Origin of the sequence: Variovorax monticola (genome assembly GCF_051216855.1) — a bacterium.
Taxonomy (GTDB): Bacteria; Pseudomonadota; Gammaproteobacteria; order Burkholderiales; family Burkholderiaceae_C; genus Variovorax.
In genome coordinates this window covers 1-57036 of record NZ_JBPJZP010000011.1, presented here as the reverse complement: position 1 = coordinate 57036, position 57036 = coordinate 1, and the positions used below count along the sequence as shown (strand labels likewise).

Annotated in this window: 46 protein-coding genes and 1 tRNA gene (1 of these 47 only partly in view); 19 read left to right on the top strand and 28 right to left on the bottom strand. The window is 68.7% G+C overall.

Features of this window, described 5'->3' with window-relative positions:
* Window positions 1-208, top strand: the end of a protein-coding gene (locus ACSFA5_RS32035; RefSeq protein ID WP_435448084.1) for a DUF3108 domain-containing protein. Its footprint begins 1004 nt before the window's first position; only the last 208 of its 1212 coding nucleotides appear in the window; the start codon falls outside the window, past its left edge; its stop codon occupies window positions 206-208.
* A 103-nt stretch (window positions 209-311) separates the two neighbouring features.
* Window positions 312-623: a BTH_I0359 family protein gene (locus tag ACSFA5_RS32030; RefSeq protein WP_435448083.1), complete on the top strand. Its 312-nt coding sequence runs from the start codon at window positions 312-314 to the stop codon at window positions 621-623.
* 51 nt (window positions 624-674) lie between these two features.
* Here ACSFA5_RS32030 and ACSFA5_RS32025 read toward each other — a convergent pair whose 3' ends face one another.
* Window positions 675-1730 (bottom strand): AbrB family transcriptional regulator, encoded by a 1056-nt coding sequence (locus tag ACSFA5_RS32025; protein WP_435448101.1) that lies wholly within the window; start codon window positions 1728-1730, stop codon window positions 675-677.
* Window positions 1731-1806: 76 nt separating this feature from the next.
* Between ACSFA5_RS32025 and ACSFA5_RS32020 the strand changes: the two genes are divergently transcribed.
* Complete coding sequence (locus ACSFA5_RS32020) at window positions 1807-2652, top strand: ChaN family lipoprotein (protein WP_435448082.1); 846 nt, start codon at window positions 1807-1809, stop codon at window positions 2650-2652.
* Window positions 2653-2729: 77 nt separating this feature from the next.
* Here ACSFA5_RS32020 and ACSFA5_RS32015 read toward each other — a convergent pair whose 3' ends face one another.
* The 4 genes from ACSFA5_RS32015 to aptA all read right to left on the bottom strand — a co-directional run bounded on the left by ACSFA5_RS32015 (window position 2730) and on the right by aptA (window position 11813).
* On the bottom strand, window positions 2730-8054 hold the full coding sequence (locus ACSFA5_RS32015) for a beta strand repeat-containing protein (protein ID WP_435448081.1): 5325 nt from the start codon (window positions 8052-8054) through the stop codon (window positions 2730-2732).
* A 65-nt stretch (window positions 8055-8119) separates the two neighbouring features.
* Entirely contained in the window at window positions 8120-9628 is a 1509-nt protein-coding gene (locus ACSFA5_RS32010; RefSeq protein ID WP_435448080.1) for a CsgG/HfaB family protein, read from the bottom strand.
* A 14-nt stretch (window positions 9629-9642) separates the two neighbouring features.
* Complete coding sequence (locus ACSFA5_RS32005) at window positions 9643-10218, bottom strand: hypothetical protein (RefSeq protein WP_435448079.1); 576 nt, start codon at window positions 10216-10218, stop codon at window positions 9643-9645.
* Between the two features lie 260 nt (window positions 10219-10478).
* Complete coding sequence (aptA, locus tag ACSFA5_RS32000) at window positions 10479-11813, bottom strand: omega-aminotransferase AptA (protein WP_435448078.1); 1335 nt, start codon at window positions 11811-11813, stop codon at window positions 10479-10481.
* 70 nt (window positions 11814-11883) lie between these two features.
* On the opposite strand from aptA, the gene purU reads away from it, so the two are divergent.
* Entirely contained in the window at window positions 11884-12750 is an 867-nt protein-coding gene (gene purU / locus ACSFA5_RS31995) for a formyltetrahydrofolate deformylase (RefSeq protein ID WP_435448077.1), read from the top strand.
* 121 nt (window positions 12751-12871) lie between these two features.
* On the opposite strand, the gene ACSFA5_RS31990 is transcribed toward purU, so the two are convergent.
* The 3 genes from ACSFA5_RS31990 to ACSFA5_RS31980 form a co-directional block, all read right to left on the bottom strand.
* On the bottom strand, window positions 12872-14194 hold the full coding sequence (locus ACSFA5_RS31990; protein WP_435448076.1) for an SGNH/GDSL hydrolase family protein: 1323 nt from the start codon (window positions 14192-14194) through the stop codon (window positions 12872-12874).
* Between the two features lie 65 nt (window positions 14195-14259).
* Entirely contained in the window at window positions 14260-17550 is a 3291-nt protein-coding gene (locus tag ACSFA5_RS31985; protein ID WP_435448075.1) for a carboxyl transferase domain-containing protein, read from the bottom strand.
* Between the two features lie 10 nt (window positions 17551-17560).
* Window positions 17561-19216: an AMP-binding protein gene (locus ACSFA5_RS31980; RefSeq protein WP_435448074.1), complete on the bottom strand. Its 1656-nt coding sequence runs from the start codon at window positions 19214-19216 to the stop codon at window positions 17561-17563.
* An 85-nt stretch (window positions 19217-19301) separates the two neighbouring features.
* On the opposite strand from ACSFA5_RS31980, the gene ACSFA5_RS31975 reads away from it, so the two are divergent.
* The 3 genes from ACSFA5_RS31975 to ACSFA5_RS31965 all read left to right on the top strand — a co-directional run bounded on the left by ACSFA5_RS31975 (window position 19302) and on the right by ACSFA5_RS31965 (window position 24909).
* Complete coding sequence (locus tag ACSFA5_RS31975; RefSeq protein ID WP_435448073.1) at window positions 19302-19991, top strand: TetR/AcrR family transcriptional regulator; 690 nt, start codon at window positions 19302-19304, stop codon at window positions 19989-19991.
* A 21-nt stretch (window positions 19992-20012) separates the two neighbouring features.
* Window positions 20013-21278, top strand: coding sequence for a branched-chain amino acid ABC transporter substrate-binding protein (locus tag ACSFA5_RS31970; protein ID WP_435448072.1), 1266 nt, complete (start codon window positions 20013-20015; stop codon window positions 21276-21278).
* Between the two features lie 403 nt (window positions 21279-21681).
* Window positions 21682-24909, top strand: coding sequence for a bifunctional cytochrome P450/NADPH--P450 reductase (locus tag ACSFA5_RS31965; RefSeq protein WP_435448071.1), 3228 nt, complete (start codon window positions 21682-21684; stop codon window positions 24907-24909).
* Between the two features lie 19 nt (window positions 24910-24928).
* On the opposite strand, the gene ACSFA5_RS31960 is transcribed toward ACSFA5_RS31965, so the two are convergent.
* The 5 genes from ACSFA5_RS31960 to ACSFA5_RS31940 form a co-directional block, all read right to left on the bottom strand.
* A complete protein-coding gene (locus ACSFA5_RS31960; RefSeq protein ID WP_435448070.1) occupies window positions 24929-25717 on the bottom strand; it encodes an alpha/beta hydrolase family protein in 789 nt (262 codons plus the stop codon).
* Between the two features lie 89 nt (window positions 25718-25806).
* On the bottom strand, window positions 25807-26442 hold the full coding sequence (locus ACSFA5_RS31955) for a TetR/AcrR family transcriptional regulator (protein WP_435448069.1): 636 nt from the start codon (window positions 26440-26442) through the stop codon (window positions 25807-25809).
* A 19-nt stretch (window positions 26443-26461) separates the two neighbouring features.
* Window positions 26462-26902, bottom strand: coding sequence for a phasin family protein (locus tag ACSFA5_RS31950; protein ID WP_435448068.1), 441 nt, complete (start codon window positions 26900-26902; stop codon window positions 26462-26464).
* Between the two features lie 91 nt (window positions 26903-26993).
* Window positions 26994-27548 (bottom strand): hypothetical protein, encoded by a 555-nt coding sequence (locus ACSFA5_RS31945; protein ID WP_435448067.1) that lies wholly within the window; start codon window positions 27546-27548, stop codon window positions 26994-26996.
* A gap of 158 nt (window positions 27549-27706) precedes the next feature.
* On the bottom strand, window positions 27707-29419 hold the full coding sequence (locus ACSFA5_RS31940; protein ID WP_435448066.1) for a WS/DGAT/MGAT family O-acyltransferase: 1713 nt from the start codon (window positions 29417-29419) through the stop codon (window positions 27707-27709).
* A gap of 188 nt (window positions 29420-29607) precedes the next feature.
* Here ACSFA5_RS31940 and ACSFA5_RS31935 point away from each other — a divergent pair, with 188 nt between their 5' ends.
* A complete protein-coding gene (locus ACSFA5_RS31935) occupies window positions 29608-31680 on the top strand; it encodes a prolyl oligopeptidase family serine peptidase (RefSeq protein ID WP_435448065.1) in 2073 nt (690 codons plus the stop codon).
* Window positions 31677-32597, top strand: a complete 921-nt coding sequence (gene rocF, locus ACSFA5_RS31930) for an arginase (RefSeq protein WP_435448064.1) — start codon at window positions 31677-31679, stop codon at window positions 32595-32597. The genes ACSFA5_RS31935 and rocF overlap by 4 nt, the downstream gene beginning before the upstream one ends.
* Before the next feature lie 36 nt (window positions 32598-32633).
* On the opposite strand, the gene ACSFA5_RS31925 is transcribed toward rocF, so the two are convergent.
* The 5 genes from ACSFA5_RS31925 to ACSFA5_RS31905 form a co-directional block, all read right to left on the bottom strand.
* Window positions 32634-33386 (bottom strand): DUF2242 domain-containing protein, encoded by a 753-nt coding sequence (locus ACSFA5_RS31925; protein WP_435448063.1) that lies wholly within the window; start codon window positions 33384-33386, stop codon window positions 32634-32636.
* 84 nt (window positions 33387-33470) lie between these two features.
* A complete protein-coding gene (locus ACSFA5_RS31920) occupies window positions 33471-34097 on the bottom strand; it encodes a nucleoside/nucleotide kinase family protein (RefSeq protein WP_435448061.1) in 627 nt (208 codons plus the stop codon).
* A gap of 10 nt (window positions 34098-34107) precedes the next feature.
* On the bottom strand, window positions 34108-34983 hold the full coding sequence (locus ACSFA5_RS31915; protein WP_435448060.1) for an ADP-ribosylglycohydrolase family protein: 876 nt from the start codon (window positions 34981-34983) through the stop codon (window positions 34108-34110).
* Window positions 34984-35006: 23 nt separating this feature from the next.
* The gene (locus ACSFA5_RS31910; RefSeq protein WP_435448059.1) at window positions 35007-35528 is read right to left on the bottom strand and encodes an alpha-ketoglutarate-dependent dioxygenase AlkB family protein; all 522 of its coding nucleotides are present in this window, start codon (window positions 35526-35528) and stop codon (window positions 35007-35009) included.
* A 55-nt stretch (window positions 35529-35583) separates the two neighbouring features.
* Window positions 35584-36855 (bottom strand): Glu/Leu/Phe/Val family dehydrogenase, encoded by a 1272-nt coding sequence (locus ACSFA5_RS31905; RefSeq protein WP_435448058.1) that lies wholly within the window; start codon window positions 36853-36855, stop codon window positions 35584-35586.
* Window positions 36856-37067: 212 nt separating this feature from the next.
* On the opposite strand from ACSFA5_RS31905, the gene ACSFA5_RS31900 reads away from it, so the two are divergent.
* Both ACSFA5_RS31900 and ACSFA5_RS31895 read left to right on the top strand, forming a co-directional pair.
* Entirely contained in the window at window positions 37068-37490 is a 423-nt protein-coding gene (locus ACSFA5_RS31900) for a hypothetical protein (RefSeq protein ID WP_435448057.1), read from the top strand.
* A gap of 158 nt (window positions 37491-37648) precedes the next feature.
* Window positions 37649-38116 carry an Lrp/AsnC ligand binding domain-containing protein gene (locus ACSFA5_RS31895; RefSeq protein ID WP_435448056.1) on the top strand — a complete coding sequence of 156 codons (468 nt, stop codon included), beginning with the start codon at window positions 37649-37651 and terminating at the stop codon, window positions 38114-38116.
* A 3-nt stretch (window positions 38117-38119) separates the two neighbouring features.
* On the opposite strand, the gene ACSFA5_RS31890 is transcribed toward ACSFA5_RS31895, so the two are convergent.
* Window positions 38120-38830, bottom strand: coding sequence for a YggS family pyridoxal phosphate-dependent enzyme (locus ACSFA5_RS31890; protein WP_435448055.1), 711 nt, complete (start codon window positions 38828-38830; stop codon window positions 38120-38122).
* A gap of 51 nt (window positions 38831-38881) precedes the next feature.
* On the opposite strand from ACSFA5_RS31890, the gene ACSFA5_RS31885 reads away from it, so the two are divergent.
* Entirely contained in the window at window positions 38882-39925 is a 1044-nt protein-coding gene (locus ACSFA5_RS31885) for a type IV pilus twitching motility protein PilT (RefSeq protein WP_435441082.1), read from the top strand.
* Between the two features lie 27 nt (window positions 39926-39952).
* Window positions 39953-41089, top strand: coding sequence for a PilT/PilU family type 4a pilus ATPase (locus ACSFA5_RS31880; RefSeq protein WP_435448054.1), 1137 nt, complete (start codon window positions 39953-39955; stop codon window positions 41087-41089).
* 76 nt (window positions 41090-41165) lie between these two features.
* On the opposite strand, the gene ACSFA5_RS31875 is transcribed toward ACSFA5_RS31880, so the two are convergent.
* Both ACSFA5_RS31875 and ACSFA5_RS31870 read right to left on the bottom strand, forming a co-directional pair.
* On the bottom strand, window positions 41166-42716 hold the full coding sequence (locus tag ACSFA5_RS31875; protein ID WP_435448053.1) for an MFS transporter: 1551 nt from the start codon (window positions 42714-42716) through the stop codon (window positions 41166-41168).
* The gene (locus ACSFA5_RS31870; RefSeq protein WP_435448052.1) at window positions 42713-43207 is read right to left on the bottom strand and encodes a MerR family transcriptional regulator; all 495 of its coding nucleotides are present in this window, start codon (window positions 43205-43207) and stop codon (window positions 42713-42715) included. Before ACSFA5_RS31870 ends, ACSFA5_RS31875 begins: the two co-directional genes overlap by 4 nt.
* A gap of 87 nt (window positions 43208-43294) precedes the next feature.
* On the opposite strand from ACSFA5_RS31870, the gene ACSFA5_RS31865 reads away from it, so the two are divergent.
* Window positions 43295-44203 (top strand): NAD(P)-dependent oxidoreductase, encoded by a 909-nt coding sequence (locus ACSFA5_RS31865; RefSeq protein WP_435448051.1) that lies wholly within the window; start codon window positions 43295-43297, stop codon window positions 44201-44203.
* A gap of 142 nt (window positions 44204-44345) precedes the next feature.
* On the opposite strand, the gene ACSFA5_RS31860 is transcribed toward ACSFA5_RS31865, so the two are convergent.
* The 3 genes from ACSFA5_RS31860 to ACSFA5_RS31850 all read right to left on the bottom strand — a co-directional run bounded on the left by ACSFA5_RS31860 (window position 44346) and on the right by ACSFA5_RS31850 (window position 46259).
* The gene (locus ACSFA5_RS31860) at window positions 44346-45137 is read right to left on the bottom strand and encodes a BON domain-containing protein (protein ID WP_435448050.1); all 792 of its coding nucleotides are present in this window, start codon (window positions 45135-45137) and stop codon (window positions 44346-44348) included.
* Window positions 45134-45778 (bottom strand): SIS domain-containing protein, encoded by a 645-nt coding sequence (locus ACSFA5_RS31855; RefSeq protein ID WP_435448049.1) that lies wholly within the window; start codon window positions 45776-45778, stop codon window positions 45134-45136. Before ACSFA5_RS31855 ends, ACSFA5_RS31860 begins: the two co-directional genes overlap by 4 nt.
* Window positions 45779-45866: 88 nt before the next feature.
* Window positions 45867-46259 (bottom strand): YraN family protein, encoded by a 393-nt coding sequence (locus tag ACSFA5_RS31850; protein WP_435448048.1) that lies wholly within the window; start codon window positions 46257-46259, stop codon window positions 45867-45869.
* Window positions 46260-46304: 45 nt separating this feature from the next.
* Between ACSFA5_RS31850 and rsmI the strand changes: the two genes are divergently transcribed.
* Window positions 46305-47258, top strand: coding sequence for a 16S rRNA (cytidine(1402)-2'-O)-methyltransferase (gene rsmI, locus ACSFA5_RS31845; protein ID WP_435448047.1), 954 nt, complete (start codon window positions 46305-46307; stop codon window positions 47256-47258).
* Here the strand turns inward: rsmI and ACSFA5_RS31840 are convergent.
* From ACSFA5_RS31840 to ACSFA5_RS31825, 4 genes are all read right to left on the bottom strand, one after another.
* The gene (locus ACSFA5_RS31840; RefSeq protein WP_435448046.1) at window positions 47255-47983 is read right to left on the bottom strand and encodes a glutathione S-transferase; all 729 of its coding nucleotides are present in this window, start codon (window positions 47981-47983) and stop codon (window positions 47255-47257) included. The genes rsmI and ACSFA5_RS31840 overlap by 4 nt on opposite strands.
* A 153-nt stretch (window positions 47984-48136) precedes the next feature.
* Window positions 48137-49138 carry a virulence RhuM family protein gene (locus ACSFA5_RS31835; protein ID WP_435448045.1) on the bottom strand — a complete coding sequence of 334 codons (1002 nt, stop codon included), beginning with the start codon at window positions 49136-49138 and terminating at the stop codon, window positions 48137-48139.
* 102 nt (window positions 49139-49240) lie between these two features.
* Window positions 49241-49315 (bottom strand) — tRNA-Arg (locus tag ACSFA5_RS31830).
* Between the two features lie 43 nt (window positions 49316-49358).
* Window positions 49359-50030: a TetR family transcriptional regulator gene (locus ACSFA5_RS31825; RefSeq protein WP_435448044.1), complete on the bottom strand. Its 672-nt coding sequence runs from the start codon at window positions 50028-50030 to the stop codon at window positions 49359-49361.
* 179 nt (window positions 50031-50209) lie between these two features.
* Between ACSFA5_RS31825 and ACSFA5_RS31820 the strand changes: the two genes are divergently transcribed.
* The 4 genes from ACSFA5_RS31820 (at window position 50210) to ACSFA5_RS31805 (ending at window position 56883) form a co-directional block, all read left to right on the top strand.
* Window positions 50210-51529: an efflux RND transporter periplasmic adaptor subunit gene (locus tag ACSFA5_RS31820; protein WP_435448043.1), complete on the top strand. Its 1320-nt coding sequence runs from the start codon at window positions 50210-50212 to the stop codon at window positions 51527-51529.
* A gap of 15 nt (window positions 51530-51544) precedes the next feature.
* Window positions 51545-54709 (top strand): efflux RND transporter permease subunit, encoded by a 3165-nt coding sequence (locus tag ACSFA5_RS31815; RefSeq protein ID WP_435448042.1) that lies wholly within the window; start codon window positions 51545-51547, stop codon window positions 54707-54709.
* On the top strand, window positions 54702-56132 hold the full coding sequence (locus ACSFA5_RS31810; RefSeq protein ID WP_435448041.1) for an efflux transporter outer membrane subunit: 1431 nt from the start codon (window positions 54702-54704) through the stop codon (window positions 56130-56132). Before ACSFA5_RS31815 ends, ACSFA5_RS31810 begins: the two co-directional genes overlap by 8 nt.
* A gap of 115 nt (window positions 56133-56247) precedes the next feature.
* Window positions 56248-56883: a c-type cytochrome gene (locus tag ACSFA5_RS31805; protein WP_435448040.1), complete on the top strand. Its 636-nt coding sequence runs from the start codon at window positions 56248-56250 to the stop codon at window positions 56881-56883.
* Window positions 56884-57036 lie beyond the last annotated feature (153 nt).

Sequence of the window (57036 nt, the reverse complement as noted above, 5' to 3'; positions counted from 1 at the left end):
AAGCGAAGAAAAAGTGACCGTGCAGGCCGGGGAGTACACGGTGCGCAAGCTCACCCGCAGCCCGCGCAGGGATTTCGACGTGAAGCTCGAGGTCTGGCTCGCACCATCGCTGGGCTACCTGCCCGTACGGATCAAACAGACACAGCCCAACGGCGACTTCGCCGACATGGAATTGCGCGAATCCCTGCCCGCCGGGCCGTCGAACTGAGAACAAAGTCACGTCATCGAAGCAGAACGCAAAAATTAACCCGTTAGTTTTACAAAATGACAACCTGTCTTGAAACTGGCGCGTTGATTGCTATCTAACCTCCATGAACGCCATCGACATCCTCACTGGGCCCGCCATGAACATGCTTTATGACTCGGAGTCTTTCGTCGTCGTGCACGTGCAGCCCAACGAGGGCGACGAGCCCCTGCTGCCCAACATGCCCGTCCTGGAGCGCCACGGTTTCGAGATCGTGGACAAGCGCTCGGGCAAGGAGGTCTACCTCGACGGCTCGTGGGCCGAACTGTTCCAGCAGCAAATCGCGGCCTGGCAGCTCAACACCCCCACGCAGGAAGAAGTGGAAGACACGCTCGAGGGCTATGCCGAACTGGCCCACACGCCGGTGCTGGTGCACTGAGCGTCTTTCGCTCCCAGGCATCCAAAGCGCCCCTCCGGGCGCTTTTTTCATTCAGCGGTAGATCCACCGGAACATCGGCCCGACGATCAGCAGCACCGCCACCAGCCGGCACACCTGGAACGCCGTGACCACCGGCACGCCCAGTTGCAGCACCTTGGCCGTGATCGACATCTCGGCGATGCCGCCGGGCGATGTGCCCAGGATCATCGTGGCCGGTTGCAGCCCCGTCGCCCAGGCCAGCAGCCACGCCACGCCGGCGCACAGCACCAGCATGCCGACCGTGCCCAGCACCACCGAGCCCAGCCAGCGCGGCGCGGTGTGCAGAAACTCGCGGCTGAAGCGCACGCCCAGGCTCACCGCGATCACCAGCTGCGCGGCGTTCGACATCCAGCCCGGCACCGCCGACAGCGACTGGCCCGCCACGGTGAAGGCCATCGCCACCAGCAATGGCCCGATGAACCAGGGGTTGGTGCGCTTCAGCGCGCGCATCGCAAGACCGCCGAGGCCGGTCGCCACCGCCAGCAGCGCGAGCCCGCCGAGGTTCACCTCGCGCGCGCCGGGCGGGTTGATTTCGAGCCCGTGCAGGCCGCTCCACTGCATCGCGAAAGGGATCGTCACCGTCACCACCACCAGCCGCAGGCTGTGCGCGGCGGCCACGAGGTCGGTGCGCGCGCCGGCCGATTCGGACAGCAGCGTCATCTCCGACGCGCCGCCGATGGCGCCCGCGAAGTAAGTCGTGGCTCTCATGGAGCGCTCCGGCACATGGGGCATGCGAGCGGCATGCAGCCGGTACAGCCAGCGCCCGAAGCCCCAGCCCAGCAGCAGCGCCCACGCAATGGCCAGCAAGATCGCCCACCACACGCTGGCCACCAGCGACACCACGTGCGGCGTGAAATACAGCCCCAGCGCGGTGCCGATGGTCCACTGCCCCGCGTTGCGCAGCGGCGTGTGGCTGGCCGTGGGCGCACCGGCAATCGACGCCAGCGACACCGCGACCAGCGGGCCGATCATCCAGGGCAAGGGCGTGTGCAGCGCCAGGCAGACGCCCGCGGCAGCGAGCGCCAGCAGCAGCGTGGCCAGCACGCGAACGAAAAAACGGGGAGGCAGGGACAACAGAAGGGACGACAGGGAAAGGCGGAAATGGACGGCACGGCGTGCGCACGCCGGGGCATAGTATGGCGCGATGCCTCTCCAACACTGGCCCGTTAGGGCGTCCCGTTTCCTGTTCCCCGCGCTGGCCGCCACCGCGTTCGCGGGCTGCGCCGCGCTGTCCGGCGGCGCCGATGCGCCGGACGCCCCCATCGCCCAGCGCGTTGCCGCGCTGCAGCCGGTCGACGCCCTGCTGCTCGGTGAACAGCACGACGCGCCCGAGCACCACGTGATCGAACGCGAGGCCGTCGAGGCGCTGGCCGCGCGCGGCCAGCTGGCCGCGCTGGCGCTCGAGATGGCCGAGGAAGGCCGCAGCACCGCGCACGTCGCTCCCACGGCCACCGAAGCGCAGGTGCGCACGGCCCTCGACTGGAGCGACAAGGCCTGGCCCTGGAGCGACTACGGCCCCGCCGTGATGGCCGCCGTGCGCGCCGGCGTGCCGGTGGTCGGCGCCAACATGCCGCGCGTGCGCATGAAGGACGCCATGGCCGACGTCTCGCTCGACGCGCAACTCAACGCCGAGGCGTACACCGCCCAGCAAGCCGCCGTGCGCGACGGCCACTGCGGCATGCTCCCCGCGTCGCAGATCCTCCCCATGACGCGCATCCAGGTCGGCCGCGACCGCGCGATGGCACAGGCCGTCGTCAAGGCGCGCAAGCCGGGCCAGACCGTGCTGCTGATCGCCGGCGCCGGCCACGTGGTGCGCACGCTGGGCGTGCCGCAGCACCTGCCCGACGACGTCAAGGTCGCCGCGGTGCGGCTGATGGCCGCGCCCGCCTCGGCCGCGGTGGTACCCGGCGAATACGACAAGACCTGGCGCACGCCGCCCCTGCCCGAGAAAGACTACTGCGCGGAGTTCAAGCGGCCGTCGAAGCCCTGACCCGAGGCATCCAAAGCCCAGCCCCATGAAAAAAGCCGCGGGTCCGAAGACCCGCGGCTCGCTGCTTCAGCGCCCGGTCAGCGCGCCGAGATCGTCGACACCGCCGAGTTGCCGGTGGCCGATGCGGTGATCTGGTTGCCCGTGGTGCGCAGCGTGCTGTTGCCCACCGCGCCCGAGATCCCCACGCCGAAGTTCACGCTGCTCACCGTGGCCGTCACCGCGCCGGTGTTGACCTGGTAGTTGGCGATGGCCGCGCTGGGCGCGCCGGTGTTCAGCGCCGTCTGCGTCACGCGGTTGGTCGCGCTGTTGCCGAAGGCCTGCGCCGCCAGCGTGTTGCCCGTGACACCCGCCGCGCCGCCCGACACACCCGCGCCGGTCGAGTTGAGCGCCACCTGGTAGCTCGTGCCCACGCTGGTCGCCGACACCGCGCCCGCGTTGGTCTGGCTGTTCAGGATGGCCGCGCTCGCGCTCGCGCCCACGTTGAGCGCCAGCGGCGCACCGATCAGGCTCGACGAACCCCCGGTGGCCGCCGCGCCGTAGCCGCTGCCGCCGCTGGACTCCAGCACATTGGTCGCCGCGTTGCCGCGCGCCAGTGCCACGGTGGTGTTGCCGTCCAGCGAGATGCTGCCGCCGTTGAGCGGTACCGCGCCCGCGAGCGTTGCGTTCGCCACCGTGCTGGCCGTGGCCGTCACGCCGGCCGTGCTGCCCTGCACGTTCACGATGCCGGTGCTGGCGCCCTGCGTCGCGCTGCTGGCCACCGTGGCGGTGTTGGTCGCGCGGTTGGCAGCGGCCTCGGCGAAGGTGCTGTTGCCCGAGATGGTGAGCGCGCCGTTGATCAGGCCCTGCGTGCCGGGCACCGCCGCGTCGTCGTTGCGGATCGACGTGCTGGCCGTGCTGGCGACCGCGGCCGCGGCCGACTGCCGGTTCGACAGCACATGGTCGCCGGTGGCCACCACGTTGTCGGCGCTGCCGGTCTCGTTCAGCGTGGCCGTGCCCGAGGCGCCCAGCGGCAGCGTGTTGGCCGCGCTCACGCTCAGCGTGTTGGTCGCGTCGTTGGTCACGGCCAGCGCCGTGTTGCTGTTGCCCGAGAGGCGCACCGTCGAGGCGGTGGACGCGGCCGGCGCGAACAGTTCCAGCGTGGAAGAGGCGGTGACCGGCGCGCTGCCCGACTGGGTCGACTGCAGCGCCGAGCGCGCCGCCACGTTCGAGCCCGAGAGGCTCACGCTGTTGAGCGCCGTGTTGGCCACGGCCTTGGCGCTCTGGCTGTTGTTCGACACGCTCAACGTGGAGGTGCCCACGCCGGACAGCGCCGCGCTGCGGATGCCCACGCCGCCCGTGGCGGTGGCAGTCACCGCGCCGCTGCCCTGCTGCACGTTCACCAGGGCCTGGTCGGCCGTGGCCAGCACCTGGACGCCCGGTCCTGCCGCCGCCACGGCCGTCGGGAGCAGGCCCCCGACCAGGGCGCCGCCCTTCACGTCGATGCTGTTGGTGGCCGCGTTGCCCGTGGCGGCGACGGCATTGCCGTTGCCCTCCAGCGTGGCGCTGCTGCCCGCGAGCGCGTTGGCGCCGGTGAGCGTCAGTCGCGTCACGCTGTTGCCGCTGGCGGCCACGGTGGCGCTGCTGTCCTGCGCGTTCAGCACCGCGACCTTGGCCGACTGCGACGCGCCGCCGCTCGACGAGGCCGCGTTGGTCGCGCGGTTGGCCGAGGCTTCCGCGTAGGTCGTGTTGCCGGTGATCGCGAAGCTGCTGTTCACGAGCCCCGCGTTGCCGGCCACGGCACGGTCTTCGTTGTAGAGCGCGGTGTCCGCCGTGGTGGTGACCGACGTGCCGGCCGACTGGACGTTCACCAGCGCCAGGTCACCTATCGCAAGGCTCGAAGCCGGCACCGGCCCCTGCAGGATGACCGCGGGAATGCCGATGCCGCCCGAGGTGCCGCCCGTCACCGCCACCGTGTTGCTCACGTCGTTGATCACGCCCACCGCCGTGTTGGCGTTGCCGGCGATGCGCACCGTCGAGCCCGACACCGAGGCCGGCGCGAAAGCCTGCGTGAACGAACGCGACACCACCGTCGCCGTGCTGCCCTGCGCGGACAGCAGCGCGGCGCGCGCCGACACATCGGTGCCCGCCAGCGACACCGCGTTGCTCGCGGTGTTGGCCACCGCCTTGGCGCTTTGCGTGTTGCCCGAAACGCTCAGCGTGGAGCCGCCGATCGCGGCGCCCGGCGCCGTGTCCACACCGAAGGCCGCCGCCACACGGGACGACACCGTGGAGCCGGTCACCCGCTGGATGTTCGACAGCGCATGGTCCGACACCGCGCCCGTCACGCCGCCGAAGCTGGCCGCGCCGCCCACCGGCAGGCCGTTGGCCGCCGCGACCGTGTTGCCCTTCACGTCGGTGCGGTTGACCGCGGCATTGCCCGTGGCCGAGCCGCTGGCCGCATTGCCGTCGACGCTCACCTGCGAGCCCTGGATGCTCGCGCCGTTCAGCACCACGCGCACGCCGTCCTTGTTGGTGAGCGACGCGCCTTCCTGCCCGGTCAGCGAGAACACCGAGGCGCTGGTGAGCTGCAGGTTCTGCACCGCGGTGGTGGTCGCCACGCCGACCGCGTTCACGCCCACGCCGTTGGCCGCGGTGTTGCTGGTGGCGTCCGCCAGCGTGGTGTTGCCGTCGGCGTCCACCTTCGCGTTGGTGACGGCGCCGCCGATGGTGGTCAGCACCTGGGCACCGCCGCTGCGCTGGGCCTCCACCCGGCCCTGGCCCGACTGCGCGTTCTGCACGCTGAAGGCGGCGTTGGTGTTCAGCGTGGTGCCGGTCAGCGTGGCGCCGCTGAGCGCGAAGCCGGTCGTGTCGATGTTGTTGCCGCTCGCCTGCACCGTGTTGCCGGTCGCGCGGCTGCCGATGGCCAGGGCCTGCGCCGTGTTGCCGGAGGTGGAGACCGACCCGCCCGACAGCGTGCCGCCCACCGTGGTGCGAACCATCGTGCCGCCGGCGGCGATGGCCGAGATGTTGGTGGCGTTGCCCGCCACCGCCTGCGTGTTGGTGACGTTGGCCACCGACGCATTCGCGCCGCTCAGGTTGTTGACCTTCAGCGCGAGGCCGCTGGCCGCGTCGTTGCCGTAGGTGGCGGCCACCAGCGCGTTGCGGTCGCTCGCCACGCTGGCGCCCGCGACATTGCCCGCCACCGTCAGCGCCACCGTGTTCGCCCCGGTGGCCGAGCTGCCGATGTTCGCCTGCACCGACTGGTCGTTCAGGATGCCGTAGGCCGCGCGCACCGTGGGCTGCGTGGCGGCCGTGTTGTCGAAGGCCAGGCCCTTCGTCAGGTCGACCGTGACGGCCGAGGCCGGCGTGCCCGCGCCCGGGGCCACCGCCAGGTTGCCCGCGGTGACGCCCACCGTGTTGGTCGCCGCGTTGCCGTAGGCGATGGCGCGCTGCAGGTTGTCGGTGAGCGCCACCGAGCCGCCCGTGACGTTGCCGCTCACGCCGATCGACGCCTTCGCGTCGTTCAGCCCCGCGCCCACGCCGGAATTGGCGTCGGCCATCTGCACGCTCGAAATGCCCGCGCCCGTGCCGACCGCGTTGCCCGACAGGGTCAGCGTGCTGGTGGCGCCGTTGCCCAGCGCCACCGCCTCCTGGCGGTTGCCGGTCAGTGCCAGCGTGTTGTTGGCAATGGGTGCGCCGCCGCCGTTGGCGGTCAGCGCGATCTGCGAACCGAAGTTCAGGGCCGCGACGCCGCCGTTGTACATGCCCTGCAGGTTGGTGACGGTGGCCGCGCCGCCGGCCGACACGCGCCCGTCGGAGCTGGTGCCGCCGGTGAGCACCGCGCCGGCGTTGCCGATGTTCAGGCTGGCGGCCTGCAGCGCCAGGCCCTGGCTGATCTGGTTGCCCTGCGCGGTGGCCGACGAGGTGTTGCCGGACACCGTGACCGTGCTGCCCTGGGTCTGGCCCGCGCCGGGCGACTCGCCGGTCTGCGCCGCGATGACCGACGGCGTGATGAAGGCCGTCACCGGCGCATTGAAGTTGGCCTGCTGGTTCGACACCGCGGCCGTGCCGGTGAACGACGCGGCGTGGCTGCCGGTGGCGATGGCGCTGGACGCCGTGTTGCCCGTGGCGTCCGCCGTGACGCTGTTGCCCGCCAGCGTGAGCACGCCGCCCTGGATCGACTGCACGCCGGCCAGGATCTGCGCACCCGCGGTCTGGCCGAAGGTGGTCACGCCGATGTTGCCCTGGCTGTTGACGATGGCCAGGTCGCTTTTCACGTTCGTGGTCACGCCCACGCCGTTGTGGGTGCTGTTGTTGGCGGCCGTGGCCGCCGTGCCGATGCCCGCGACCGTGACGTCGCCCACCAGGATGCGGTTGCCCGCCACGCCGGCGGTGGCGCCGAGCGCCTCGTTGCCGGTGGCCGCGCTGGAAATTTCATTGCCCTGCACCGACAGCGAACCCTTCAGCACGTTGGCCCCGCCCAGGGGCGCGCCGCTCACGATGCCCAGGATCACCGAGCCCGTGTTGACCGCCGAGTGCGTGGCCGCGAGGATGCCGTTGCCGTTCGCCTGCAGGTTGGCGACCACCGCCGAGCCCGCGAAGGCCGGTGCGCCGCCCGCCTGGATGTCCGCGGTGTTGGTGGCGCTGTTGGCCTTCAGCACGGCCGAGATCGTGTTGCGCTCCAGCACCGCCGCCGTGGTCAGCGTGTTGCCCGCGTTCGCGGTCAGCAGCAGGTCGACCGTGTTGCCCGACACCAGCGCGCCGGAGCTGCTGCCCGTGGCCGCCTGCAGCGTGGTCACCACGATGTTGCCCTTGGCGTCGAACAGCGGCGCGCCGGCCGGATAGGTCAGCACCGAGGTACCGGCCTGCGGCACTGCGCCCACCGCGGCGGTGCCCGACACCACCGAGTTTGCGCTGTTGAGGGTGGTGGCCGCCGAGATGGTGTTGTCCGCGTTCACCACGCTGCCCGACTGCAGCACGCTGGACTCCAGCGCCAGCTTGCTGGCGGTCACGCTGCTGTTGATCGCGCCGCTGTTGGTCGACACGCCCAGCGTGGCCGCGTTGTTCACCGGCGTGGGCGACGGCGACTGGATGGCGTTGGCAAAGCTGTTGCCGGTGGCGGTGGCGCCGATCAGGTTGCCGGTGGTGCTGGCCGCCACCGGGTTCGGGTTCGACGGCGTGCCCGTGGAGGTCGTGCCCACGGTGGCGCCGGTGATGGTGGCGCCGACGTTCGCCGTGTTGTCGATGTCGGCGTTCACCGTCGGCGTGCCGGTGGCGGTGCCGTTGTAGGCGGCATTGACCGACGTTTCCGCGGCGTGCGCGCCGGCGGCGGCGATCAGCGCCATCGCCACGGCCGAGCCGATGCGGCTGCGGCTGAACATGGGCGCGCGTGCGGCGCGGCTTTGGATCTTGCGTGCTTTCATTGCGTGACTCCTGGAATGTGGGAAGCGGACTGGGTCGAAAAAAGAAAAGGATTGCCGGCGGGCGTTCAGTCGGCCTTGGCGGCAACGACGGAAGCAGCAAGTGCAGCAAGTGCAGCGGGTGCAGCGGATTCAGCAGATGCAGAAGGCGTGGCGGGCGTGGCCGGCGCAGCGCCGCTCACCACCGGGCTGCCGACGCGCAGCTTGGCGATCTCCTGCAGGCCCGGCCCGTCGCGGTGGATCGAGGTGTCGGCCGCGTCGGGCCGCCACGTGACGCTGATGGCGCCCGGCGGCACGCCGCGGTTGGCCAGCGCGGAGGTGACGGCCGCAATGCGCTGGTCGGTCAGTTCGTCGCGCTTGCGGGCGTCCCAGTTCTCGGTGTCGCGCGCCACCAGCACGATGTCGCTCGCGCCCTTCTTGGCGGCGCCCGCGATCTGGTCGATCAGCGCCAGCGTGCTGCCGCCCAGCGTGGTCGCGCCGAAGTCGAACGGCACCTGCGTGGCAGTGCCGGTGAGGCGCGCGCCGCCCTGGCCGGCCGCGTTGACCGCCACGCCGCTTTGCACCACGGGCGTCGTCACCGCCGCGCCGCCCACCGTGGCGTCGCCGGGGTTGTCGACCTTGCGCAGCTGGTCGGCGGGCACCAGCCCGATCGGCTCGCCGCCGCCCGGGCGCATGGTCATGCAGGGCCGGTGGTCGACCTGCGTGACCGTCGCCATGAGCCGCACCACGCCCTCTTCAAGCGCGGCGCGCACGCCCATCTGCACCGGCTCCTGGCCCTTGGCGCCGATGTCCACGTCGTACAGCTTGCTGCCGAAGAAGCGGAACACGTTCAGGCCCACTTCGTAGCCGTTGAACTGCTTGGTGAGGCTCACCGTGCGCACCACCATCAGCGTCTTGGTGTCGACGATGCGCAGGTCCACGCTCACCGACTGGCTGAAGGTGCGCGCCTTCACGCCCACCTGGTTCACCGCGAACTCCGCGCCGCCCGAGTTGATGTTGTAGTTGAGCTCGGTGATGCCTCCCACGATGAAGTAGTCGGACTTGTTGATGGTGCCGCCGAAGTACGGCAGCCACGGCACGTTCTGTCCGCCGTTGGGGCCGCCGACCTGGTGCGTGCGGCCGTCGCCGAGCTGGCGGCGGTCGGCATAGGCCAGCTCGCGCTCGGCGATCACCGGGTCGAAGCGCTCGGCGATGCTCACCGCGCCGCCGAGCTTGCCCAGCGCCGAATACACCATGAGCGCACCGCCCTGCGTGATGGCGTTGCCCTCGTTGATGCTGTACTTGCCGGTGTAGTCCTTGACGTCGCCCACGCCGATGACGATGGGCGCGCGCCGCGTGGCCGCGATGTGGTCGGCGTAGCAGGCGAGCACCGCCTCCATCGGCGTGACGTTGTCGCGCACCGCGGGGCCGAGCACCACGGGGGCCTCGCCGGGCGCAAAGCGTTGCTGCGGCGCGGAGACGCAGGCCGCGAGCAGGGCGGTCGCTGCCGCGGCCGTGGCCAGGCGAGCAAGAGAGCGTGCGAGTGGACGCGCGGAAGAACGCGCGAAAGAGCGCGTGAAGGGTCGTGTGATGTGCATGGTGCGCGTCCCGTTCAATTGAGAACGCCGAAGGCGCAGGCCGAGCTGCCGCCCACGCTGGCCGTCTGTGCGCCCGCGTTGCCTTGCGTCGAGTTCAGCGCCTGATTGGCCGCGCCCTGCACCTGCGTGCTGGTGCCGCCCACGACGGCCGAGCCGACCGCGCCGGCATTGGCCTGCGAGGTGCCCACGGTCGCGCCGCCGAGCGTGCCGACTGCCGTGCGGCTGTCGTTGCCCGAGGCGGCCGAACTCGCACCCGAGGTCGACGGCGAGTTGGCCGTCGTGCTGTTGTTGCCGTCGTTGCCCGTCGAGCTCGCGGAGACGCTGCAGTTGTACTGGCGCCCGATGGTCGTGTTGTAGACCGGCGCCGCGTAGTAGCCGCTCTTCTGCTTGCGGATCATGTCCTGGATGGCGGCCTGGTTGACCTTGTCGGTGCTCGTCTGGAACTGCCACGACGCGTTTTCACCGGCGTTGTTGGCGAGCGCCAGCGGCGCCGCGCATGCGGCGGCAAGCGCGAGCGCGGTCCACCGCGCTGGACGGTTGCGACAGCGTCGGGGCCCCAAGGCACCGGCGAAGAAAAATACGCGTGGCATGACTGCTCCTTTCGGGAAACTGCACTCTGCGAATTCCAGAGGGCTGCGTTTGCGAAGGGATGCTATGGATCGGCCGGCGCGGCTGGTATCCCGAGAACCGGTGGAACTGAGCAGAACTACCCGATGCCGTAGCCACCGGATTCGGTGGTTGCCCGGTGCGCGCACGGGTGCGTTTCGATGGCCGAAAAAAAACGGCGAGGAGCGACGCGTCGTCGCTCCTCGCCGTGGACCGGCGCGGCCGGCAGGGCCGGCTCAGTCGATCAGGCGTGCGCCTTGATCGAGTCGGCCAGCGTGTTCACCAGCGTGTCGATGTGCGATTTCTCCACGATGTACGGCGGCGCGATCACCAGCACGTCGCCCGCGGCCCGCACCAGCGCGCCCTTGTGGAAGCAGTCCAGGAAGATGTCGTAGGCGCGCTTGCCCGGCAGGCCCGCGATGGGCGCCAGTTCCACCGCCGCGGCCAGGCCGAGGCTGCGGATGCCGACCACGTTGGGCAGGCCCTTGAAGGCGCTGTGGAAGGCGTCGCCCAGCACCTTGCTCATTTCGCCGGCGCGCGCGAACAGGTTCTCCTGCTTGAACAGGTCGAGCGTGGCAACGGCCGCGGCGCACGCCACCGGATGGCCCGAGTAGGTGTAGCCGTGGAAGAACTCGACAACGTGCTCGGGCGCGTCGGTCTTCATCATCGCGTCGTAGAGCTTGTCGCGGCAGATCACGCCGCCCAGCGGAATCACGCCGTTGGTCACGCACTTGGCGAAGTTCAGCATGTCGGGCACCACGCCGTAGTAGTCCGACGCGAAGTTGGCGCCCATGCGCCCGAAGCCGGTGATGACCTCGTCGAAGATCAGCAGGATGCCGTGCTTGTCGCAGATCTCGCGCAGGCGCTTCAGGTAGCCCTTGGGCGGCAGGTACCAGCCGGCCGAACCGGCCACCGGCTCCACGATGATCGCGGCGATGTTGCTCGCGTCGTGCAGCGGCAGGATGCGCGTTTCGAGCTCCACCAGCGGGTCTTCGGCCCACACCGGTTCCTGGTTGTGGATGTAGGCGTGGTTCACCGGGTCGTGAATGAAGCGCATGTGGTCCACGCGCGGCAGGAAGGCCGAGCCGAACACCTTGCGGTTGCCCGGAATGCCGCCCACCGACATGCCGCCGAAGCCCACGCCGTGGTAGCCCTTCTCGCGGCCGATGAACACGTTGCGGTGGCCCTCGCCGCGCGCGCGGTGGTAGGCCAGCGCCACCTTCATCGAGGTGTCGGCGGCCTCGCTGCCAGAGTTGCAGAACAGCACCTTGTTGAGGTCGCCCGGGGCCAGCGCGGCGATGCGCTCGGCCGCCTCGAAGGCGCGGTCGTTGCTGACCTGGAAGGCGGTGGCGTAGTCCAGCGTGTCGAGCTGCTTCTTGATGGCTTCGTTGATCGGCTTGCGGTTGTGCCCCGCGCCCACGCACCACAGCGAGGAGATGCCGTCGATCACCTTCTTGCCGTCGTGGGTGGTGAACTCCATGCCGTCGGCCGCGACGAACACGCGCGGGTCTTTCTTGAAGTGACGGTTGGGGGTGAAGGGCAACCACTGGTTGTCCATGTTGAAGTCCTGATGGGCCATGTCTCGCTCCTGCGGGTATGTGGTGGACGAAAATGACGATTCTGGCACCCCTGCCACAATTACGCCCCTCATGACGACCCAAACGCCTCCCTCGCCGGCCTACATCCTCACCCTCTCCTGCCCCGACCGGACGGGCATCGTGCATGCCGTGTCGGGCTTCCTGCTCGAACGCGGCGCCAACATCGAAGAGGCCGCCCAGTACAACGACCACGGCACCGGCCTGTTCTTTATGCGGGTGCGCTTTGCCGGCGGCGCGCACAGCGACGCGGCACTGCGCGAGGAACTGAAGACCTTCGGTGCCGGCTTCGGCATGAACCTGCAGCTGCACGCCGCCGCCGAGCCGATGAAGACGGTGATCCTGGTGAGCAAGGAAGGCCATTGCCTGAACGACCTGCTGTTCCGCTGGAAGAGCGGCCTGCTGGCCATCGACGTGCGCGCCATCATCTCGAACCACCGCGAGTTCTACCAGCTGGCCGCCAGCTACAACGTGCCCTTCCACCACATCCCGATGACGGCCGCGACCAAGGCGCAGGCCGAGGCGAAAGAGCTGGAAATCATCGAGGCCGAAGGCGCCGAGCTGGTGGTGCTGGCGCGCTACATGCAGATATTGAGCAACGACCTGTGCCGCAACCTGGCCGGGCGCGCCATCAACATCCACCACTCGTTCCTGCCCAGCTTCAAGGGCGCCAAGCCCTACTACCAGGCGCACGACCGCGGCGTGAAGCTCATCGGCGCCACCGCCCACTACGTGACGGCCGACCTCGACGAGGGCCCGATCATCGAGCAGGACGTGGCCCGCGCCGACCACACCGCCACGGTCGAAGACCTCACGGCCCGCGGCCGCGACACCGAGACCCAGGTGCTGGCCCGCGCGGTGAAGTGGCACAGCGAGCACCGCGTGCTGCTGAATGGGCACCGCACGGTGGTGTTCAGGTAACGCGAAAAAGGCCTGCCTCCGCTCAGGAAGCAGGCCCTGCGGCTGCCAGGGTTGCACCGCCGGTTCCGGCGGTTCGGATTGTTCGGCCTGCGGCCGCAGTCCGCCCGCGCCCCGTGCAAGCTCACTCCCGCAGTTCCTTGAGGTCGATGGCGGCGCTCATCGCCGCGTGCCCGGCCTGGTTGGGGTGCAGGTGGTCGCCCTTGTCGAGCTGCGGATTGAGCGCCTGCGGATCGGCCGGGTCGCGCAGCGCGGCGTCGAAGTCGATGATGCCGTCGACGTCCTGCAGGTTGCGAATCCAGCGGTTCACGGCCATGCGCATGGCTTCGTTTCCCTGGTTCCAGTACGGCGTGTTCTTGAACGGCGGCACCGTGCCGATGAGCACTTTCACGCCCTTGGCGCGCGCCTGCTTGACGAGCTGCGTCAGTCCCTCGGTGATGCGCTCGGTGGTCGGCATGTCGCGCGGCGCGATGCTCAGGCCGGGCATGTTCGCCAGCACGCTGCGGCCGATGTCGTTGGTTCCCAGCAGCACGATGACGTGCGTCACGCTGCTTTGCCCCAACGCGTCGCGTGCAAAGCGCGAGAGCCCGCTCGGGCCGATGCCGTCGAGCAGCAGGCGATTGCCGCCGATGCCCGCATTGAGCACCGCCACGTCTTCCTGCGCATGCGGTCCGTCGCGCAGGCGCGTGGCCAGCAGGTCCGGGTAGGCGCCTTCGGTGGACTGCGCACCGCCCGAGGTGATCGAGTCGCCGAAGGCCACCACCGTGCGCACCGACCTGGAAGTGAGCACGTCCAGCCCGGTGATGACGTGGTTGAGCCCCCCCAGCCGGGTGGCGCCGCGCAGCTTCGGCGTTGCGACCGCATTGCCGCTCGCCACCCAGCTCGTGTCGGGCGACTGCATGTGCACGGTGGCGGCAGGCAGGGTGCCGTCGAAGAACGCACTGACCGCGACGGTCTGCCCGGCTTCGATCTTCAGGTCCACGCCGTCGCTCCAGGCGTCCGCGCCGGGTGCGAGCGTGAGGCTCGTGCGCCCGCCGAAACGCAGCATGCGCAGCGAGGCGGGCGACAGCGCATCCGCCCCGGTGCTGCGCGCCACGCTCGCCGCCGCGATGCGCATGGGCACCTTGCCGAAGCGGTTCGAGAAGCGGATGCGAATGTGTTCAGCGTCCAGCGTGGGCTGCAGCAGCTGGCGCAGCGTTTGCGCATGGAAGGCATTGCCGACCAGGCCGGGCAGCTCGCCGACGGCCGGGTTGGCGGCCAGCTCGCGAAAGTCCAGCGGCGCCACCGCCCATGCGGCCACCCAGTGCGCATCGGCGGGTTGCTTGGGCGTGTGCTCGGTGGGAATTGCCTGGACGCCGAAAGCCAGCGCTGCCAGGCAGAAAGCGGCCAGCCAATGCGCCAGGGCAACCTCGCGCACATGAGCCAACCAACGTGAAACCAATGTCATGCAGGCAAAGGTGTTCAGTGTAGGCAGCTACTTTGACCCTTGCGTGACGAGGTCTAGCCATGTAGTTACCAAGTGTCCACGTAGGACGCGACGGGTTGCAGCGCCCGCGTGGCCGATGCCAGCCCCCGCACCAACCAGGTGCGCGTGTCGGCGGGGTCGATCACCGCGTCGATCTCCAGCGTCTGCGCCATGTGGATCGCTTCGCCGTTCGCGTACTGCTGGGCCACCAGTTGCTTGAACAGCGCGTCGCGTTCCGCACCCTCCGGCGCGGCGGCCAGTTCCTTGCGGAAACCCAATCGGACGGCACCTTCCAGGCCCATCGCGCCGAATTCGCCGGTGGGCCAGGCCACGGTGAACACGGGCGCATCGAAGCCGCCCGCCGTCATCGCCTGGGCGCCCAGGCCGTAGCCCTTGCGCAGCACCACGGCGAAGAACGGCACGCGCAAGTGAGAGGCCACCATGAACATGCGGCACACGTGGCGCACCTGCGCCTGCGCCTCGATCTCGGGCCCGACCATGAAGCCGGGCGTGTCGCACAACGACACAATTGGAAGGCCGTGCGCATTGCACAGCTGCATGAACCGCGCGGACTTGTCGGCCGCTTCCACGTCGATGGCGCCGCCCAGGTGGTGCGGGTTGTTGGCCATCAGGCCGACCGGCCGGCCCTCGATGCGTGCCAGCGCGGTGACGATGCCGGCACCGAAGCCCGCGCGCAGCTCGAGCAGCGAGCCGGTGTCGGCCACGCCGCGCATGGCGGCGCGCACGTCGTACACGCGCAGCCGGTTCTCGGGCACCACGTGGCGCAGCGTGCGCGGGTCGGCGCATTGCCAGCCGGTGGTCGGGCCCTGGAAGTACGACAGGTACTGCTTCGCCGCGGCCACGGCGGCCGCTTCGTCGTCCACCAGGATGTCGATCACGCCGTTGCGCGACTGCACGCTGCTCGGGCCGATCTGCTCGGGCGCGAAGGTGCCCAGTCCGCCGCCCTCGATCATCGCGGGGCCGCTCATGCCGATGTTGCTGCCCTTGGTGGCGATGATCACGTCGGCGCAGCCCAGCAGCGCCGCGTTGCCCGCGAAACAGCGGCCGTGCACGATGCCCACCACCGGCACCTTGCCCGACAGCGCGGCGAACTGGCTGAAGGTGTGGTTGTTCAGGCCCGCGACGATGGGCATGTCGGTGTCGCCCGGCCGCCCGCCGCCGCCTTCTGCGAACAGCACCACCGGCAGCTTCAGCTGGTGCGCCACCGACAGCAGCCGGTCGGTCTTGTGGTGGTTGCGCATGCCCTGCGTGCCGGCGAGCACCGTGTAGTCGTAGGCCAGCACGGCGCAGCGCGACGCCTCGGGGCCGAACTGCTTCGCGTTGACGCCGCCCAGCCCGGTGACCATGCCGTCGGCGGGTGTGTTGGCGATCAGGTCTTCCAGCGTGCGGCGGCGCGTTTGCGCGGCGATGGCGAGCGCGCCGTATTCGATGAAGTTGCCGGGATCGCCGGCCGTGTCGCACAGGTCGGCGATGTTCTCGCGCGCGGTGCGCCCGCCCTGTGCGTGGCGCTTGTCGACGGCGGCCTTGCGGTTGGTGTCCAGCGTGGGCGCATGGCGGTCGATGACCTTCTGCAGGTCGGGGCGGATCGCCCCCAGATCGTGCGCGGTGCGCGCCTCGGCTTGCGCGGCCTGCGCATCGACGGCTTCCAGCTGCACCAGCGACTGGCCTTCGACGAGGTAGTCCCCGGGTGCTGCCAGCAGCGCGACCACGCGGCCTGCCACGGGCGCGTGCAGCAGGTGCTCCATCTTCATGGCCTCGAGCACGCCGAGCTGTGCGCCGGCGGGCAGCACGTCGCCCACGGCGACCTCGAACTGCACGAGGCGCGCGGGCATCGGGGCCTTGACGGTCAGTTCGTCACCGTCGTCGACAACCGCAGCTTGCGCCGCCGATGCCGCCCCTGTCTTCTTCGCGTGCTTGTCGAGCTCGGCCGCTACCGCCAGCAGATCGCCCAGATGCGCTTCCACGAAGCGCGTGTGCACCGCCTGCGTCGCGAACTCCGGCCGCGCCGCAATGGCGCGCAGCAGCGACAGGTTGGTGGCGATGCCGTCGATGCGGCACTCGTCCAGCGCGCGCAGCGAACGCCGCAGCGCGTCTTCGAAACGCGGCGACGGCGAATGCACGATGAGCTTGGCCAGCAGCGTGTCGTAGTGCGGCGAAGGCGCCAGGCCCGCGTAGCCGTGCGTGTCGACGCGCACACCGGGGCCCGAAGGCAGGTCGAAGCGCGCGAGCGTGCCGCCCGACGGCCGCGCATTGCCTTGCGCGTCGAGCGTCTCGGCGTTGATGCGCCACTGCAGCGCAAAGCCGCGCTGCGGCGCGGTGCCGTCGGCCTGCACGCCGAGTTCGCCCAGCGACTGGCCGCCGGCCACGGCGATCTGCAGCTGCACCAGGTCCAGGCCCGTGACCGCTTCGGTGACCGTGTGCTCGACCTGCAGGCGCGGGTTCGCCTCGATGAAGACGAAGGGCAGCGTCGCCGACGCCGCATCGACCAGAAACTCGAAGGTGCCGAGTCCGCGATAGCCGACCGTCTTCGCCATGCGCAGCGCCGCCTGCGTGACCTGCGCGCGCAGGGCGTCGGGCAGCGAAGGGCTGGGCGCGATTTCCACGAGCTTCTGAAAGCGCCGCTGCATCGTGCATTCGCGCTCGCCGAGGCTGGCGACAGCGCGGCCGTCGCCCAGCACCTGCACCTCGATGTGCCGCGCGTTGCGCATCAGCCGCTCGACGTACACGCCCTCGATGCCGAACGCGGCCCTGGCCTCGGACATGCAGCGCGCATGCGCCTCGGGCAGTTCGTCGGCATTCAACACCGCGCGCATGCCGCGCCCGCCGCCGCCGCCGATGGCCTTGACCATCACGCCCGCGCCCTGCGCATGCTGCTCGGCGAAGAAGGCCTGCGCCTGCGCGAGCGTGACCGCGCCTGCGCTGCCCGGCATCACCGGCACCTCGCATTGCACGGCCAGCGCGCGGGCGCGCGCCTTGTCGCCGAACAGGCCGAGCTGCTCGGGCGTCGGGCCGATGAAGACCAGGCCGGCGTCCGCGCAGGCCTGCGCGAAATCGGCGCGCTCGCTGAGAAAGCCGTAGCCGGGATGCACCGCGTCGCACCCCTGGGCCTTCGCCACCGCGATCAGCGCGGCGACATCGAGGTATGCGGAAGGCCCGGTCGCATCGAGCGCCACGGCGGTATCGGCCAGCTGCACATGCAGGGCGGCGGTGTCGTCTCGCGCATGCACCGCCACGCTGGCAAGCCCCAGGTCGCGCAGCGCGCGCACCAGACGAACGGCGATCTCGCCGCGGTTGGCAATCAGAACTTTGGAGAACAAGCGGAACCTCTCAGTTGGGGTCTTTGAGCAGGCGGCGCAGCACCTTGCCCGCGCCCGTGGTGGGCAATGCATCGATGAAGCGCACGGCGCGCGGCGCCTTGTAGCTCGCCATGTTGTCGCGCGCCCAGGCCACCAGCGCGTCGGCCTCGAGCGTGGCGCCGGGCTTGCGCACGATGAAGGCCTTCACGACCTCGCCCTTCTCGGCGTCGGGCTGCGCAACGACGGCCGCCTGCGCCACCGCCGGGTGCTTGATGAGGATGGTCTCGACCTCTTCCGGGAACACGCTGTAGCCCGAGACCTTGATCATTTCCTTGAAGCGGCCGATGAAGGTGAGGTAGCCGTCGGCGTCGAGCTTGCCCATGTCGCCGGTGTGCACCCAGCCGTTGCGCAAGGTGGCGGCGGTGGCTTCGGGCTTGTTCCAGTAGCCCTTGAATGTGCCCTTGCTGGTCAGCACGATCTCGCCGACCTCGCCCACGGGCATGTCGGCCTGCGTTTCGGTGTCGACGATGCGGATGGTCACGCCCGGCACCGCGAGGCCCTGCGTGCCCCAGCGCGGCGCGTGGTGCGGCGTGTAGGTGTCGCAGGTGTGGGTCTCGCTCAGGCCGTAGGCCGCCTCGAACGAGGTGCAGTTCGGCGCATGCGCGCGCCACTGCTGCGCCAGCGGCTCGGTGAAGGTGATGCCGAAGCTGGTCACGGGGTTCATCTTCAGGCTCGACAGGTCGAAGCCGGCGATGCCCGGCACCTGCATGCAGGCCACGTTCATCGGCGCGATGCTGTACCACCAGCTCACCTTGTACGCGGCGATGGCCTGCAGCACGGCATGCGGATCGAAGCGGTGCAGCAGCACCGAGGTCGCGCCGCTCAGCACCGGCACGTTGACACCCATCAGCATGCCGGCGATGTGATACAGCGGCGCGATGGACAGCAGCACGTCGGCCGGGCCCACGCCGTTGCAGTCGGCCGCGGCGCGCGTCTTGAAGAGCGCGTTGCCGTAGCTCAGCATCGCGCCCTTGGGCAGGCCCGTGGTGCCCGAGGTGTAGGTCATGAGCGCGATGTCGTCCATGCCGATGGCGACGGGCCGAGGCTTCGCGTCGGCGCTCATCACCGCCAGGAAGTCTTCGCAGTCCGGCGGCACGCTGCGTTCGGCCCCGCCTTGCGCGGCAAGTTCAGCCGCCAGTTCGGCCGGCAGGTCGAGCGTCGGCTCGGCGGGCAGCAGGTCGGTGTAGTGCACCACGAACACATGCGCGAGCGCGCTTTCGGGCTGCACCTTGCGCACCACCGGCAGCAGCGGCGCGGCCGCGACGATCACGCGGGCCTTCAGGTCGTTGACCTGGTAGGCCAGTTCGTGCTCCTTGTTGAGCGGGCCGCTCGGGCAGACGATGGCGCCGATCTTCTGGATGCCGAAATGCGCGACCAGGTACTGCGGGCAGTTGTTCAGGAACAGCACCACCGGCTCGCCCTTCTCCACGCCCAGGGCCTGCAGCCGCGCGGCGAAGGCGTCGCTCGCACGGTCGAGCTCGGCCCAGCTCACGGCACGGCCGTACCAGATGCAGGCGGCGCTGGCGCCACGTTCGCGTGCATGGCCGCGCAGGTACTCGTGCAGCGGTTGTTCGGGGCGCGGGGGAAGTTCGCGCAGGGTTTGCGCTGCGGGTTGGCTTGTCTCCATGGCGTCTCTTTCTCAGGGTTATCGATAGCCGCCCACGCATGGCGGGCGCTTGCCAATGCCGCATGGTGCACGAACAATCCTACCCATGGGTATAACTTCCGCGACACGGCACAAACCCTCTGGAGACCAGAGCGAGACCACGGCGCAGCCGCACCTGCCGCAAGGCACCGGGCGCCAGCGCGCGGCCACGCAAAGCACCGACGTGCAGCGCGAGCGCATCCTGCAGGCGGCCGCGCAGCTCTTCGCGGCGCAGGGCTATGCGAACACCACCATGGCGCAGATCGTGCGCGCGCTGGGCGTGACCAAGCCCTTCGTGTACTACTACTTCCGCGACAAGCAGGAGATCTTCGAAACGCTCTCCTGGCGACCCGCGGTCGACTGCTTCACCGCGCTCGACTTCGCGGCCAGCGACCCGCGCAGCGCCAGCGAGAAGGTGATCGAAGGCATCGAAGGGCTGATTCGCGCGACCATCGTGCACCACCCCTGCGCCTTCTTCGCGTACCGCGAGCCGCAGGTGTACCGGCCCGAATACATCGCTGCGCAGAAGAAGCTGGCGCACCACTTCTACGACCTGCTGTGCCCGTTGCTCGAAGAGGCGCGGCGCGACGGCGACCTCGACTTTGCGGAGACCAAGCTCACCGCGCTCGCGGCCTGCAGCCTGCCCGGCTTCCTGTACAGCTGGTACCGCCCGGGCGGGCGCCTGTCGCCCGACGAGGTGGTGGCCGAGCTGACCAGGCTGGCCGGCCGCGTGATCGGCCTGCAGGCGAAGAACTGACCACCATCCCGGAGACACACCATGAAGTTCAAGAAGGCGCCCCTGGCGCCGTCGCTAGGTATGGCCCTTGCCTGCCTGCTTGCCACGGCAGGCGCATCGCACGCCCAGCAGCAGACCTACAAGATCGCCTACATCGACCCGCTCTCCGGCCCCTTCGCCAACGTGGGCGAGCTGATGCTGATGCACACGCAGTACGCCATCGAGGACATCAACGCCAAGGGCGGCGTGCTCGGCGGCACGAAGCTGCAGCTGCTGCAGTTCGACAGCAAGCTCTCGGCGCAGGAGAGCCAGAGTGCGCTGCAGGCGGCCATCGACCAGGGGGCAAAGGCCATCGTGACGGGCGGCTCGGGCTCGTCGGTGGTCACGGCGCTGGTGCAGTCGGTGGCACGCTGGAACCAGCGCAACCCGGGCCGCGAACTCATCGTGCTGAACCACTCCTCCATCGACCCCGAGATGACGGGCAAGGGCTGCAGCTTCTGGCACTTCCAGACCGAGGCCAACACGGCGATGAAGATGAAGGCGCTGGCCAACTACATCAAGAAGACGCCCGACGTGAAGAAGGTCTACCTGCTGAACCAGGACTACGCGCACGGCAAGCAATGGGCCAGCTACGGCCGCCAGCTGGTGGGCCTGGCGCGGCCCGACATCCAGTTCGTGGGCGAGACGCTGCACCCGATCGGCCGTGTGAAAGACTTCGCGCCGTACATCGCCAACGTGAAGCAAAGCGGCGCCGACTCGGTCATTACCGGCAACTGGGGGCAGGACATGACGTTGCTGCTGAAGGCGGCGGGCGACGCGGGCTACAACCTGCGCTACTTCAACCACAGCGCGGGCTCGGTGCCGGGCACGGTGACGGCGGTGTCGCAGGCGAAACTGGGGCAGCTGACGTGGGTGGCCGAGTGGCACCCGGGCGAGGCCGACACGCCGAAGGTGGACGCGTTGGCCAAGGCCTACAAGGCCAAGACGGGCAAGGACTTTCTCGCGCCGCGCATCGACATGACGCCGCGCCTGCTGGCCGCGGCCATCGACAAGGCGGGCAGCGTCGACACGGTCAAGGTGGCGCGGGCGCTGGAAGACCTGAGCTTCGACTCGGTGGTGGGGCCGGTGCGCATGCGCGGCGAAGACCACCAGTTGCTGTTGCCGCAGGTGGTCAACACCATTGCGCCGGTGGACGGCAAGACGGTGAAGGCCGGCTGGGAAGGCACCAACTACGGCTTTCGCACCGATGCGGTCTATACGGGGAACGAACTGGCGCAGGGCACCGATTGCAAGATGGTGCGTCCCTGATTTTTTTCTTGGCGCTGCTGTTCAGGGCGTGTGAACAGGCCGCCGGGTACTCCCCTCCGCGAATGTCCCCCGGGGCTGCGCCCCTCCTCCTTTATTTCGCTGCGGGGAGCACCCGACGCCCTGTTCACCTGGGCACGCTGTCGGTTTGCAGCCGATCAACAAGCGCTGCCGACAACGGTCACGCCGATGCGGTGCCCCTTTTCGCGAAGTAAAGGAGGAGGCCGCAGGCCGCGGGGACATTCGAGAAAAGGGGTACCGCGTCGGCGTGATCGCGCCCTGAACCTTTGCATGCCAAGCCCGCCTAAGGGAATCCCCGCCCTGCCCACGCCCTGTGCCGTCGGGATACTCCGGTTGCTACATCCCGGACATCCGAAGCGGGTCCACTCCAAAGGCACGACAGACCATGGCAGGCAAAAACTCGCTCTACCCGATCCCGCACCCGGCGAAGAAACCCTTCGTCGGCAACCTGCTGTCGATCGGGTCCGACTCTCCCGTGCTCGACATGTGGAAGATCGCCAAGGAGCTCGGTGGCATCTACTGGCTCGACATGCCGGGCATGCCGGTGATCGTGGTGTCCTCGCCCGCGCTGGTCGACGAGCTGTGCGAGGAGCCGCGCTTCGACAAGAGCACACGCGGCGCCCTGCGCCGGCTGCGCGCCGCGTCGCACGGCCTGTTCACGTCGGACACGCACGAGGAAACCTGGTCGAAGCCGCACAACATCCTGCTGGCCAACTTCAGCCAGCGCGCCATGCAGGCCTACCACCCGATGATGCTGGACATCGCCGGCCAGCTGGTCACCAAGTGGGAGCGGCTGAACTTCGACGAAGAGGTGGACGTGGTGCGCGACATGACCGCGCTCACGCTCGACACCATCGGCCTGTGCGGCTTCGGCTACCGCTTCAACTCGTTCTACCGCGAAGGCTTCCACCCCTTCGTCGACGCGATGGTGCGCACCCTGGAAACGGTGCAGAACCGCCGCGGCCTGCCGCTCGAAGAGCTCATGCTGAAGAAAGAGCTGGCGCAGCAGCGCAAGGACATCCGCTACATGCACAAGATGGTGGAAGACATCATCGAGGAGCGGCGCGCGAGCGGTGCCGACATTGCCACCAAGCCCGACCTGCTGAGCTACATGATCGCGGGCGTGGACAAGAAAAGCGGCGAGAAGCTCACCGACAAGATGATCCGCGACGAGTGCATCGAATTCCTCATCGCGGGGCACGAGACCACCAGCGGGCTGCTCTCGTTCGCCATCTACTTCCTGCTGAACAACCCCGAGGCGCTGGCGCGCGCGCAGGCCGAGGTCGACAACGTGTTCGGCCCCGACACCACGCAAAAGCCCACCTACGCGCAGGTCAACCGGCTGCAGTACGTGATGCAGGTGCTGAAGGAATCGCTGCGCCTGTTTCCCACCGCGCCGGCCATCTCGATGCGGGCCAAGGAAGACACGACCATCGGCGGGCAGTACACGATCAAGAAGAACAACATGGTCATCATGCACGCGCTGGCGCTGCATCGGGACAAGGGCATCTGGGGCGAGAACGCCGACCTGTTCAACCCCGACAACTTCAGCCGCGAGGCCGAGCGCGAGCGCCCGGTGAACGCCTTCAAGCCTTTCGGCAACGGGCAGCGCGCCTGCATCGGGCGGCAGTTCGCGCTGCAGGAGGCGGTGCTCACGCTGGGCATGGTCCTGCAGCGCTTCAACCTGGTGGACCACGCGGGGTACCAACTGAAGATCAAGGAGGCGCTCACCATCAAGCCCGAGGGCTTCAAGATCAAGGCGCTGCTGCGCGACCCGGCCACGCGCCCGCGCGGCAACATGACCGACGCGGCGGCGCCGCCCGTGCAGCCGACGCAACCCGCAGCTCGCAAGCCGCAGGCGGCGCGCCACGGCACCTCGCTGCTGGTGCTGCAGGGCTCCAACCTCGGCACGGCCGAAGACCTGGCGCGGCAGCTGGCCGAGGCCGGCGAGCTGCGCGGCTTCTCGACGCAGCTGGCTTCGCTCGACGACTACGCCGAGCGCCTGCCGGCCAACGGCGCGGTGGCGATCGTCTGCGCTTCTTACAACGGCGTGGCGCCCGACAACGCGGCCGAGTTCCACCGCTGGCTCGACAAGGCCGACGACGCGCTCAACGGCGTGCGCTTCAGCGTGTTCGGCTGCGGCAACACCGACTGGGCCGCCACCTACCAGGCCGTGCCGCGCCGCATCGACGAGCGGCTCGAAGTGCTGGGCGCCACGCGCGTGCATCCGCGCGGCGAAGGCGATGCACGCGAGGACATGGACGGCGCCTTCCAGGACTGGAGCGACGCGCTGTGGCCCGAGCTGGTGAAGGCTTTCGACATCAAGACCGGTGCCGACACGCCCGCGCAGGGCGAGCCGCTGTACACGCTGGAAGAACTGCCGCCGCCGCAGAAGAACGCGATCGTCGATGCGCTGGGCGCGGTGGCGCTGCGGGTCATCGAGAACCGCGAGCTGCAGAGCCCGGGCGGTGGCGACCAGGCCGAGGCCGGGCGCTCCACGCGCCACGTCGAGCTGATGCTGCCCGAGGGCCTGATCTACCACGCCGGCGACCACCTGAGCGTGGTGCCGCGCAACAGCCCGGCGCAGGTAGAGCGCGCGATGGCGCGCTTCGGCTTCGACCGCACGGCCCATGTGCGCCTGCATGCGGGCGCGGGGCGCAAGGCGGCGCTGCCGGTGGAGCAGGTGATTGCCGTCGACCGGCTGCTGGGCGACTACGTCGAGCTGCAGGACGTGGCCACGCGCAAGCAGATCGCCACGCTCGCGGCGTACACCGAATGCCCGTTCACCAAACCGAAGCTGGTGGCGCTGTCGGGCAGCGACGAGGCCTCGCAGGCGGCGTACAAGGCCGAGGTGCTGCACAAGCGCAAGTCGCTGCTCGACCTGCTCGGGGAGCACCGCGCCTGCCGGGTGCCGTTCGCGGTGTTCCTGGAAATGCTGTCGCCGCTGTCGCCGCGCTACTACTCCATCTCTTCATCGCCGACGATGACGCCCGGCCGGTGCAGCGTGACGGTGGGCGTGGTGCGGGAATCGGCGCGCTCGGGCATGGGCACCTTCGAGGGCGTGTGCTCCAACTTCCTGGCGCGCAGCGAAGCCGGCGACACGGTGCACGGCGTGGTGCGCGAGACCACGGCCGAGGGCTTTCGGCTGCCGGAGGATGCGAGCCGTCCGATCGTCATGGTCGGCCCGGGCACGGGGCTGGCGCCGTTCCGCGGCTTCCTGCAGGAGCGCGCGGCGCAGATCGAGGCGGGACATTCGCTGGGCGAGGCGCTGCTGTTCTTCGGCTGCCGGCATCCGGCGCAAGACTTCATCTATGCCGAGGAGCTGCAAGGCTGGGCGCACCGCAGCGTGATGAAGCTGCACACGGCGTTCTCGCGCTCGGGGGAGCGGAAGGTCTATGTGCAGGACCTGATTCGCGAGCAGGCGGCCGACGTGTGGCGGCTGCTGGAAGCGGGTGCCGTGGTGTACGTGTGCGGCGACGGCTCGCGCATGGAGCCGGATGTGCGCAGAACGCTGAGCGACCTGGCGCGAGAACATGGCCATGACAGCGCATCCTGGATGGACCGGATGATCGACGAGCGTCGCTACGTCCTCGACGTCTGGGCTGCAGCGTAGGCTCTCCCAGGTTCGTGGATCAGTCCGCGCGGTCGGGGTCCGGGTAGACCAGCGGCCCCAGCAACCCGCGATTGAACGGCTTCCACTGGCCTTCGGGCTGCGCCAGCCGGTCGGCCACCGCATAGAGCACGGCCGGGTGCCCGCCCAGCCCCAGGTGGCTGGCCATGACCTCGATGTTCTCCGATTGCGGCCCCGTCTTCTCGATGCTGCAGCGCCAGGCCACCACACCGTCGGTGCGGCTGAAGATCGAGGTGGTGGGCACGGGCGGGGTGGGCTGCACGAACTTCATGCGGCGCGGGTCGTGCGAGCTCTGGCCGCTCACGCCTTCGTACACGCGCCAGGCGTTGGTGGCGCGCGGGCTGCCCGAGAACGGGCTGCCCAGGGTGATGACGTTGCGGATCATGTGCGAATACGACGACGCCAGCATTCGCGCATACACGCCGCCCAGGCTCCAGCCGATGACGCTGACCTTGTCGCCGCGTTTCTCGTGCAGTTGGTTCAGCAGCGCGACCATGCCGTCTTCCACGCCCGCGCGCGGGCCGAGGTTGCGGCCCAGGCCCCAGCCGTGCGCGTCGTAGCCGCGGCTGCGCAGGTAGCGGCGCAGCAGCAGCGTGGAGCCGTCGCCGGCCACCAGGCCCGGCAACACGATCACCGGGTGCCCGTCGCCGCGCGGCGTGAGCTGCAGCAGCGGCCACATGGCGATGCCGGCGCCGGTTTCCCAGAGCGCACGCGCTTCGGCGAGCAGCAGCAGGCGCGACGGCGGGGCGATGGGTTCTTTGGCGTGGGTTGCCGTGGTGGAGGTGGTCATGGCGCGAGGCTCCTTGTCTGCCGATTCTTGTCTCTTGCCGACGAACTTGGGGCTCTGGCAGCCCATGCCCCGTCGGACAACAGCGTCATTTATCCGAGGTATTTGCCCCTGAGGTAATCGAGGTAAGCCCTCGATTCACTGGAAACATAGGGCGACACGAGCGTGAGTGTGTAGAAAGCCGCCAGGCCCGGGTCGGCCTGCGCCAGCGCGTCGCGCCCCGGCACCAGCCGCTCGAAGGACAGCCAGCAGGTGGTGGTGAAGACCATCTGCAGCGCCAGGATGCGCGCCTGCTCGGCGCTGGTCTCGATCACGCCCGAGGCCACCAGGCCTTCGCACAGCGCCTGCGCGGCCACCAGGTTCTGTGCGGTCAGGGCCTGCGCGCGCTGGCCCAGCGCGGGGTACTCGCTGGCCAGGAAGGCCATGTCGCGGTAGATGAAGCGGTACTCGTCGATGGCCTCGAAGCGCAGGTGCAGCGCCAGCCACAGGTCATCGATGGCGGCAATGGCGACCGACGAGCCGTTCAGGGCCTCGAGCCGCTGCTCGAAGCGCCGGAACAGCCATTCGACGACCAGCTGCTTGGCCTTGAAGTGGTAGTGCAGGTTGCCCGGGCTGATGCCGAGCTCCGCAGCGATCTTGTGGGTCGACACGGCGGCCAGGCCCTGCGCGTTGAACAGCGCGAGGCTGGCCTGCAGGATGCGATCGCGCGTGGTGTTGGAACTGGCCACAACGGCGTGTGTCGCGGCTTCAACGCCTGGCGCGGCCGCGCGGGGCGGCAACGCCGGTGCCTGCGGTGCGTTCGAGTTGCGCCACCCGCTCGCGCAACTGCGCGACCTCGTCGCGCAGGGCCTGCACCTCCTGCACCTCCTGCGCGCCCGGCATGCCCAGGCGCTGCAGGGCGGTGGCGACACGCTGGTCGAACACGTCTTCGAACTTGCGGATGCCGAAGCTGTCGAGGCTGGGCACCTTGCCCTGGCGGATGCCGAGCAGGCCTTCGATCACGTTGGCCTGGCGCTTGGCGACGTCGTGGCGCACGGTGTCCAGCGCCTTCAGGCCCGCGCGCAGCAGGCCTTCGGCCTTGCCGGGCCCGGGCGTCTTCGGCGTCTTTTTCGATACGGTTGCCGCCTTGCGGGGGGTCGCTTTCCGGGCAACCGGCGCTTTCTTGGCAGGCGCCGCCCTCTTCTTCAACTTTGCAGTTTCTTCAGGACGGGTCGCCATGCAGTACTCCAGATGCCAGGAAAAGGAAAAGGGGCGCCGGATGCCCCGGGGCTCCAGGGGGTCAGGCGGCCTTGCGGGCCGCGGCGCGGCGAACCGGCTTGCGCGCAGCGGCGGCCTTGGCCTTCACCGTACGGACCGGCTGGGCTGCTTCGGCGCCGCTCACACGGGCCTCGATCTGCCTGGTGCCGGCGACGATCCTGTCGGCGATCTGCACCGAGACGTTGGCGATCGGCTGGTTCAGCGCGCCCAGGGCGTTGATCACCGAGGTGGCGACCGGCGACTCGACGCGCGCCACGCGGCCGGCGACCGCTTCGATGCCGGTGGTGGTGCCCGCAGCCACGCGGTCCATCACGGAGACGATGCGGCTGGTGTCGATGTCCAGGCGGTTGGCCAGGAAGCCGTTGATCTTTTCTTGCGCGCCGATCAGGTTGGCCTTGACCTGCTCGCTCACCAGCGGAATCTGGCGGCTGCCCAGGAAGTTGCTGTAGCGCGAAGCGGCGCCCCCCAGCAGGCGGTGCACGCCGGTGCGGTAGGCACCGACCAGGGTCTTGCCCGCGTCGTTGTACTGGCCGACGACGTGGACGGCTGCGGATGCGAAGGTGGTTGGCGTGGACATGGTGATTTCCTTTGAAGTGGATGGGCTCGCGAAGGAAACGAAGATGTTCTGTCGCGATGGGCCCATCTTCTTCCGCGGGGCCTAGGCCTGGAAAACTAGAACGGTCGGAAAACTAGTCCAACTGCCCCAATTTTCTGCAGGCCGGGCCCGCGCGCCGATCATGCCGCAGCGGCGCGGGGAGCGCGGGCGCGCTTGGCCGGTGCGGCCTTGCGGGCCGGCGTCTTGGGCGCGGCGGCTTTCTTTGCAGCAACTTTTTTTGCGGCGGCCCTGGCAGGCGCCTTGACCACAGTTTTTGCGGCGGCTTTGACAGGTGCCTTTTGGGCGACCACCTTCACCGGCGCCTTCTTGCGCGCGGCAGGCGCCTTCTTCGCAGCAACCAAGGGGCCCTCGTCGTCCGGCGGTTCTTCCGCCTTCTTCGGCGGCATCGGCGCGGGCGCCGCACCGGCGGCGGCCGGGTGTTTCTGCGTCAGCTCCATCAGCAGCTTGTGCTCGGCCAGCAGGTAGTCGCCGATCTCGGTGATGTCGGGCACGGCGCGGCGGCAGGCGATCAGGCCGTAGTCCATGCGGCCGTTGTAGCTCTGCACCGTGACGTTGAGCGCCGTGCCGTGGCTGGCGATCGACACCGGGTAGTAGCAGGTGACCAGCGCGCCGGCAAAGTACATCGGGAACGGCGCACCCGCCACGTTCGAGACGGCCACGTTGGCCGCCGGCGGCAGCAGGTTGACGAGGCCCGAGCGCCCCACCATCGACGCGATGCCCGACACCAGCCAGGGCGCGGCGAAGGTGGGAAAGTCGTCCAGCATCACCGCCTTGAAGCGGTTCATGGTCGACTTCGACGCGTTCGACGACGCGTTGATGGCCTTCAGCCGCTGCACCGGGTCGGTGATGTCGGTGGCCAGGCTCACCAGGATCATGCTGGCCTGGTTGTTGGCCGTGCTGTCGCCCGCCTCGCGCAGGCTCACCGGCACGCCGGCCACCAGCGGCTTGGCGGGCAGCTCGTTGTTGTCGGCCAGGTAGTGGCGCAGCGCGCCGGCCACGGTGGCCAGCACCACGTCGTTGAGCGACACGCCGAAATGCTTGCCGATGTACTTGGTCTCGGCCAGCGAGATGGTGCGCCCGGCAAAGGTGCGCTGGTTGGTGATCGACACGTTGAGCGAGGTGCGCGGCGCGAACAGGTTGAACTTCTTCGGCGCGGCGGCGGTGTCCTTCTCGGCCGACTTCTCGTCAGGCTTGGCCAGCCCGCCGATGGCGCGCGCAATGGCGGGCGCCATCTTGAAGAGCTTGACGTACTGCTGCGCGGTGTTGCGCAGCGCCGCGGTGGCCAGCTCGGCCATGCCGAGCTGGTAGCCGCTGGTGCGCGGGCGCGAACGCGGCGGCTTCACCACGCGGCCCGTGGCCTCCAGGTCGAAGATGGCCTTGCCCAGTTCCACGCCGGCCTGCCCGTCGATGCCCGCATGGTGCACCTTGGTGTAGAGCGCCACCTGCCCGCTCTTCAGCCCGTCGATGATGAAGAACTCCCACATCGGCCGGCTGCGGTCGATCAGCGTGGAATGCAGCCGCGCCACGTACTGCTGCAACTGCCGGTTGGTGCCGGGCTTGGGCAGCGTGATGTGGCGTACGTGGTAGTCGAGGTCGATGTCGTCGTCGTCCACCCACACCGGGTTGGACATGTCGAAGGGCATGAGCGCGAGCTTGCGCGTGAACACGTCGGCCAGGTGGATGCGGCTGGCCATGAAGCTCTTGGCGTCTTCGTAGAAGTCGCCCTTGTAGCCCTTGGGCAGGTCGAGCACGTTGAGCGAGCCCACGTGCATCGGCATTTCCGGCGTTTCCAGGTGCAGGAAGGTGGCATCGAGACCGCTCAGGTGTTTCATGTTTTTTGTCTCCTAGATGGGGCGTGCGCCGTGGGGCAGGATAGCGCGGGCATTGCGTTCGTGGGCCCCGGCGAGGGAGGGGTTTGCCCGGAGTCGAAGAAAGGTTCCGCATGCCCGGCGGGCCTGCGACAGCCGCACGCAGGGGCTTGTGCAGGGCATCTTTCACACGGCCTCCGTACACTGAGGCCATGACATCCAGCACACCCCCGCCATCGCGGCAAGCAGCGCAAGACGACCACCTCTGGCTCGAAGACATCGACGGCGAGAAGCAGCTCGACTGGGCCCGCGCGCAGAACGCGCTGACCGTGCAGGCGTACGCCACGTCGCCCGCGTTCGAGGCGCTCCAGCAGGGCATTCTCGAGGTGCTCGATTCCGAAGAGCGCATTCCGATGGTGCACAAGATCGGCGCGCGCTTCTACAACTTCTGGCGCGACAAGGCGCATCCGAAGGGCCTGTGGCGCCGCACCACGCTGGAGGAATACCGCAAGCCGCAGCCCGCCTGGGAGACCGTGCTCGACCTCGACGCGCTGGCCGCGGCCGACCAGGAGAACTGGGTCTGGCACGGCGCCGATTGCCTGGACCCGGACTACAAGCGCTGCCTGATCTCGCTGTCGCGCGGCGGTGCCGACGCCGACGTGGTGCGCGAGTTCGACCTGCAAACCAGCCGCTTCGTCGAAGGCGGCTTCACGCTGCCCGAGGCCAAGAACCACGTGGGCTGGAAGGACATCGATCACCTGTACGTGGCCACCGACTTCGGCCCCGGCTCCATGACCAGCTCCAGCTACCCGCGCATCGTGAAAGAGTGGCGTCGCGGCACGCCGCTGGAAAGCGCGGTGACGGTGTACGAAGGCCTGCACGAGGACATGTCCGTCGGCGCCTACCGCGACAACACGCCCGGCTTCGAGCGCGACTACGTGTCGCGCCAGATCGACTTCTACGACAGCGAGACCTGGCTGCGCGGTGCCGACGGTGCGCTCGCCAAGATCGACGTGCCCAACGACTCGCTGGCCGAGATCACGCGCGAGTGGATGCTGATCGAGCCGCGCACCGACTGGACCGTGGGCGGCGTCACCTACGCCTCGGGCTCGCTGCTGGCCGCGAAGTTCGACGACTACATGGCGGGCCGGCGCGAACTCACCGTGCTGTTCGCGCCCGACGACACCACCGCACTCGACAGCCATTCGTGGACGCGCCACCACCTGATCGTCAACGTGATGCACGACGTGGTGAACCGGCTCGAAGTGCTCACGCCGCCGGCCGACGGCAAGGGCGCGTGGACACGCGAAAGCCTGGGCGGCGCACCGGCGCTGTCGACCATTGCGGCGGGCGGCATCGACGAGGACGAGAACGACGACTACTTTTTGACCGTGAGCGGCTTCCTGCAGCCGACCACGCTCTACATAGGCACCATCGGCCAGGGCGAGCCCCAGGTGCTGAAGGACAGCCCGGCCTTCTTCGACGCCTCGCGCTACCGCGTGAGCCAGCACTTCACCACCTCGAAGGACGGCACGCGCGTGCCCTACTTCGAGATTGCCGCCCACGACCTGAAGGCCGACGGCGCCAACCCCGTGCTGCAGTACGCCTACGGCGGCTTCGAGATCTCGCTGCAGCCGAGCTACAGCGGCAGCATCGGCCGGGCGTGGCTGGAGCAGGGCGGCGTGTACGTCATCGCCAACATCCGCGGCGGCGGCGAGTACGGCCCGCGCTGGCACCAGGCCGCGCTGCAGGAGAACCGGCTGCGCACCTGCGAGGATTTCGCGGCCGTGTCGGAAGACCTGATTGCACGCAAGATCACCTCGCCCGCCCACCTGGGCGCGATGGGCGGCAGCAACGGCGGCCTGCTCATGGGCAACATGCTCACGCTGTACCCGCAGTTGTACGGTGCGATCGTGAGCGAGGTGGCGCTGCTCGACATGCGGCGCTACACGCAGCTGTCGGCCGGCGCATCGTGGATCGCGGAATACGGCGACCCCGAGCAGCCCGACGAATGGGCGTTCATCAAGACCTTCTCCCCCTATGAGAACGCCAAGGCCGGCCAGGCCTGCCCGCCCGCCCTGTTCACCACCTCCACCCGCGACGACCGCGTGGGCCCGGTGCATGCGCGCAAGATGCACGCGAAGATGGTGGCGCTGGGGTACGACAGCAGCTTCTACGAGAACCTGGCGGGCGGCCACAGCGCGGCCACGGACAACAAGGAGTCCGCCTTCATGGACGCGCTGGGCTATGCCTACCTGTGGCAACACCTGAGGACGCCGACATGAGCAACGCCCACACCACCCTCGAACTGATCGGCGCGCCGACCGACATCGGCGCCAGCGTGCGCGGCGCCGGCATGGGGCCCGACGCACTGCGCGTGGCGGGCCTGGCGGAGGCCCTCGTGGGGCAGGGCTTCGCGGTGGTCGACAGCGGCAACCTGGCCGGGCCGGCCACGCCCTGGACGGCACCGGCCAACGGGCTGCGCCACCTCGACCAGGTGATCGCGTGGAACCGCTCGGTGTACACGGCCGTCGACAGCGCGCTGGGCGCAGGCCACGTGCCGGTGATGCTGGGCGGCGACCACTGCCTGGCCATCGGCTCGATCAGCGCCGTGGCCTGGCACGCGCGCCAACGCGGCAAGAAGCTGCGCGTGCTGTGGCTCGACGCGCACTCCGACGTCAACACCGAAACCACGAGCCCCAGCGGCAACCTGCACGGCATGCCGGTGTCGTGCCTGCTGGGCCACGGGCCCGCGGTGCTCACGGGCTGGAGCGGCGAGCGCGCGGCGCTGCAGCCCGATGCCATTCGCTTCATCGGCATTCGCAGCGTGGACAGCGACGAGAAGGAAGCCATTCGCACGCTGGGCCTGCACGTGTTCGACATGCGCCACATCGACGAGCACGGCATGCGCACCACCCTGACCGAAGCGCTGCAGGACGTGGACGAAGACACCCACCTGCACGTGAGCTTCGACCTGGACTGCCTGGACCCCGGCATCGCGCCCGGCGTGGGCACCGGCGTGCGCGGCGGGCCGACTTACCGCGAGATGCAGCTGTGCATGGAAATGATCTCCGACACCGGGCGGCTGGGCTCGGTCGACGTGGTGGAGCTGAACCCCGCGCTGGACGTGCGCAACCAGACGGCAGAGGTGGCGGTGGAGCTGATCGAGAGCCTGTTCGGCAAGTCGACGCTGGTGCGTTGACGCCAAGCCCCGCGGCGCCGCCGGGCCGAGCCGCCCTCAGCCGCGGCTCGACGACGAAGGCACGGGAAAGGTCATGACCGGGGCTGGCGCAGACGGCCCGGCGGGGGCCGCCGGCGCGGCAGGCGACGTTGCGGCGGGCGGCTGGGCGGGGGCCTCGGCCTGGCTGTCGCTGGCGTCTTCAGTGCCTTCGGGGCCTTCGAGGAACCGGTCGAGCAGCGCGAAGAAGCGGTCGTAGAAGCGCTCGTCGGTCAGCGTTTCGCTCGCGACCTTCACCATGGCGTCGTCGCTGGCCGAGAACGGCAGCGACAGCGAGCCGATCGCGCCCACGCCCACGCTGGCCGAGTTGTTCACCTTCTTGATGCCGTAGCGGTCCTGCAGCGCGGTCACGAAGGCCACCGTGCTCTTGCTGGCGGTGCCTCCCTTGGTGCCCCTGGTGCCCCTGCCGCCTTCGAGCGCGCAGACCACGCGAAACTCGACCTCCACATGCACCTCGGCCGCCGGCTGGAAGCTCTTGCGCCCGGTCACCAGGTCGGCGTTGGCCGCCGTGATCATGTAGCCCTGGCTCAGCAGCGCGCGGCGCGCGGCCTCGCAGGTCTGCGCCTCGGTGGCCTCGTAGTTGCGGGTATGGGTGGTGGTGGAGCCGAACTCCTCGGGCTCGTAGGTGACGCGGCGCGAACTGGTGCCGCAGCCGGCCAGGACGAGCACGGCCATCAGGCCCGCCAGCAGCGCCGGGGCGCGAACGAAGGAGAAGGAAGAAGAAGCAGATGAAGTGAGGTGCATGGTCGGCATGAAGCGGCGGATGCCAACCGGCGTCGTGCGCCGGCAAGGCTTCGAGCCTGAGCGCGGCCCGGCGTTCCCCGCCGCGCCAAATTTTCAGGACCAGGGCAGCACGTGCTGCGCGCGCACCCGCGTCGCCGCGATCAGCCGCGCATTGGGCGCGTCGGTGCTGTCGACCCAGGCGCGCGCCTCCTCGGCGCTGCGGCCGAACTGCTGGTGGCGGCGCACCAGGCGCGCTTCGCGCAGGGCGTCGTCGATGTCCACGTACCACGCCTCGTCGAGCATGGCCGCCGCCCCGGCCCACGGTCCGACGTCGTGCAGCAGGTAGTTGCCTTCGGTGATGACCAGTTGCGTGCTCGGCAGCACGGCGATGGCGCCGGCCACCGGCTCCTCGATCTCGCGGCGGAATTCGGGGGCATAGACGATGTCGCCGTCGGGGCGCTGTGCGCGCAGGCGCTGCAGCAGGGCGACGTAGCCGGCGCTGTCGAAGGTGTCGGGGGCGCCCTTGCGGGCAGCGCGGCCGAGCCGTTGCAGCTCGACGTTGGCGAGGTGAAAGCCGTCCATGGGGACGACCTGGGCGCGGTCGCCGAGCAGGGATTTCATGGCGGCAGCCACAGTGGACTTGCCAGCGCCTGGCGCGCCCACCAAACCCAGAAGCTTGCGCCGTCCGTCCGCGAGCAGGCTTTGGATGCGGGCGTTCTCCGCCGCGCCGAGTGTGTTCATGGATACGACCTCAAGAGAGATGCCATTCGGGGAGGGGTTCGCGGCGGTTGCGCCATTCTGGAGGAATGCCCTCTGCACCGACAAAAGAAGCCACCACCCCGCCGACGATAGCGCACAAGGTGTCGCGATCGCCTCCGGCGCTGACCGCCAGCCACAAGGCGTCCTCGTAGCTTTCCAGCGCCTGTCCGCAGCACCACAACGCAAAGGGAACGGTGTCCTGCGCCGACATGGCCATGCCGTTGCCGAGGATGGAGATAGGGAAATCGAGCGAGCCCACCTCGGCCATCGACTGTGCGCGAATCAGCTTGGAGCGCACTTCGCTCTGGGGAAGCTTTTGGACAATGGCGCCCAGAAATTGCCCGTGCGAAGGCCGCTGCCGATGCACGCGTCTGCGGCAGGCTTCGGCCGCGGCCAATGCAACCGCCGTCGAGCCCGCAATGCCTTCAGGATGCGCATGCGTGACTTCCGCGCACAGTTTGGCTTGCTCGGCGACGGCCGTCATGTCGTCTGCAAAGAAGGCGCCGAGCGGAGCCGCACGCATGGCCGCGCCGTTTCCGTAGGACCCCTGCCCTTCGAAGGCATCGTTTGTCACTGCACGCCAGTCTTCCCCCGCCCCAATGCGGGCAAGCACGCGATGCATCGAAGGCCCGTAGGCACGCTCGTAGTCGTAATGCTCGGCAAGGCTGCATGCAAGTGCTTGCTGGTCGATCACCCCGTTGCGTACCAACGCTGCGACCACAGAGAGCGACATCTCGGTATCGTCGGTGAACAGCCAGGGCTGCGCCGGCAATTGCCGATCGGCGAGCCGCTTTTCGGAAGCGTTTTCGCGCTGGAAAAAACACTGGCCGAATGCGTCCCCGATCGAAAGTCCGTCGAGTGCGAGCAATGCGCGCTGCAGCCGCGTCGCAGTCATTTCAGAACCGCACGGAACGTGAGGCTGATGCGTTCGCCAGCGCCTTCGGCCTTGGGAATCGCATGCAGCCAGTTTTGCTGGACGGCGTCCGACATGTACAGCAAGGAACCGTGACGCAGCGGGTAGTCGAACCGCACGGCGCTGTCGACCTTGCTGCGGTAGGCAATCGACCGCGTGCTGCCGAGCGACACGATGGCCACGCCGGTCCCGGGCGCCAGCGCTTCGCTCGAATCAGAATGAAAGCCCATCGACGAGGCGCCGTCCGCGTAGTGATTCAGCAGGCAGTTGTTGGGACGAAACCCGAGTTCGGCCTCGATCTGGCCGCACAGGGTGTCGAGTTCGCAGGGCATGGCCACCGTTTCGTAGGCGATCTGCGAATAGTTGTAGGGCACGCCGAAGCTGGCCGTCTTGCGTGCCCTCATACGCTCGTCCCACGTCACCGCGCCGCCGAGCCATTCGAGAAGGGCATCGGGCAACGCGACGAACGTGGGATGGAGGTGGATGGGCGGACCGTTCATAGCCCGCAGGATACAAGGACCGCGACTTCGCGATCAGGGGTGCATCGAGGCCGTATCAGGGATAGAGGCCGCGTTCCTGGCGCGCCATCAGGATGCGCTCGCAAGCCACCGCGTACGTCGCTGTGCGCAGCGTGATCTTGTGCTTGTCCGCCGTGTCCCAGATCTGGTTGAGGGCGTTCATCATGATGCGGTCCAGGCGCACGTTGATCTCGTCCTCGTCCCAGAAGAAGGACGAGAAGTCCTGCACCCATTCGAAGTAGCTCACCGTCACGCCGCCGGCGTTGCAGATCACGTCGGGCACCACCAGCACGCCGCGCTCGGCGAGGATGTCGTCGGCCACCGGCACGGTCGGGCCGTTGGCGCCTTCGAGCACCAGCTTGGCGGTGGTCTTCTGCGCGCGCTCGGCGGTGATCTGGCCTTCGAGGGCGGCCGGAATCAGGATGTCGCAGGCCGTGTCCCAGAAGGCTTCGTTGGGCACCACGTCGCCGCCCTTGAAGGCGATCACGCCGTCCTTGTTGGCGATGGGGATCAGAGTCGCGAGGTCGAAGCCGTTGGAGTTGACGATGGTGCCGGTATGGTCCTGCACGGCCACGATCTTGGCGCCGGCTTCCGCGAACAGCTCGGCCGCGACCGAGCCCACGTTGCCGAAGCCCTGCACGGCAATGCGCGCGCCGCGCAAGTCCAGCCCCAATCGCCGGGCCGCTTCCCGGCCGGTGACGAACACGCCGCGGCCGGTGGCCTTCACGCGGCCCAGCGAGCCGCCCAGGTGCAGCGGCTTGCCCGTGACGACGCCGGTGGCGGTGCCGCCGGTGTTCATCGAGTAGGTGTCCATCATCCAGGCCATGATCTGGCCGTTGGTGTTGACGTCGGGCGCGGGAATGTCGGTGTGCGGGCCGATGATGATGCCGATCTCGCTGGTGTAGCGGCGGGTGATCTTTTCGAGCTCCTGCAGCGAGAGCTTCTTCGGGTCGACGCGGATGCCGCCCTTGGCGCCGCCGTACGGAAGGTTCACGGCGGCGGTCTTGATGGTCATCCAGGCCGACAGCGCCATCACTTCTTCGAGCGTGACGTCGGGGTGGAAGCGCACGCCGCCCTTGCCCGGGCCGCGGCTCATGTTGTGCTGCACGCGGTAGCCCTCGAAGTGGGCGATGGTGCCGTCGTCCATCTCGATCGGCACGTCCACGATCAGCGCGCGCTTGGGACGCTTGAGCGTCTCGACCCAGCGGGCCAGCGGGCCGAGGTACGGCACGACGCGGTCGACCTGCGAGAGGTACGTGCCCCATGGGCTGTTGGCGGTCGGGCTGACGAAGGAGAGTTTTTCACTCATGAGAGATCCCAAGGTTGAACGGATGGGCGCAACGATAGACCTGTCCCGCGCGCGACGCCATGCCTTATGCGCGGCGCGCTGGCGGTTATGCAAGAGACGTTGGGGCGGTGCGCGCGCACATGACGAAACCGTCATCGACGGGTTATCGATCCGGCGGATGCGCTCCCTAGAGTTGGCTCACCAACCACAACCGACCTCAAGGAGTTTCCCGAATGACCAAGCAACCGACCGCCACCCGCCTCCTGGGCACCGCCGCCATCGCCGCCGTGCTCGGACTGATCTCGGCCCCCAGCTTTGCCGGCAACTACGCCGAGGGCGACCCTCGCCCCGTGGCGACCACCTCGTCGACCACGCGCGCCGCCGTCGCTGCCGACGCCAAGCAATGGCTCGAGGCCGCGCCCACGCAGGGCTACACCGACGGCATCTCGCAGCAGGCCGAAGTGGTGGCTGCCAACACGCGCGCCGCGGTGGCGGCCGATACGCGCCTGTGGCTCCGGTCGGGCCTCGCGGCCAGGCAGAACGGCGAAGCGGGTGCCGACGCGACGCAGCCCGGCTACCGCTTGGCCGCGGCGAACTACATGTCAGGCCAGGCGGCGGCGCAGGCCCAGGCGCAGCCGCGAACCACAGTTCGCTGAGTGTTGGCCTCGCGCGCCCGGCGTGAGGTGCGTGGTACACGCCGACGGGTACGTGCGAAGGTAAGCCAAGGGCATTTCCTTGGTTCTATCTCCTGTAGCCAGCTTCCATAGGCCGCATCTTCCGCCGCCAATCGGCGCCCCCGCCGGATAATCCTCCGATGCTCGACCTGGACCGCATCGATCTCCGGCTGCTGAAGATCCTTCAGGAGGATGGCCGCATCACCAACCTCAAGCTGGCCGAGGCGGTGGCGCTGTCGCCCACTGCCGTGCTGGCACGGGTGCAGCGGCTCACGCGCGACGGGTTCATCCAGGGTTACGAGGCGCGGCTCGATCCCTGCAAGCTGGGCCGCGGTTTCACGGTGTTCGTCGAGGTGCTGCTGGACCGCACCACGGCCAACGTGTTCGACCAGTTCAAGGCCGCCGTGCAGGTGCGCGAGGAGATCATGGAATGCCACATGGTCGCGGGCGGCTTCGACTACCTGCTCAAGACCCGCATGGCCGACATGGCCGCCTACCGCGAGTTCGCCGGCACCGTGCTGTGGCAACTGCCCGGTGTGCGCGAAACGCGGACCTATGCGGTGATGGAAGAAGTCAAAAGCAGCGCGCGGCTGCCGCTGGGAATCTGACGCCTATTCGGGCTCGCGCGCCCGCCCGCCGAAGATCGCCGTGCCGACGCGCACCATGGTGCTGCCCGCGGCGATCGCCGCCTCGAGGTCCGCGCTCATGCCGAGCGACAGCGTGTCGAGTTCCACCCCCGCAATGCCCGCTGCGCGAATCGCCTCGAACACCGCATGCGCGCGCAGGAACAGTTCGCGCTGGGCGTCGAAACCCTCCGCCGGCTCCGGGATCGCCATGAGCCCGCGCAGCCGCAGCTGTGGCAACGCCGCCACAGCGCGGGCCAGCGCCACGGCCTCTTGCGGCGTCGCGCCCGACTTGTTCGCGCCGCCGTCCACATTGACCTGAAGGCACACGTTGAGCGGCGGCAGATGGGCCGGCCGCTGGGCCGACAGTCGCTCGGCGATCTTCAGCCGGTCGATGCTGTGGACCCAGTCGAACTGCTCGGCCACGGGCCGCGTCTTGTTGCTTTGCAGAGGGCCGATGCAGTGCCATTGAAGGCCGGCGCGCAGGTCGGCCAGCGCCTCGATCTTGTCCAGCCCCTCCTGCACGTAGTTCTCGCCGAAGGCCGTCTGGCCGGCTGCATGCGCCTCGCGCACGGCCTGGGGGCCGAAGGTCTTGGACACCGCCAGCAGCCGCACCTCGCCGGGCGCGCGCCCGGCCGTTACACATGCCTGCGCGATCCGGTTGTTTACTTGCTGGAGGTCGTCGCCAATCATCGTCATAATCGTCCAAAATCGTATCAAAACGTCACCGCACCCGAGCCGAGGAGCCCCGTGGACATCACCCAACTGCTGGCATTCAGCGTCAAGAACAAAGCCTCCGACCTGCACTTGTCGGCCGGCCTCCCGCCCATGATCCGCGTCAACGGCGACGTGCGCCGCATCAACGTGGACGCGCTCGATCACAAAGGCGTGCATGCCATGGTGTACGACATCATGAGCGACACGCACCGCAAGCACTACGAAGAATTCCTGGAGGTCGACTTCTCGTTCGAGATCGACGGCCTCGCGCGCTTCCGCGTAAACGCCTTCAACCAGGCGCGCGGCGCGGCGGCGGTGTTCCGGACCATTCCCTCGAAGATCCTGACGCTGGAGCAGCTGAACGCGCCGAAGATTTTCGGCGAACTCGCGCTCAAGCCGCGCGGGCTGGTGCTGGTGACGGGGCCCACGGGCTCGGGCAAGTCGACCACGCTGGCCGCGATGGTGAATTACCTCAACGAGAACGAGTACGGCCACATCCTCACGGTGGAAGACCCGATCGAGTTCGTGCACGAGTCGAAGAAGTGCCTGATCAACCAGCGCGAGGTCGGCCCGATGACGCTGTCGTTCTCCAACGCGCTGCGCTCGGCCCTGCGTGAAGACCCCGACGCCATTCTGGTGGGCGAGCTGCGCGACCTGGAAACCATCCGCCTGGCGATGACCGCGGCCGAAACCGGCCACCTGGTGTTCGGCACGCTGCACACCTCCTCGGCCGCCAAGACCATCGACCGGATCATCGACGTGTTCCCGGGCGAAGAGAAGGAAATGATCCGCGCCATGCTGTCGGAGTCGCTGCAGGCGGTGATCTCGCAGACCCTGTGCAAGACCAAGGACGGCCAGGGCCGCGTGGCAGCGCACGAGATCATGCTGGGCACGCCGGCCATCCGCAACCTGATCCGCGAGGCCAAGGTGGCGCAGATGTACTCCACCATCCAGACCGGCCAGGGCCAGGGCATGCAGACGCTCGACCAGAACCTGACGGAGCTGGTGCGGCGCAATGCCATCTCGGCTGCCGAAGCCCGCGGCAAGGCAAAGATCCCAGAAAACTTCCCCGGCTGACCCCCAGCACTCCGGAGCACCGACATCATGGAACGCGATCAAGCCAGCCAGTTCATCAACGACCTGCTCAAGCTCATGGTGAGCCGCAGCGGCAGCGACCTGTTCATCACGGCCGACTTTCCGCCGGCCATCAAGGTCGACGGCAAGGTCACCAAGGTGTCGCAGCAGGCGCTGGGCGCGCAGCACACGCTGGCGCTCACGCGCTCGGTCATGAACGACCGGCAGACGGCCGAGTTCGAGCGCACCAAGGAGTGCAACTTCGCGATCTCGCCGACCGGCATCGGCCGCTTCCGCGTCAACGCCTTCGTGCAGCAGGGCAAGGTCGGCATGGTGCTGCGGACCATTCCTGCCAAGCTGCCGACCATCGACGGCCTGGGCATGCCGCAGGTGCTGAAGGACGTGGCCATGACCAAGCGCGGCCTCACCATCATGGTGGGTGCCACGGGCTCGGGCAAGTCGACCACGCTGGCCGCCATGATCGACTGGCGCAACGAGAACTCCTTCGGCCACATCGTGACGGTGGAAGACCCGGTCGAGTTCGTGCACCCGCACAAGAACTGCGTGATCACGCAGCGCGAAGTGGGCATCGACACCGACAGCTGGGAAGCCGCGCTGAAGAACACGCTGCGCCAGGCGCCCGACGTGATCCTGATGGGTGAAATTCGCGACCGCGAGACCATGGAGCACGCGGTGGCCTTCGCCGAGACCGGTCACCTGTGCATGGCCACGCTGCATGCCAACAGTGCCAACCAGGCGCTGGACCGGATCATCAACTTCTTCCCCGAAGAGCGCCGCACGCAACTGCTGATGGACCTGTCGCTGAACCTGCGCTCGCTGGTGTCGCAGCGGCTGGTGCCCACCGAGGACGGCCAGGGCCGCGTGGCCGCGGTGGAAGTGCTGCTGAACACGCCGCTGATATCCGATCTGATCTTCAAGGGCGAGGTGGGCGAGATCAAGGAGATCATGAAGAAGAGCCGCAACCTGGGCATGCAGACCTTCGACCAGGCGCTGTTCGATTTGTTCGAAAGCCACTCGATCACCTTCGACGACGCCATCCGCAACGCGGACTCGGCGAACGACCTGCGGCTGCAGATCAAGCTCAACAGCCAGCGCGCGCGCAGCAGCGACCTGTCGGCGGGCACCGAGCACTTCGCGATCGTCTGAGCGCGTATTCCATGTTCGCGATCGTCTGAGCGCGAGTTCCATGTTCGCGATCGTCTGAGCGCCCCGGGCGCCGCCGTCAATCGATCGTTCGCTGCCACGCCGCGAACACCCCCGCCACCAGTGCAATCACCGCCATCGCGGTGAACCCGTCCAGCGAGGCCATGAAGGTGGCCTGCTGCTCCAGCGTGCGGTACAGCGTGCCCAGCGCCATGGCATGCGCCTCGCCGGCCGCATGGCCCAACGCGACGAACCCATGGGTCAGCGCGTCCAGCGCCTGCATGAAGCTCGCATTGGCCGGGTTCGCCGATTCGCTCAGGCGCACCTCGTGCAGCGCCAGCCGGTGCTGCTGCAGCGCGATGACCGACGAGGTCGCGAAGGAAATGGCGAGCTGCCGCACCAGGTTCTTCAGCCGATAGCCGTGCGCGAACTCCTCGGCCGCGAAGGGCCTGAAGGTGAGGTTGGCCACGGGCAGCACCACGAACAGCATCAGCAGCCCGCGTAGCAGCAGCGCCGGCAGCAAGGCCTCGCGCCCCGCCTGCGGCGTCATCTGCGACAGCCACCACGCCGCCAGCGCCGCAACGCCGAAGCCCGTGACGATGAGCCACTTCTTGCGCGCCAGCCGCGCCGAATGGCGCAGGTAGACGAACACCAGCAGCCCGGTCGCGAGCGACACCACGCCGGTGAAGTAGCCGGTGTTGCCCACGGTGAAGCCGAGCCCGCCCTCCATCAGCCGCGGCAGCAGGTAGCTGAACCCCGTGGAGAGGTAGTAGTACACGACGTACAGCGCCAGCCCCACGCGGAACGATGCATGGCGAAAGGCATGCAGCCGCACCAGCGGCGCGGGGTGCCGCCACTGTTGCCAGCCGAACCAGGCCAGGCCCGCCACGCCGGCGAGCGTCAGGCCGATGAGCGCGGGCGAGCCGGTGAACAGCTCGAAGTGCGAGCGCGTCAGCACCACCTGCAGCGCGGCCTGCGCGAGCGCGAACACCAGGTAGGCGATGTAGTGCGGCTCGGTGCGCTCGTGCACCGGCACGTCGCCGATGTCGGGCAGCGTCCACAGCACCAGCAGCCCGATCAGCGCGGCCACCGGCGCGGTGCTGGCGAACAGCCAGCGCCAGTCGAGGTGGGTGACCAGGAAAGCGCCCGCGATGGGCGCCAGCGCGCCGCCGAAGACGATCAGCACCATGAACGCCTTCAGCGCCTTGGCGCGGCGCGCGGGCGGAATGCCGATCTGGATCAGGATGCGGCAGGCACCCAGCATCGGGCCGACGAAATAGCCCTGCACGGCGCGCGCGGCGGTCAGCTGCACCGAGCTGTCGCACAGCGCCGCGCCCACGCCGCCGGCGGCGAAAGCGAACATGCAGACGGCCAGGTAGCGCCGGTAGCCCAGCCGCTCGATCCACGCGTGCTGGTGCAGGATGCCGAGCACCGCGCCCAGCGCATAGGCGCTGGAGGCCCACACCAGCTCGTCGGGCGAGGCGTTGACGCCGCCGGCGATGTAGCTCGCGAAGAATGCGAAGAGTGCGTTGTCGAAGTAGTCGATGGCCGTGACGAGGCCGATGGCCCAGGGCAGCAGCGCCACCGCGGCGTTGCCGCGCGAGGGCCATGCCAGGGCCGAAGAGGTCATGGCGCGGGCCGCTCCTTGCGGCGTTGCGCCAGTGCCTCTTCCACCGGCTCGCCGGACAGGCGGCGCTCGACGTAGTCGAGGTCGCGCCGCAGCTGCACCTGCAGCGACGCGGCCTCCTTGAGCTCGCGGCGGACCTGGGCGACGCGGGCATCCAGGGTCTCCAGCTGCCCGGTGAGCGTTTCGCGCAACGTCTTCAGCGAGGCGTTCGACAGCCGCGGACGGCCTCCTTCGGCCGGCGCGTCCACGGGCTGCTGGAGCATGGCCGTGATGACCGGCAGCGAGAAGCCCAGCGAACGCATGCGCAGCACGCGCGCCAGCCTGTCGAGGTCGGCCTGCTCGTACAGGCGGTAGCCGCCCTCGCTGCGCACCGGCACCACGATGCCGAGTTCTTCGTAGTACTTGAGCGTGCGCGGGGTCACGCAGAGCCGGGCCGCGGCATCGCGAACGGTGAGCGCGCTGGCGGGCAGTGTGGCGGCGGGCGTGGCGGTCATGGTGGAGCGATTTTGCCCCAACCTGTACGTTAACGTACAGGTTGGGGCCATCGCACCTGCCGCGGAATGGCTTTAAGCTGTCGCCCCATGAGCAGCATCAACCCCCGCACCTACGAATCCGTCCCCGCGCAAACCGTGGCCTTTCTCGGCCTCGGCGTCATGGGCGGCCCCATGGCCGGCCACCTGGCCAAGGCCGGCCACAGCGTCACGGTCTACAACCGCACACCTGCCAAGTCGCAGGCCTGGGCCGCCGAATTCGGCGCACCCGGGCGCCACGCCCCGACCCCGCGCGAAGCGGCGGCCGGCGCGGACATCGTGTTCTGCTGCGTCGGCAACGACGACGACCTGCGCTCCGTGGTGCTGGGCGACGACGGCGCCTTCGCCGGCATGAAGAAGGGCGCGACCTTCGTCGACCACACCACCGCCTCGGCCGACGTGGCCCGCGAACTGTCGAAAGCGGCGCAGGCGCTGGGCCTGCACTTCATCGACGCCCCCGTCTCGGGCGGCCAGGCCGGCGCGCAGAACGGCGCGCTCACCGTCATGTGCGGCGGCGACGCGGCCGTGTTCGAGCGCATCAAGCCGGTGGCCCTGGCGTTCGCCCGCGCGGTCACGCTGCTGGGCGAAAGCGGCGCCGGCCAGCTCGCAAAGATGGTCAACCAGATCGCCATTGCCGGCCTGGTGCAGGGCCTGTCGGAAGCCATTGCCTTCGGGCAGCGCGCCGGGCTCGACATGGAAGCCGTGCTGGGCGTCATCAGCAAGGGCGCTGCCCAGAGCTGGCAGATGGAAAACCGCGGCAAGACCATGATTGCGGGCAAGTTCGACTACGGCTTTGCGGTCGACTGGATGCGCAAGGACCTGGGCCTGGTGCTCGACGAGGCCAAGCGCAACGGCGCGCGCGTGCCGGTGACGGCGCTGGTCGACCAGTTCTATGCCGACGTGCAGCAGGCCGGCGGCAAGCGCTGGGACACGTCGAGCCTCATCACCCGCCTCAAATAGGCTCGCCCCCAGGCTACGCGCACTTCGTGTCGCTTCTCCTGCCCCCTGCCGGGGGCAACACCTGCGGCCCGGCAAAGCCGCATCCGTGGTGTTCCATGAAAAAAGCCCGCGACAGCGGGCTTTGTTGATTCCGCGTTTTTACTCAGCGGATCGGCGACGTCGTCGCGCCGCTCGCGGGCAGCGGCTCCATCGGTGGCAGCGGCACACGCGACGACGACGAAGGCGCGAGCGGTGCCGACGGCGAGGCCGACGTTACCGGCGCCGGGCCCTGCCCGCCGCGCTGGGCCGCGCTCTGGTTGGCGGCCTGCGAGGCGGCCAGGTCGGCCTCGGACACGATCTCGACCACGCGCACCACCTTGGCCACGCCGCTCACGCCGCGCGTGATTTCGGTGGCGCGGTCGGTCTCGCGCCGCGTGGCGATGCCCATCAGGTAGACCGTGCCGCGCTCGGTCACCACCTTGAAGGAATTGGCGAAGATGTCCTTGGCGTCGAGCAGCGAGGCCTTCACCTTGCCGGTGATGTAGAGGTCGTTCGAGCGGTCCGGGAAGGTGCTCGACGCGCCCACCGTCAGCTCGTTGACCACGGAGCGCACGTTCACGACGCGGCCCACTTCTTCTTCCACGCGTCGGCGGTCGGCGTCGCTGCCCACGGCACCAGTCAGCAGCACCTGGCGATTGAAGCTGGTCACGCTCACGTACATGTTGTCGTTGGCGATGTCGCGCACGCGGGCCGCGGCCCGCAGCTCGATGCCCTGGTCGTCGAGCTGCGCGCCCGAGCTGCGGCGGTCGGTGGCCACCATGCCCACGCCCATCACCGCGGCACCACCCACGACGAGCGGCACGCAGGCGGAAAGGCCGCCCACCAATGCGGCGCCCAGGGTGAGGGCAAGGGCAAGGCGTTGGGTCGACGTCGTCGTCATGGTCGTGAAGGTCATGAGGAAACTTCCTGTTCTCCGAGTAACTGGGCATCCACGCCGTCGCACAGGCAGTGCAGTGCGAGCTGGTGGATTTCGTGGATGCGCGCCGCACGCTCGTGCGGCACGCTGATCTGGACGTCGGTTTCACGCAGCGCGCGCCCGATGGCACCGCCCGAGCCGCTGCTGCCCGCGCCCGGCGCCGAGGGCGGCCCCGAGACGGCATTGCCGAGCAGCGCGACCACGGTCATGTCGCGCTCGTGCGCGGCCGTCACCGCGCCCAGCACCGCCGCCGACTGCCCGCTGGCGCTCAGCGCCAGCAGCACGTCGCCGGCCTGGCCGAGCGCGCGCACCTGGCGCGCGAAGCGGTCGGCATCCATGGCGGTGGCGCTGTCGGCGTCGGGGTCGTTGGTGTCACCGGGCAGCGCAATGGCGCCCAACTCGGGCCGCTCGCGTTCGAAGCGGCCCACGAACTGCGCGGCGAACTGCGCCGCCAGCAGGCCGGACACGCCCGACCCGCAGGCCAGCACCTTGCCGCCGCTGGTCACGCACGCCAGGATGGCCTGCATCGCTTGAGAGATGGGTTTGCTCAGGACCGGTCCGGTCTGGTATTTGAGGTCGGCACTGTCGATGAAGTGCTGCTGAATCCGTTGCTCGAGCATGGGGCGCGATGATAACTGGGGGTCGTGAAACAAAAGGTGTGAGGGGTGGAGCCCGGCGCCAAGGCTTCGGTTCCCCGCACGGGGCACTTCAGAAGGCGTCGAAGGCGCCCTGAAGCCAGGTGATTTTCTCCTCCACCAGAACCACGTCGAACCGGCAGGGCGGCACCGTGCGCAGAGCATTCAGGAAATGCTGCGCGGCGAACACGATGCGCCGCTGCTTCGCCCCCGTGATGCTGCCGCCCGCGCCGCCGTGCGCGCCGGTGCTGCGCTGGCGCACTTCGACGAACACCAGCGTGGCCTCGGGCGGGCGGCGCGCGTCGCGCATGATCAGGTCGATCTCGCCGCCGCCGCGCCCGGGCGTCCGATAATTGCGCGCGACCAGCGTGAGGCCGGCGTCCTGCAGGTGGTCGAGCGCGGCGTCTTCCGCCGCATCGCCGCGATGCTTCGTGGTCTTGGTGGTCTTGGTGGTGGTGGTCTTCATGGCTCCCTGCCGCAATCTTCTTGTTCGTTCTGACGGAGAAACTTCTTGGCTTCACTCGCCCCTGCTTCTTTCGGCGCCGCCCTTGCGGCCGCGCACGACGCCGCGGGTGCGCAGCATTATCCGCAGGCCACGCTCTACGTGGTCGCCACGCCCATCGGCAACCTGGCCGACATCACGCTGCGCGCGCTGCACGTGCTGCAGCTGGTGGACGCCATCGCCTGCGAGGACACGCGCCACACCCAGACCCTGCTGCGCGCCTACGGCATCGACCGGCACGGCTCGCGGCTACTGGCGGTGCACCAGCACAACGAGGCCGAGGCCGCGCAGGCCGTGGTGGCCCGGCTCGCGCAGGGCGAGCGCATTGCCTACGTCAGCGACGCCGGCACGCCCGGCGTGAGCGACCCCGGCGCGCGGCTGGCAGCCGCTGTGCGCGCGGCCGGCCAGCGCGTGCTGCCGCTGCCGGGCGCCAGCGCCGTGACCACGCTGGTCGGCGCGGCCGGCCTGGTGGCCGACGGCGGCGACGGCAACGCCAGCAGCGCCTTCGTGTTCGCGGGCTTCCTGCCGAGCAAGGCCGGCGAGCGCGACACCGCCGTGCTGGCGCTCTCGCAGGAGCCGCGCGCCGTGGTGCTGCTGGAAGCGCCGCACCGCATCGAAAGCCTGGCGCGCGCGCTCGCCACGCTGGGCGAACGCCGCATCACCGTAGGCCGCGAGCTCACCAAGCAGTTCGAGGAAATAGCGACCGTGGCCGCCAGCGCCCTGCCCGACTGGTTCGGCGCCGACCGTGACCGCACGCGCGGCGAGTTCGCGCTGGTGCTGCACCCGGTGGCCGTGAGCGGCGACGGCGGCGCCGAAGGCGAGCGCGTGCTGCGCCTGCTGCTGGCCGAGCTGCCCGTGAAGACGGCCGTGAAGCTGGCCGCGGAGATCAGCGGCGCGCCGCGCAACACGCTGTACGACACGGCGCTGCGCATCCGCAAGGACGCGGAAGAAGACCCGGCTTAGCCGTCCAGCTCGGCGTAGCGCCTGAAGATGCCGTCTTCGTTGAACGCGATGCGCCGAGGGCTCTGCAGGTAGTCGTGCACGCTCTGGCGGCGCTTGATGTTGCCGTGCAGTTTCTCGACCGCAGGCGTTTTCGCCAGCGCCCGCGCGGTGGCCTTCGGGAAGGCGTAGTGCAGCCCGTCCACCAGCTGGAACAACGACAGGTCGGCATACGTCAGCACGTCGCCCACCAGGTGCAGGCTGCCCGCGGGGTTGCGCTGCAGCACGCGTTCGAACCAGTTCAGGAACTTGGGGATGCGCTCGTCGCGAAAGGCCCTGGCGCGCTGCACGGCCGCGTCGCGCTGGTCTTCGTAGTAGGCGCCGCTGGAGATGGGGTGGTGCGTGTCGTGCGCCTCGGCCACCGCATCGGCGATGGTGAGCTGCAGCTGGTGCGTCCACAGGCCGTCGGACTCGCCCACGCCCGCCAGGCCGAGCCGCGGGCCGAGGTACAGCAGGATCGCGGCGGTCTGCCCCACGACGATGTCGCCGTCGACCAGAAAGGGGGGCGCGAAGGCGGGACGGGCGTTGTCGGCGTCGCCCAGCCGCTCGCCCAGCGCGGACTCGCCGCCGCCCTTCGATTCGGGCAGGCGGGCCACGTCGACATAGTCGGCGCCGGCCGCCTCGAGTGCGAGCCGCACGAATTCGCCGCGGCCCTGGATGGTGGGCCAGTAGTGGAGTTGGTAAGGCATGCGGCCATGGTGGCAGGGTCGGCGGCGGGCCGCAACGGTGCGGCGCGAGAAGCCGGGGTCCGCCTGCGCCGGAAGGGTGCGGCCCGCCTTAGGATCACTGGCGGTTCAGCGCAACACCATTCCCATGCCCAGCAGCACCGTCTCGTTCACGCCTCATTTTTTCGGGCGGCGTTTGATCGTGTTTTCCAGTGTCTTCAGCTCGGCTTCGTCTTGCCGGTCGGCCTGTTGCGCTTCCTGTTTTTTGCGGAACTGATCGAAGTCGAGGTACAGCGCGTTCGTGGTGCTTTCCATTTGCTCATGGCTGACGGCGCCAGCGTGCAAGAGCACTGGGAAACCGTTGGAGCGGATGATCTGGTCCACGTTTTGGCGCCAGAAACCCATGCGGATCTCCTGGCGGCTCTTGGTTCGCAACTCTGCCGTTTCCAGGAAAATGACAACCAACCGGTTCAGGGTATCGATCTCGTCTTCGGTCAGGTAATTCTTGGCCACCACGATGTCTTGCTTGCGCACCTTGGCGCCCTTCCAGTGCAGCAAGCCAAAGTTCGGATCGTCGCGGTTGGCCCGCGCGGTGACCAATTCGGCGGCGGTCTTCTTCGTCACCGCGTAGAGCAAGGTGTTCTGTACCGTGGCAAAGAAGGTCTGCGCGGCCTGGTCTGTCTTGTCGTAGTCGCTGCTCAAGGCAAACAGGTCGCGCACCTTTTGGTAGAAGCGTTTTTCTGAGGCCCGGATGTCCCGGATGCGCTCCAGCATCTCGTCGAAGTAGTCCGGGCGGCCATCGGGGTTCTTCAGCCGCTCGTCGTCCATCGCGAAGCCCTTGACCAGATACTCCTTCAGCACGGTCGAAGCCCAGCGGCGAAACTGCACGCCTCGCGGTGAGCGTACGCGGTAGCCCACGGCAAGGATGGCGTCCAGGTTGTAGAGCTGCGTCTGGTAGCCCTTACCGTCCGCGGCAGTTGTCAAGGATTCCTTGACAACTGCCGCCGGGTCCAGCTCGCCATCCCCGAAGATGTTCTTCAGGTGCAGCGAGATATTCTGTTTGGTCGCGTCCAACAGTTCGGCGATTTCAAGCTGAGTGAGCCAGACCGTTTGCTGATCGGCCCGCAGCTTGATCTGGCTGCGGCCGTCATCAGTGGTGTAGAGGATCAGGTCGTTCACGGTGCGACATTGGCAAACGGTTGGCGGACAGACTCGTATCTGCTCGATTTCAGAGCGGAAACAAAAAATCCGGAAGAGCTTTCACTCTTCCGGATTCATATGTGGTCCCGCCGCCAGGAATCGAACCTGGATCTCAGCCTTCGGAGGGCCGAATTCTATCCGTTGAAATACAGCGAGGAATGGGGTTCCGGCGCAGGCCGAAGCCCGTGATTATGGCCTATCAGGCGGCCAGCGTTTCAGCCTCGCTCTCGACAGGCGCGCCAGCCACCGGCCGGGCGAACCCGAGCCCCGCCAGATACACCCGGAACACGCGCCTGCCCGTGGTCACCAGTTCGAAAGCCTCCGGGTCGATCAGCCAGTTCTGAATGAGCCCGCTGATCAGCGCATGCAGCCCTTGCGCGGCCGCGTAGCCGGGCACCGGCAGCTTGAGGTGGCTGCGCCTCGCAGCCAGGCGCAGGGCTTTCTCGAAATCGGCGACGCAGGCATTGCGCGCGTCCAGGTGGCGCTGCTGCACCGAGGCCATGTCGTGCGTGTACTCGACCTTGTGCGTTGCCACGTCGAACACGCGGCGCACCTGCGGGTCGGTGGTCATGAGGGTCAGCGCGTGGACCATGCTCTCCTCGATCTCGGCCAGGGGGTCGTCGATGCCCGGGGCATTGGCCGCCCTGCGCCCGGCCTCCAGCGGCAGGATGACGCGCTCCATCATCGCGTTGAAGAGATCGGCCTTGTCCTTGAAATGCCAATAGATGGCGCCGCGCGTGGCGCCGGCCTGCTGGGCAATCTGCTGCAGCGTGGTCTGCGAGACGCCTTGCGCCTGAAACAGCAGCTCCGCGGCATCCAGCAAGCGATGCCGCGTGGCCAATGCCTCTTCCTTCGTACGACGTGCCACCAAGTCTCCTGATTTGTAAAGGCAACGCCCTTTAAGTATCGTGGGGCCATTGCTGGGCTGTCACTATACATCCATGAATGTATGTAAACTACCGGGCTTCCCCGATGGCCCACCTGTCTGTGCTGGTTCGCGGTTCGCTCCGTGAAACGCGCCATCTCCCGTCTTCGCTTCAAAGGAATCGCATGCCTCTCCTGCATGTTTCGCGTCACTCGTCCTTTTCGCCGCGTCTCGCGACCGTGGCCGCCGTCGTCCTGCTGGTCCTTGCGGGCTGTGGCAAGAGCGATGCGCCTGCCGCCCCGGGCGGCGGCGCCGGTGGCGCCCGTCCCGCCCCTGAAGTGGGCGTGGTGGTGGCCGCACCGACCGATGTCGGCCTGGTGACCGAACTGCCAGGGCGCCTCGAAGCGTCGCGCGTCGCCCAGGTCCGCGCCCGCGCGGCCGGCATCCTGCTGAAGCGCGAGTTCCGCGAAGGCAGCGACGTGAAGGCCGGCCAGCTGCTGTTCCGCATCGACCCCGCACCGCTGGTGGCTGCTTCGCAGAACGCCCAGGCCACGCTGGCGCGCGCCGAAGCCAACGCCGTGCAGGCCAAGGCCCTGGCCGACCGCTACAAGCCGCTGGTCGAAGCCAACGCGGTGAGCAAGCAGGAATATTCCGTCGCACTGGCCTCGCAGAAGACGGCCGAAGCCGACGTGATCTCGGGCCGTGCCGCCGTGCAGACCGCCAAGATCAACCTCGGCTATGCCGACGTGACCGCGCCCATTTCGGGCCGCATCGGCCGCGCCCTCGTGACCGAAGGCGCGCTGGTGGGCCAGGGCGACGCCACCGAGCTGGCCGTGGTGCAGCAGATCAACCCCGTGTACGTGAACTTCACGCAGTCGGCCACCGACGTGCTCAAGCTGCGCCGCGCCGTGGCCGACGGCCAGTACAAGCGCGCCGGCGGCGGCGAGGCCGCCAGCATCCGCGTGGTGCTGGAAGACGGCAGCGACTACCCGCTGGAAGGCAAGCTGCTGTTCTCCGACCTCACGGTCGACGCGACCACCGGCCAGATCACGCTGCGCGCCGAAGTGCCCAACCCCAAGGGCGAACTGCTGCCCGGCCTGTATGTGCGCGTGAAGCTCGAGCAGGCCCAGGCCACCAACGCCATCACGCTGCCGCAGCAAGCGGTAACGCGCACCCAGCAGGGCGACACGGTGTCGGTGGTCAGCGCCGACGGCAAGATCAGCCAGCGCACGGTGAAGATCAGCGCCGCCAAGGACAACCAGTGGGTGGTGCTCGACGGCCTGAAGGCCGGCGAACAGGTGATGGTCGACGGCTTCCAGAAGCTGCAGATGATGCCGCCCGGCACGCCCGTGAAGGCGGTGCCGTGGAAGAAGCCCGAACCCAATGCCGCTGCAGCGCCCGCCGCCGCAGCCTCGGGTGCCGCACCGGCCGCCGCAGGTGCAGCCGCCCCCGCCGCGGCACCCGCAGCGAACGGCCAGGCTTCGGCCCCGGCCGAGAAGAAGTAAGCAGGAGCGCGCCGCATGGCCAAATTCTTTATCGACCGCCCGATCTTTGCGTGGGTGATCGCACTGTTCGTGCTGGTGATGGGCAGTGTCGCCATCACGCAGCTGCCGATCTCGCAGTACCCGCCGGTGGCCCCGCCGGCCATCGTGATCAACGCCGCCTACCCCGGCGCGTCGGCCCAGACGCTCGAGGACAGCGTGCTGTCCGTGATCGAACGCGAAATGAACGGATCGCCGGGCCTGATCTACATGGAATCGGTGGCCCAGGCCGACGGCACCGGCACCATCACCATCAGCTTCGAGCAGGGCACCGACCCCGACCTGGCGCAGGTGGACGTGCAGAACCGGCTGTCGCGCGCAACGCCGCGCCTGCCGGCCACGGTGACGCAGCAGGGTGTGCGCGTGGACAAGTCGCGCAACAACTTCCTGCTGTTCACGATCCTGTCGTCCGACAACCCGGCCTACGACCCGGTGGCGCTGGGCGACTACGCCTCGCGCAACATCGTTCCTGAACTGCAGCGCATTCCCGGCGTGGGCCAGGCGCAGCTGTTCGGCACCGAGAACGCGATGCGCATCTGGATCGATCCGGCCAAGCTGCAGGGCTTCAACCTGTCGCCGCTGGACGTGAACAACGCCATCAAGGCGCAGAACGCGCAAGTGGCCTCCGGCACCATCGGCGACCTGCCGAACGTGCCGGGCCAGGCCATTGCCGCCACCGTGGTGGTGAACGGCCAGCTCGCCAACGTCGACCAGTTCAAGAACATCGTGCTGCGCGCCAACACCGACGGCTCGACCGTGCGGCTGAAGGACGTGGCCCGTGTCGAACTGGGCGGCCAGGCCTATGCCACCTCGGCGCGCCTGAACGGCCAGCCGGCCGTGGGCGTGGGCGTGCAGCAGACGCCTTCGGGCAACGCGCTGCAAACGGCCAAGGCCGTGCGCGCCAAGATGGACGAGCTGTCCAAGTACTTCCCGCAGGGCGTGAAGTGGGCCATTCCGTACGACAGCTCGCGCTTCGTGAGCATCTCGATCACCGAAGTGGTCAAGACGCTGCTGGAAGCCGTCGCGCTGGTGTTCGTGGTGATGTTCATCTTCCTGCAGAACTGGCGCTACACGATCATCCCGACCATCGTGGTGCCGGTTGCGCTGCTGGGCACCTTCGCCACGCTGCTGGCGCTGGGCTTCTCGATCAACGTGCTGACCATGTTCGGCATGGTGCTGGTGATCGGCATCGTGGTGGACGATGCCATCGTGGTGGTGGAGAACGTCGAGCGCATCATGAGCGAAGAGGGGCTGTCGCCGCTCGAGGCCACGCGCAAGGCCATGAAGCAGATCTCGGGCGCCATCATCGGCGTGACCGTGGTGCTGATTTCGGTGTTCGTGCCGCTGGCGTTCTTCGCCGGCTCCACGGGCAACATCTACCGCCAGTTCTCGGCGGTGATGGTGGCGTCGATCGCGTTCTCGGCGTTCATGGCGCTGTCGCTCACGCCCGCGCTGTGCGCCACGCTGCTCAAGCCGGTGGAAGCCGGCCACCACCACGAGAAGCGCGGCTTCTTCGGCTGGTTCAACCGGGTGTTCACGCGCACGGCCAAGGGCTATGAAAGCATCGTCTCGCGGCTGCTCAAGCGCGCAGCGCGCTACCTCATCATCTACGCGGCGATCATCGGCGCGGTGGTGGTGGCGTACATGCGCCTGCCGAGCTCGTTCCTGCCCCAGGAAGACCAGGGCAACATCATCGTGAACGTGCAGCTGCCCCCGGGCGCCACGCAGGAGCGGGCGCTGTCGGTCATGCAACAGGTGGAAGGCTTCATCCTGAAGCAGCCCGAAGTGCAGAGCATGGTGGGTGTGATGGGCTTCAGCTTCTCGGGCCAGGGCCAGAACGCAGGCCTTGCCTTCGTGACGCTGAAGGACTGGGACGAACGCAAGGACCCGGCTCACTCCGCCAGCGCGCTGGCCGGTCGTGCCTTCGGTGCGCTGTCGGGCATTCGCGACGCCTTCATCTACCCGCTGAGCCCGCCGCCCATTCCCGAACTGGGCAACGCCACCGGCTTCAGCTTCCGGCTGCAGGACCGCGCAGGCGCAGGCCACGAGGCGCTCGTGAACGCGCGCAACCAGCTGCTGGGCATGGCCGGGCAGAGCAAGATCCTGGCGCAGGTTCGCCCCGACGGCCTGGAAGACGCGCCGCAGCTGCAGATCGACATCGACCGCGACAAGGCGAGCGCACTGGGCGTGACCTTCGACGCGATCAACGCGACGCTGTCGACCTCGCTGGGCTCGAGCTACGTGAACGACTTTCCGAACCGCGGCCGCCTGCAGCGCGTGGTGGTGCAGGCCGACGCGCCGGCCCGCATGCAGCCCGACGACCTGCTCAAGCTCACGGCGCCCAACACCCAGGGCCTGCCGGTGCCGCTCTCGGCCTTCGCGACCACCAAGTGGGTCAAGGGCGCGACGCAAACGGTGCGCTACAACGGCTACCCCGCCATCCGCATCAGCGGCGACGCGGCACCCGGCTTCAGCACGGGCGCGGCGATGACCGAGATGGAAAAGCTCGCCACGCAGTTGCCTGCGGGCTTCGGCTTCGAATGGACCGGGCAGTCGCGTGAAGAAAAGCTCGCGGGCTCGCAGTCGATCATTCTTTACGGCTTCGCGATCCTGGCGGTGTTTCTCTGCCTGGCCGCGCTGTACGAAAGCTGGACCATTCCGCTCGCGGTGATCCTGGTGGTGCCGCTGGGCGTGATCGGGGTGCTGGTGGCGACCATGCTGCGCTCCTACTCGAACGACGTGTACTTCCAGGTGGGGCTGATCACCATCATCGGCCTGTCCGCGAAGAACGCGATTCTGATCATCGAGTTCGCCAAAGACCTGCAGGCGCAGGGCAAGGGCGTGATCGAGTCGGCGCTCACCGCGGCCCACCTGCGGTTCCGCCCGATCGTGATGACCTCGCTGGCCTTCGGCCTGGGCGTGCTGCCGCTGTTCCTCGCCTCCGGCGCGGGTTCGGCCAGCCAGCGCGCCATCGGCACGGGCGTGATCGGCGGAATGATCACCGGCACGGTGCTGGCCGTGTTCTTCGTACCCATCTTCTTCGTGGTGGTGCGCACCCTGTTCAAGGGCAGCGCGCGCCAGCGCGAGGCCGACAAGCGGCACGCCGAAGCCGCCGGCATCGTGGAGGAACCGAAACATGAATAAGACACTGATTCCCACAGCCCTGGCAGCGGCCCTGCTGCTGGCCGGCTGCTCGCTGATTCCGACCTACGAGCGCCCCGCCGCGCCGGTGCCCACCACCTTCCCCGGTGACCCGACGCAACCGGCCGGCCAGGCCGCGGCCAACCTGCCGTGGCAGGACTTCTTCACCGACCCGCGGCTGGCGGGCCTGATCCAGACCTCGCTGGCCAACAACCGCGACCTGCGTGTGTCGGTGCTCAACATCGAACAGGCGCGCGCGCAGTTCCAGGTGGAGCGTTCGGCGCTGTTCCCGGCGCTGGGCCTCACCGGGTCGGGCTCGCGCTCGAGCCCCAATTCGCTGCAGGCCTTCGACGCCAGCGCGGGCAGCGTGTCGTCGCAGTACAGCGTCAACTTCGGCTTCACCGCCTGGGAGCTCGACTTTTTCGGCCGCATCCGCGCGCTGAAGGACCAGGCCCTGGCACAGTACCTGGCCACCGACGAGACGCGCAAGGCGGTGCAGATCAGCCTGATCGCCTCGGTCGCCAACGGCTGGCTCACGCTGCTGGCCGACGACGAGCTGCTCGAAATCACCCGCCAGACGCTGACCACGCGCGAAGAGTCGGTGCGCCTGACCAAGCTGCGCTTCGACAACGGCGTGTCGTCCGAGCTCGACTTCCAGGCCGCGAACTCGCTGCTGGAAACCGCACGCGCCTCGTATGCGCAGCAACAGCGCGCACGCATGCAGGACGAGAACGCCCTGGCCCTGCTGCTGGGCGCGCCGGTGCCGGCCGAAGCCACCGCGGGCAGCACCAGCCCCACCAAGGGCCTGGACGGCATCAACCCGATGCCCGACGTGCCCGCCGGCCTGCCGTCGGACCTGCTGGCCGAACGCCCCGACATCCGCTCCGCCGAGCAGCAGCTGATTGCGGCCAACGCCAACATCGGCGCGGCGCGCGCCAACTTCTTCCCGCGCGTGTCGCTCACCAGCGGCATCGGCACCGCGAGCACCGAGTTCTCGGGCCTGTTCGACCGCGGCTCCAAGGCCTGGTCGTTCGCGCCCACGGTGACGCTGCCGATCTTCGATGCGGGCCGCAACATCGCCACGCTCGACTCGGCCAAGGCCGGGCGCGAGATTGCGGTGGCGCAGTACGAGAAGTCGGTCCAGACGGCGTTCCGCGAAGTGGCCGATGCGCTCGCGGGCCGCGCCACGCTGGGCGAGCAGGTGCGCGCGCAGCGTGCGCAGGCCGATGCCGAAGGCGTGCGCTTCAAGCTGTCCGACCTGCGCTACCGCAACGGCATTGCCAGCGCGCTCGACCTGCTCGACGCGCAGCGCTCGCTGTTCACGGCCCAGCAATCGGCCGTGACCACGCGCCTGCTGCAGTTGCAGAACCAGGTCACGCTGTACAAGACGCTGGGTGGCGGCTGGGCCACACGCGACAAGGGTTGAGACACCTGCGCGCCTCATAAGGGTAGGTCCCTTGCCCCTTCGGGCAAGGGGTCTCTCTATAATCGCCGGTTGGTTAGAAGAAGCCCCCCGACGAGCCCCCGTTATTGAGGACGCCATGAGCGCAGACCCGCATTACCAGGCCACAGAAGAAGCCCACACCGGGCCGATCAAGAACCCGAAGCAACTGCTGCTGGCGGTATTTTTCTCCTTCATTGCCCCGATCCTGATCATCGTGGGTCTTGTCGCCTACGTGGTCTCGGGCAACAAGCCCGCCGGCACCGCCGAGGGCGACAACATGGCGCTCTATGGAGTGACCAAGGAAGCACGCGACCGCGAGGTGGCCGAGCGCCTGAAGCGGGTCGGCGCCATCGAAGTGCGCGACGTCAACCGCCCGCTGGCCACCGGCGAGGCCGTGTTCAAGGCCCAGTGCGCGACCTGCCACGGCGCCCCGGGCATTCCCGGCGCCCCGCACTTCCAGGACGCAGCCGCCTGGGGCCCGCGCATCGGCCAGGGCTACGCCACCCTCCTCGAACATGCCCTGAAGGGCAAGGGCGCCATGCCTGCCCAGGGCGGCGGCGACTTCGAAGACCTCGAAGTGGGCCGTGCCGTGGTCTACATGGCCAACGCCGGTGGCGGCAAGTTCCCGGTGCCCGACCGTCCCGCGGCGGCAGCGCCTGCCGAAGGCGCCTCGGGCGCGGCACCTGCAGCGTCGGCACCTGCGATGTCCGCAGCCAGCGCGCCCGCCAACTGAGCGTTCCCCCGATCCCATAGAAAAAGCCGGCCCAGCCAGGCTGTGTAAATAGTCAGCCGGCCGCTTAGATCAAGATGCCCCGCAACAGCGGGGCATTTTTCATTGGGGCGCGAAGTGAAGAAGACAAGGGCCTCAGCCCCGCAGCGCCTGGTG

What these genes read in the sequence shown, in the direction of transcription:
- ACSFA5_RS31940 (WP_435448066.1), bottom strand. Translation starts at nt 29,419, where the DNA reads ATGAAACACCTGAGCGGTCTCGATGCCACCTTCCTGCACCTGGAAACG.
- ACSFA5_RS31890 (WP_435448055.1), bottom strand. Translation starts at nt 38,830, where the DNA reads ATGACGATGATTGGCGACGACCTCCAGCAAGTAAACAACCGGATCGCG.
- ACSFA5_RS31855 (WP_435448049.1), bottom strand. Translation starts at nt 45,778, where the DNA reads ATGCTCGAGCAACGGATTCAGCAGCACTTCATCGACAGTGCCGACCTC.
- purU (WP_435448077.1), top strand. Translation starts at nt 11,884, where the DNA reads ATGACGACCCAAACGCCTCCCTCGCCGGCCTACATCCTCACCCTCTCC.
- ACSFA5_RS31860 (WP_435448050.1), bottom strand. Translation starts at nt 45,137, where the DNA reads ATGACCTTCACGACCATGACGACGACGTCGACCCAACGCCTTGCCCTT.
- ACSFA5_RS31975 (WP_435448073.1), top strand. Translation starts at nt 19,302, where the DNA reads ATGGGTATAACTTCCGCGACACGGCACAAACCCTCTGGAGACCAGAGC.
- ACSFA5_RS31840 (WP_435448046.1), bottom strand. Translation starts at nt 47,983, where the DNA reads ATGCCTTACCAACTCCACTACTGGCCCACCATCCAGGGCCGCGGCGAA.
- ACSFA5_RS31990 (WP_435448076.1), bottom strand. Translation starts at nt 14,194, where the DNA reads ATGACATTGGTTTCACGTTGGTTGGCTCATGTGCGCGAGGTTGCCCTG.
- ACSFA5_RS31970 (WP_435448072.1), top strand. Translation starts at nt 20,013, where the DNA reads ATGAAGTTCAAGAAGGCGCCCCTGGCGCCGTCGCTAGGTATGGCCCTT.
- ACSFA5_RS31815 (WP_435448042.1), top strand. Translation starts at nt 51,545, where the DNA reads ATGGCCAAATTCTTTATCGACCGCCCGATCTTTGCGTGGGTGATCGCA.
- ACSFA5_RS31880 (WP_435448054.1), top strand. Translation starts at nt 39,953, where the DNA reads ATGGAACGCGATCAAGCCAGCCAGTTCATCAACGACCTGCTCAAGCTC.
- ACSFA5_RS31935 (WP_435448065.1), top strand. Translation starts at nt 29,608, where the DNA reads ATGACATCCAGCACACCCCCGCCATCGCGGCAAGCAGCGCAAGACGAC.
- ACSFA5_RS32030 (WP_435448083.1), top strand. Translation starts at nt 312, where the DNA reads ATGAACGCCATCGACATCCTCACTGGGCCCGCCATGAACATGCTTTAT.
- ACSFA5_RS31960 (WP_435448070.1), bottom strand. Translation starts at nt 25,717, where the DNA reads ATGACCACCTCCACCACGGCAACCCACGCCAAAGAACCCATCGCCCCG.
- ACSFA5_RS31820 (WP_435448043.1), top strand. Translation starts at nt 50,210, where the DNA reads ATGCCTCTCCTGCATGTTTCGCGTCACTCGTCCTTTTCGCCGCGTCTC.
- rocF (WP_435448064.1), top strand. Translation starts at nt 31,677, where the DNA reads ATGAGCAACGCCCACACCACCCTCGAACTGATCGGCGCGCCGACCGAC.
- ACSFA5_RS32010 (WP_435448080.1), bottom strand. Translation starts at nt 9,628, where the DNA reads ATGCACATCACACGACCCTTCACGCGCTCTTTCGCGCGTTCTTCCGCG.
- ACSFA5_RS31805 (WP_435448040.1), top strand. Translation starts at nt 56,248, where the DNA reads ATGAGCGCAGACCCGCATTACCAGGCCACAGAAGAAGCCCACACCGGG.
- ACSFA5_RS32005 (WP_435448079.1), bottom strand. Translation starts at nt 10,218, where the DNA reads ATGCCACGCGTATTTTTCTTCGCCGGTGCCTTGGGGCCCCGACGCTGT.
- ACSFA5_RS31920 (WP_435448061.1), bottom strand. Translation starts at nt 34,097, where the DNA reads ATGAACACACTCGGCGCGGCGGAGAACGCCCGCATCCAAAGCCTGCTC.
- ACSFA5_RS31965 (WP_435448071.1), top strand. Translation starts at nt 21,682, where the DNA reads ATGGCAGGCAAAAACTCGCTCTACCCGATCCCGCACCCGGCGAAGAAA.
- ACSFA5_RS31895 (WP_435448056.1), top strand. Translation starts at nt 37,649, where the DNA reads ATGCTCGACCTGGACCGCATCGATCTCCGGCTGCTGAAGATCCTTCAG.
- ACSFA5_RS31850 (WP_435448048.1), bottom strand. Translation starts at nt 46,259, where the DNA reads ATGAAGACCACCACCACCAAGACCACCAAGACCACGAAGCATCGCGGC.
- ACSFA5_RS31925 (WP_435448063.1), bottom strand. Translation starts at nt 33,386, where the DNA reads ATGCCGACCATGCACCTCACTTCATCTGCTTCTTCTTCCTTCTCCTTC.
- ACSFA5_RS31870 (WP_435448052.1), bottom strand. Translation starts at nt 43,207, where the DNA reads ATGACCGCCACGCCCGCCGCCACACTGCCCGCCAGCGCGCTCACCGTT.
- ACSFA5_RS31980 (WP_435448074.1), bottom strand. Translation starts at nt 19,216, where the DNA reads ATGGAGACAAGCCAACCCGCAGCGCAAACCCTGCGCGAACTTCCCCCG.
- ACSFA5_RS31905 (WP_435448058.1), bottom strand. Translation starts at nt 36,855, where the DNA reads ATGAGTGAAAAACTCTCCTTCGTCAGCCCGACCGCCAACAGCCCATGG.
- ACSFA5_RS32020 (WP_435448082.1), top strand. Translation starts at nt 1,807, where the DNA reads ATGCCTCTCCAACACTGGCCCGTTAGGGCGTCCCGTTTCCTGTTCCCC.
- ACSFA5_RS31945 (WP_435448067.1), bottom strand. Translation starts at nt 27,548, where the DNA reads ATGTCCACGCCAACCACCTTCGCATCCGCAGCCGTCCACGTCGTCGGC.
- ACSFA5_RS32015 (WP_435448081.1), bottom strand. Translation starts at nt 8,054, where the DNA reads ATGAAAGCACGCAAGATCCAAAGCCGCGCCGCACGCGCGCCCATGTTC.
- ACSFA5_RS31865 (WP_435448051.1), top strand. Translation starts at nt 43,295, where the DNA reads ATGAGCAGCATCAACCCCCGCACCTACGAATCCGTCCCCGCGCAAACC.
- ACSFA5_RS31910 (WP_435448059.1), bottom strand. Translation starts at nt 35,528, where the DNA reads ATGAACGGTCCGCCCATCCACCTCCATCCCACGTTCGTCGCGTTGCCC.
- ACSFA5_RS31810 (WP_435448041.1), top strand. Translation starts at nt 54,702, where the DNA reads ATGAATAAGACACTGATTCCCACAGCCCTGGCAGCGGCCCTGCTGCTG.
- ACSFA5_RS31875 (WP_435448053.1), bottom strand. Translation starts at nt 42,716, where the DNA reads ATGACCTCTTCGGCCCTGGCATGGCCCTCGCGCGGCAACGCCGCGGTG.
- ACSFA5_RS31900 (WP_435448057.1), top strand. Translation starts at nt 37,068, where the DNA reads ATGACCAAGCAACCGACCGCCACCCGCCTCCTGGGCACCGCCGCCATC.
- aptA (WP_435448078.1), bottom strand. Translation starts at nt 11,813, where the DNA reads ATGGCCCATCAGGACTTCAACATGGACAACCAGTGGTTGCCCTTCACC.